Raw genomic sequence first — 57,671 nt, 5'->3', positions numbered from 1 at the left:
AGCGGCGGGACGCGGCGAAGGAGGCCGGCGACCCGGTGACCCGGCCGAGCGAGCGCCGCCCGGGTGCGCGTCGGCGCCGGACGACGACGTAGCAGGGTTACGGGGGTGGTGGGCCCGGTCGCTTCGGCGACCGGGCCCACCGGTCTTTTCCGGGCCGGGCGCAAGGGCCTGTTCATAGCCTGCGCCGGGGCCTTTCCCGGCGCAGGTGTCGGTAAGCGGGTGATGTGGGCGGGTCTATCGTCGAAGGATGACTGCGTACGGAAACTTCCCCGGCTCCCGCCCCCGGCGGCTGCGGACGACCCCGGCGATGCGGCGGATGGTCGCCGAGACCCGGCTCGACCCGGCGAACCTGATCCTCCCCGCGTTCGTACGGGAGGGCATCGACGCCCCGGTCGCCATCTCGGCCATGCCCGGCGTGCACCAGCACACCCTGGACACCCTGCGGAAGGCGGCCGTCGAGGCGGTCTCGGCCGGGGTCTCGGGGATCATGCTCTTCGGTGTCCCGGAGGACGCGAAGAAGGACGGCCGGGGCACGGCGGGCACCGACCCGGACGGCATCCTCCAGCTCGGGCTGCGGGCGGTGCGCGAGGAGGTCGGGGACGACCTGGTGGTCATGTCGGACCTGTGCCTGGACGAGTACACCGACCACGGGCACTGCGGGGTCCTGGACGCCGACGGGCGCGTGGACAACGACGCGACCCTGGAGCGGTACGCGGAGATGGCCCAGGTCCAGGCGGACGCCGGGGCCCATGTGGTGGGCCCCAGCGGGATGATGGACGGCCAGGTAGGGGTGATCCGGGACGCCCTGGACCAGACCGGGTACGAGGACGTGTCGATCCTCGCCTACACCGCGAAGTACAGCTCGGCCTTCTACGGCCCCTTCCGCGAGGCCGTCGGCTCCTCGCTCACCGGCGACCGCAAGACCTACCAGCAGGACCCGGCCAACGCCCGGGAGTCGCTGCGGGAGCTGGCGCTGGACCTGGAGGAGGGCGCCGACATGGTCATGGTGAAGCCCGCCGGGCCGTATCTGGACATCCTCGCCAAGGTCGCGGAGTCGGTGGACGTGCCGGTCGCGGCGTACCAGATCAGCGGCGAGTACGCGATGATCGAGGCCGCCGCCGAGAAGGGCTGGATCGACCGGGACAAGGCGATCCTGGAGAGCCTGACCGGGATCCGGCGGGCCGGGGCGCAGATGATCCTCACCTACTGGGCGACCGAGGTCGCCCAGTGGCTCGGGCGCGGCCGGGACTGAGCCGTCGTCCTCAGGGGCTGCCCTGGAGGCCGGAAAAGAACTCAGGGCCCACCCGCTCCGGTCTCCTGGAGCCGGTGGGCCTCCTTGATGGAGAAGCGGGCGCTGTCCCGTACGAGCGGGTCCTGGTCCGCGCGGGCCGTGGAGTCCAGGGCCATCGCGACGAGCGGGTCCGAGGTGTAGGGCGCCAGCGACATCGCCGCGTACTGCCGGACCAGGTCCTCCTCCGGCTCCCGCAGCGCGGTGAGCAGGGCGCGGCCCGCGCGGCGGCGGAGGTCGGGGTCGTCCGGGGGCCAGACCCGCAGGACGGTGGCGCTCTCGACGCGGGCGAGGTCGTACTCCTCCGCGTCGGCGACCACCGAGACGAGGAACGGCAGCGCCTGCGCGTTGGCGTCCAGCTCGGTGATGATCTCGCGCTTGCGGTCACTGCCCGGGGGCAGTGCGCGGTACTCGGCTATCAGGCGTTCGGCGGCTTCGGCCGCTGCGGCGGCTGCCGTGGTCGGGGGGTGCGTGTCGTTCATGGGGGTGGACACTTTCTGTCAGGGCCAGTCGACCTGTGCCATGAATGCTACGAAAGTGACCATCGCGGTGGCAGGTGCGGCCAGTGACAGGCCCACGCGGCGGGGCCGGTCGCTCGCGTGAGTACCGGGGTTCAGCCGGCCGCCGGAAGGTCCGCCGGTTCGCCTGTCCTCGCGGCGAGCCAGGCGCGGGCCGCGCCGCGTTCGCCGTCCGTGAGCGGTGGGCGGACCTGGTCCGGGTGGCGGATGACGTAGTGCTCGCTCGCCGCCTTGAGACCGATCGCGCGGGCCTCGGCGGAGAGGCGGGGGTCGTCCGCCACCTCCTGGGCGCGCCGCCACCAGCTGTGACTGCGCGGGTCGATGGCGTAGTGCCAGAGCGGCTGGGCGGGGTCGGCCACGCCGATCAGGACCCGGTGCAGGACGTGCGGCCTGATGCCCGGTTCGCCGATCAGCCGCTCGGCGACGTGCAGCGGGTGGGTGTCGTCGAGGCGGGCGCGGAGCAGGACCCAGGTCATGAGGTGGCCGGTGTCGTGGGCGCCGGAGGCCACGAAGTCCCACAGCTCGGCGGCTCGGGTCTCGTCCGGCGCGCCCAGGTGGGTGAGGAGGCGGAGCGGTGCCTTCCAGAGCGGCTTGGGCTTCGCCCACCAGGACAGCAGCTCGTCGGCGGCCGGGTGCGCGAGGTCCTGGGCGAGGCAGGTGAGGGTGACCAGCGGGTGGCGCCACTCGGTGTAGGTGGTGCGGTACTGCTTGGTCAGCTCCTTCTTCCAGCGCGGCAGGAGGGCTCGCAGGTCCGTTTCGGTGGCCTGGCCGTGGGCCTGGAGCAGCTCCAGGCAGAAGGCGATGCCCTGGACGCCGGTGGCGGGGTCGGCGAGGCGGTCGCGCAGCCAGTGGACGTCGGCGGGGGAGAGCGTGCGGTAGCGGTGCCAGAGGTCGCCGAGCGCGCCTTCGTGGGTGGTGAGGTCCGGGCCGGTGCCGGCGAGCAGGTCGTCGCGGGCGGCCTCGTACCGGTCGGCGGCGGCGAGCGCGTCGGCCGCCTCGGGACCGGTGAGCCGGGCGGCTTCCTCGCGTACGCGGGTGAGGTGGTCGTACGCCGCGTGCGCGGCCGCCACGCGGAGCGGGCGCGGCAGGCGGTCGTCGGTGGTGAGGCGGACGGTGGTGAGGGCGGCGAACGCCTGGGCGGCGGCGCGGTCCGCCTCCGGGTGGGCGGCGCGCCAGTCGTTGGTGACGGCGGTGCGGAGGGCGGTCAGCAGGGCGGCGGCTCGGGCGGGTTCCCGAGGAGCCCCGGTGAGCTGGTCGGAGAGCGTACGGGCCGCCTGGTGCGGGTCCGGTTCGTGGAGCGTGCGGTACGTGCGGAACCAGGCGGGGACGGCGCTGTCGTGACCGGCCAGGGCCATCGCGCGCAAGGTGGTCAGGGCCTGCGGGGACGGGTGCTCGGCGAGGGTCTCCGCCGCGGCCGGGCCCAGAGCGGCGGCCATGTCCCAGGCCTCGTCCCGCTCCTGACGCAGCAGCGCGTTCAGGACGGGCCACCGGCCGGGCCAGGCGGAGAGCCGGCCGGCGTACTCCTCCTGCCAGGCGGCCAGCAGCCGTGACGTCTCGTCCGGTGTCAGCGCCCGGCGCAGCTCCAGCGCGGCGGCGAACCCCGCGACCCGGTCCGGCTCCACCGGCCCGGCCAGCCGGTCGTGCAGCCACCGCTCCTCGGGTCCGGTGAGCGGGGCGGGCGAGTCGTGGTGGCGGGACGTGCCGAGCCGGTCGAGGAGTTGGCGTACTCCGGTCTCGTCCTGCGGGTCGGGCAGCCCGTCGGCGTCCGCCGCCGTCACCCGGTCCAGCTGGAAGGCGCCTCGCGGGCCGCCGTTGACGATCCGGTAGCCGTCCGGGCCGTCCCCGAGACCGGCGGCGACCGTGGCGTGGTCGCCGCCCCAGTGCAGGTACAGCGCGCCGGTGAGCGTGCCGGAGCGGTCGAAGGCGGCGTGGGACTGCCAGTGCCAGTACGCGAAGGAGGCGTCCGGGCCGACACCCCGGGCCGCGAACAGCTCGGCGGCGTCCTCGTGGCCGTCGGACTGGGTGTAGCGGCTCCGGGTCGGCGGCGGCAGGGCGACAAAGCTGTCGCCGCCGAGCGTGCGCCACCAGGCCTTGATGCTGCTGAGGTCCGTGCTCAGTCCCACCAGAACGACCACGCTTCCTGGTTGAGGACCGCCTTCTCCGCGTAGACGTCGAGGTCGTACGGCGGGGACTGGTCGATGTTGTCCGGGCAGAAGGCATAGTGCTCGGCGGCCAGCGCGCGGGCCTCGGCCAGGGTGGTCGGCGGGCGGCCCACGGAGACGGTCATGGTGTCGAAACCGAGCACCACGACCCGCGCGTCGTACCGGTCCTCCCAGGAGCGGAGCACCGCGCAGAGCCGGGCCACGTCGTTCTCGTGGTTCACCGGGCCGGACCAGCCGATCGCCGCCGGTATGTCGGCGCTGCGGCGGGCCGGGACGAGGGCGATGCGGGCTCCGCCGAGCGAGTCGTCCGCGGCGGCGGCGATCACGCCCGCGAGGCCCGCGGCCGCCGTGTCCGCGTCCTCGGCGGCCTCCCGGGCGGGAACGGGCGCGAGACCGGGCCAGGACGAGCCGGGGCCCGGGGCGTCCTCGTCGGCTGCCGCGCCGTCGCCGGTCTCGTCGTCAGCGTGGTCGACGTGGTCCGCCCAGTACCCCGCGAGGACCTCCTCGGCGTCGTGGTCGCCGGGATACGACGTGCCGTCCGGGCAGAGGTCCCACTGCTCCGGCCACTGGTCCCGGTGGCCGCCCGTGACCAGCACCGGCAGCAGCCCTACCCGCCGCCCGGCCGCCCGCAGGTCCGGCCAGTCGCCCGGGGCCGCCGGGCCGTCCGCGTACCAGAGCAACGGCTCGGGCCAGGGGCCGTCCAGCGTGGCGTCCACCAGGGAGCCGGGCGGGAGATCCAGGCCGGAGGAGGCCGGGTCGGGGAGAGGATTCGGGAGCGTCGCCATGGTGGGGAGCCTAGGCGGCGGCACTGACAACGAGCGGGGCGGTGACGTCGGCCGGACGACGGGGGCGGCTTCGGGGCCAGGACGACGGGGGTGGCTGCGGGGCTAGGGCGTGGGGGCGGACTCCGCGAGGCCGCCGGCCAGGTCGTCCGGGAGCAGCGGGCGCATGAAGGTGCGCTCGTACCGCAGTACGCAGCCGCTCTCGTCCCGGATGCGGTCCGCCTCTATGAACGCCGGATCCCGGCCGAACAGGTGCCGGTACTCCTCGTACGCGGCCAGGCTCGGGAAGCTGAACAAGGCCAGCGCCTCGTCGCTCGCGCCCTCCGCCGGGAGGAAGTAGCCGTGGTGCGTGCCGCCGTGGGCCTGCACCAGTTCCATCCAGCGGGTGCCGAACCGCTCAAAGGCCGCGATCTTCTTCGGGTCGATGGTGTACCGCACGACACAGGTGATCATGTGCTCAGGCTAGGGCGTGTCCGGCGGATCAGGACCGGATGGGCCGCCCCGCCCTTGGTGCAACCCTTCAGGGACGGAAGGTACGGCGGTAGGTGTCGGGTGGGACGCCGACGCTGCGGTGGAAGTGGCGGCGCAAGGTCGTGGCGGTGCCCATGCCGGTGGCCGCCGCGATGGTCTCCACGGTGGCGTCGGTGGTCTCCAGCAACTCTTGTGCGTGGCGAATGCGCTGGGAGTGGAGCCATTGCAGTGGCGTGGTGCCAGTGAGGTGCTTGAAGTGGCGGCTGAGGTGGCGTGAGCTCATGCGGGCCTGGCGGGCCAGGTTCTCCACGGTCAGTGGCTGGTCCAGCCGCTCCAGCGCCCAGGGGAAGAGCTCGCGCAAGGGGTGGTTGCCCGGGGCGGGGAGGGGGGCGGCGATGAACTGGGCCTGCCCGCCGTCGCGGTGGGGCGGGATGACCAGGCGTCGGGCGATCTTGTTGGCGTTGGCCGAGCCATGGTCGAGGCGGACCAGGTGCAGGCACAGGTCCATGGCGGCGGCCTTGCCCGCGGAGGTGAGGACATCGCCGTTGTCGACGTAGAGGACGTCCGGATCGACGGTGGCCGCCGGGTGGCGCCGGGCCAGTTCCCGCGTGTGGGCCCAGTGTGTGGTGGCGCGCCTGCCGTCGAGCAGTCCTGCCGCGCCCAGGACGAAGGCGCCCGTGCACAGTGAGGCCACGCGGGCACCGGCCGCGTGGGCCGCACGGACCGCCTCGACCAGCTCAGCGGGCGGGTCACAGTCGGTGTCGGCCCAGCCGGGGATGATCACGGTGTCCGCGCGCGCGAGGTGGTCGAGTCCGTGGTCGGGTTCCAGGCGGAAGCGGTCGACGTGCACCGGACCGCTCCCGCAGAGGGAGAAGTCGTACCAGGGGTCCACGATGTGGGTCAGGTCGGTTCCGAAGACCTCGACCGCCACGGACAGTTCGTAGTGGAGCATGCCGTCGGTGACGGCCAGCGCAACAGCGGGCATGTCCGAAACTGTACGTGGCCTGTCGTTTCCGACGCTCGTGCGGGGTGCTGCCGGAGGGACAGGATGAGGCTGTCAGACCGCAGCGGATCAGTCCCGCAGCGGGTGTTCGCGTACACGGGAGCGGTCTCATGGGGTCAGGTTCAGGTCAGCTGGTGACGGTGTTCGGCGCTTACGGTCACACCGGGCGGTTCGTGGTCGCGGAGCTGGCCGCGCGTGGGTTCGTCCCGGTGCTGTCCGGGCGCAACGTGCGGACCTTGGAGGAGCTGGCGCACGAGCACGGCCTTGAGGCCCGGGTGGCGTCGGTCGACGACCCGGCCTCGCTGGACCGGGCCCTGGCGGGAACGGCGGCGGTCATCAACTGCGCCGGCCCCTTCGCGTCGACCGCCGGCCCGGTGATCGAGGCCGCGCTCCGCGCGAAGATCCCCTACCTGGACGTAGCCGCTGAGCTTGAGGCCAACCTCGACACCTTCGCCCACTACCGTGAGCGGGCCCGGGATGCGGCAGCGGTGATCGTTCCGGCCATGGCCTTCTTCGGAGGCCTCGGTGACCTGCTGGCCACCGCTGCGATGGGCGACTGGACCGAAGCCGACGAGGCACACATCGCCTACGCGCTCAGCAACTGGCACCCCACCGCCGGTACCCGGCTCTCGGGTGCGGTCTCCCGCGAGCGACGCGGCGATCACCGCCTGCGCTACAGCGGCGGGCAGTGGGAGCACCGCACCGACGCCGCGCCCATCCGGGAGTGGGCCTTCCCGGAACCGATGGGACTCCGGCCGGTGATCGGGGAGTTCACCATGGCGGACGTCGTCACCGTCCCCCAGCACCTCTCCATCCCCGATGTGACCACCTACATGACCACCGAAGCGGTCCGAGACGTCGCGGCCCTCCACACGCCGGCCCCGACCGCCGCCGACGAGAGCGGGCGCTCGGACCAGACCTTCCTCGTCGACGTCGTCGTCCGCTCCGGCGGAGCCGAACGCCGGGCCACGGCCGGCGGGCAGGACATCTACGCCGTCACCGCGCCCCTCGTCACCGAGGCCCTCGAGCGCGTCCTGACCGGCCGGACCAAGACCGTCGGCGTCGTCTCCGCCGGCGAGATCTTCGACGCCCCCGACTTCCTGCACGCGCTCCACCCGCACATCACACTCGATCTGCACCCGCAGAAGCAGAACGCCTGACCCGAGCCCTTCGTCCGGCCGTCGGACGTGCGCCCTCAGCGAGCAGCGTCGACAACAGGTCTCGGCGTCCTCGTTCGATTCCCTCACCAGCACAGGTGCTGCCCGAACTCGTGAACAGGGCCGGCAGGGTCCATTTGCCGGTGGACGGGGTGCAGGAGGCGTATCTTCGAGCCCCGTTGTGCGCCGCCCGGTCACCGCCGCCGGGCCGATCCGGCAGGAGCCGCCGTGAACAGGATCATCACCTCCATCTCGCTCTCCCTCGACGGGTTCTTCGAAGGGCCCGACCACGACATCGAATGGCACACCGTCGACGAGGAACTGCACCAGCACTTCAACGACTACTTCCGGACCATGGGCGGCTTCGTCGAAGGGCGCGTCACCTACGAGCTGATGGAGGAGTTCTGGCCGACCGCCGATCAGGACCCGGCCAACGAAGGCCCGATGGCCGAGTTCGCGGGGATCTGGCGGGACATGCCGAAGTTCGTCGTCTCGCGGACGCTGGAGCGCGTGGGGCCGAACGCGACGCTGCTGCACGAGGTCGACCCCGAGCAGATGCGCGGTCTGCGGGACGCTGCCTCGGGGGATCTGGCGGTCGGTGGGGCGGAGCTGCTGGAGTCGTTCCGGCAGGCCGATCTGATCGACGAGTACCGGGTCTACGTCCACCCCGTCATCCTCGGCCGGGGCCGCCCCTTCTTCCGGGACACCGAGGAGCGGCAGATGCTCCGGCTGATGGAGACCCGGACCTTCGGGAACGGGGTCGCGATGCTCCGTTACGAGACGGTCCGGGCGTGAGGCTTACGGCGATGCGGGGTCAGGCAGTGGCCGCGTAGGCGGCGAACGCCGACCAGGCGGTGGGCGCGACGGCGAAGGTCGGGCCCTCGGTGTCCTTCGAGTCACGGACGTGGACGGCGGCGGGGTGCGCGGCGATCTCGACGCAGGCCCCGCCTTCGTCGGAGCTGTAACTCGACTTCCGCCAGTCGTAGGCGACTTCGAGGCACTGGCCGCCTTCGTCCCCGCTGTAGCTCGACTTGAACCAGTTCAGTGCTGCGGTGCTCATGTCTCTCCCAGTAAACGGGCCAGCAGGCGCAGGGTCTCAAGAGGGGTGAGCGCCTGGGCTCGCAGCATCGCATATTTCTGGGCGAGGATGCTGATCTCGTTCCGGTCCGAGATCAGGTGGCTGCCGCGCTGGGTCTCGGTGTAGGCGATGTGCTGGTGATCCGGGGATTCCAGGAGGGTGAAGGGGCCGTTGAGGCCCGCGTGGGCCTTGCTGTCGAGTGGGAGCACCTGGAGGCAGACACCCGGGAGTTGGGCCATCTCGTAGAGGTGGCGTAGCTGTTCCCGGTGGTCCTCGTCCGACGTCAGCTTCATCATCAGGACCGGCTCCCAGATCACCATGCTGATCGTCGGCGGCTTCTTCCGGTCCAGGATCTGCTGGCGTTGCAGTCGCGTCGCCGTCTGCGTCTCGATCTCCTCCGGGCTGTAGGCCGGGATCCTGTTGCTGAACACCGCGTCCGCGTACGCCTTTGTCTGGAGCAGGCCCGGGATGACCTGGTTGTCGTACCAGGAGAGCGCCAGCGCCTCATGCTCCATGTTGAGGTAGTGCTCGGCCCACAGCGGAATCAGGTCGTATTCCGGCATGTTGTCGACCGCCGTCGCCAACGCGCCCTTGGTGCCCAGCAGATCGTCGATCGTCTCCGCCAGATCCGGCACGAGCGAGCGTCTGCCCTGCTCGATGGAGGCGACCGTGTCCTCCTGTACGCCCGCGGCCTGGGCCAGTTCTACCTGGGTCATGCCCGCCTCGGTGCGGAACCGGGCCAGCAGCTTGCCCACGAGCTTCATCGTCGACGCGTTCTTACGCTGTCGCTTTCTGGAGTGCATACGGTTCCCACTCCCACCCCGGGAACCACTTCACGCATGCGCGACCCGTACAACAAATGTGTACGGGTCGCGCACAGTTACCGCACGTCAGGCACTGGCCTGCGGTGTCCCCGTCGGGCTCAGTACATCAGGGCGTCCTCGACGTCCGACTGCCAGTAGGTGACGAAGCCCCGGCTGTCGGTGTAGGTCTTCGCCGGGAGCTTCAGCGTGGACTCGCCCTTGGACTTGTTGTTCTTGTCGACCATGATCACGCCGAGGTTGTCGCTCCTGACCGGCTTGTCCTCGCCGGGCTCGCCGAGCAGTGCGATGCCCGCGTACGCCTCCTCGCCGGGGGCGAGCGTGACGACCGCCTGCGGCTTGCTGTCGTCGAGGACCGGGTACACCGCCTGCGCGTCGTCGAAGCGGAGGAACGGCGCGTGGTAGGCGGAGCAGTCCGTGGAGCCGGTGTTGGTCACCGTGAGCAGCAGGTGGTTGATCGGGCGGCTCACCTTGGAGACCTTGACCGTGGAGTTCTTGGGCGTGCAGGCCGGGATCGCTGCCGCCTGCGGCGTCTTGCCGCCCGCGCGCTTCCCCTCGGTGGGGACGGTCTGCGTCTCGGGCGTGCCGGCCTCCGGCGCGTCCGCCGTCCGGGCCTTGTCGTCGGTGCTCGTCGCCGCGGGGGTCGTCACCGCGGGAGTCGCCGTCTCGGCGGAGCCGGCCGACTTGGTCCCCATGGCCTGGTCGTCGCCGCCGCAGGCGGTCAGCGAGAGGGCGGCCACCAGGGCGGTGGCGGTGAGTGCGGTGATGCGGATGCGGTTGGTGCGCATGGCTGTGGTACTCCCCGTGTTCGGTACAGCGGTTCTTGCTGCGGTCTGGTCCGAGCTTGTGGGGTGGCTGATTCCGGCCGCAACGCCCGGCGAACCATTGGGGATGCTGGAACGTCTACGCATACGGTGACCTGCGGGAATTCCGCGCCCCTGGAACGCCGTTCCGGGACGGACACAGGGACGGACACGGGAGGGGAACGCCGTCGTGGCGACGCCGGAGGCCGAGCATTTCGCGGCCCTGCTGAAGGAACTGAAGGACCGTTCGGGGCGAAGCTACGGGGTGCTGGCCGGGAGACTGCACGTCAGTACGTCGACGCTCCACCGGTACTGCAACGGTGACGCGGTGCCCAACGAGTACGCCCCGGTCGAGCGGTTCGCCCGGCTGTGCGGGGCGGCGGGGGACGAACTGGTGGAGGTGCACCGGGGGTGGATCGTGGCGGACGCGGCCCGGCGGCGGCCGGTGGCGGGTTCGGAACCGGCGGCTCCGGTTCCGGCCAAGGTCACGCCCGCATCCTCGCCCGCGTCCTCGTCCTCGCCCTCGCCTGAGCCCGCACCCGCGTCCTCGCCCTCGCCTGAGCCCGCACCGGAGCCCTCCACGGCCTCTACGGAGAAGCCCGAACCGCCGGCGTCCTCCTGGGCCCGGCTCTCCCGGCGTACGCGGGTGCTCATCGCCGCCGCCGGGGCCGCCGCCCTCCTCGTGCCGACCACCGTCGTCGCCGCCGACCTCGTCGGGTCGCGGGCGGAGGACGGCGCGAGCGCCCCGGGCTCGGGGCCCCGTGCGGACGACGACACCTTCACGCCGCCCGCCTCCACCGACCCCCGGCCCTCGGAGCCAGCGGGCTCCTCCACACCGAGCGCCTCCCCTACGCCCTCCGGTACGCCCTCCACCGCCCCCTCGGCCGAGCCCGGCGCGCCCGCCCCACCCACCGGCCCCGCCGGTCCCGCCGAGAAGCAGCCCCAAGGCAGCCCGCGTACCGGCCTGGGCGCGCCGCCCGCCGTCACCATCTCCTCGTACAACTGGGATGAACCCTGCGGGCAGTTCTACCTGCTGGACCGGGGGCCGGAAGGCGTGGCTCCGCCGCCTCCGCCGCAGGACCGGCGGGGCTGGGCCCGGTCGTACGGCGGGGTCGACGCCGGGAACATGCTGCTCCAGCTGACCGTCCAGGGCACCTCGCGCGAGGCGGTCGTCCTGAAGGGCCTGTACGTGCGGGTGCTGTCCCGTAAGGCGCCGCTGCCCTGGTCGGCGTACCTGATGGGCAACGGCTGCGGCAGCAGCATCGTCCCGCAGACCTTCGCCTCCGACCTGGACACGGGCCACCCGATCATCACGCCCGTACCGGGGACGCAGGGCGACCGGACGATCCCGGCCAAGCCGTTCCCGTACAAGGTGTCGTCCGAGGACGTGGAGGTCCTCAACCTCGACATGAAGGCGCAGGGGTACGACGTGACCTGGTACCTGGAGTTGAAGTGGAGCAGCGGCGGGCGTGAGGGGATGCTGCGGATCGACGACCACGGGAAGCCGTTCCGGACGAGCGGGATGCGCGGGCGGCCGATGTACACGTACGGCAACGACGAGGTGAAGTGGGAGCCGTACCAGGCGGGTTGAGCCGGCTGAGGGAGGGGCGGGCCGCTGTCCGTGGCAGCGGCCCGCCCCCGTTCGGATGGCCCCTCAGGAGGGCGTCGCGCCCCAGCGGCGGAGGTCGAACGCCGGGTGCTGGGCGGCGGCGTTGGCGTCGCGCCAGATGCGCTGGACCGGCGCGTCGTCGTAGATCACGGCCGAACCGGACGCCTCGTACACCGCGTTGACGACCTCCCGGCACCGCGTCCCGGCGTACGCGATGTCCCGGCGCATCCGGGCCCGCTCCTCGGCCGTGCCGCCCGGAGTGGAGGAGGCGGCGAGCCTGTCCAGGCCGGACAGGAGCAGCGCCCGCGCGGTGTCGACGGTGGCGGTGTGCGCGGACACGTCGAGCCTGGAGCCGCGCGTTCCGGAGCCCGTGTACGTGTCCAGCGCCGCGCGGGCCGCGCCCAGCAGGACGCCCGCGAGCGCCACCGTGCCGACGGCTTCGAACGCCATGCGGTACGGCGTCGTCCTCGGGCGGCCGTGCGGCGCCGGGCGGGCGGGGTCGAGGGCGGTGAGCGGGAGCACGCGGTGGTCGGGGACGAGGAGTTCGGGGACCGTGAACGAGCGGCTGCCCGTACCGCGCAGGCCGCTGGTGTGCCAGTCGTCGATGGGGACCGTCCGCTCCTGCGGGATGAGGACGAGGTGCGGTTCCGGTTCGGCGCCGGGTGCGGGCGGGGCGCTGACCCCGGCGACGATCCAGTCGGCGTGGTCGATGCCCGAGCAGAAGCGGCCCCACATCCCGCGCAGCAGATAGCCGCCCGGGACGCGCTGGGCGGGCGGGCCGGAGAGGCGGAGCTGCAGGGCGATCCGGCTGGAGGGGGCGGCGAAGACCTCCTGGCGGGCCTCCAGGGGGAACTGCGCGACCGTCCAGGTGTTGCCGCCCATGACCGCGCGCAGCCAGCCGGCCGACGCGCAGCCCCGGGACAGCTCCTCGGTGGTGAGGAGCGCGGTGGCGAAGCCGAGCCCGCCGCCGCCCCAGACCCGCGGGGTCAGGACGTCGAAGGGGCGGGCGCCGTCGAGGAGCCGGACCGCCTCGGCCGGCAGGGTGCGCAGCCGGTCGGCCTCGGCCGCGTACGCCGCGAGACGAGGAGCGATCGCACGGGCGGCGGCCACGGCGTCGTCGTGCGAGAGGGCTGGGAGGGCCGGGAGCGCCGGGAGGGCCGGGAGGGCCGGGAGGGCCGGGAGGGCCGGGAGGGCCGGGAGGGCAGGGAGCGCCGCAGCGGGCAGGTGGAGGCCGTCGTCGGGGCGCTGCTGGTCGGTGCGTACGGGATCGGTGTGGGGTGCGTCGGGCCGTACGGGATCGGTGTGCGGTGCGTCGGGCCGTACGGGAACGGTGGCGGCGGTCACGAGAAGCTCCAGAGGGGTGTGGGGCGGGCGCAGCCGTCGTGCGTGAAGTACGGGGAGAGCGCGGGGTCCTGGGGGAGGGCGGCGAGGTCGGTGACCACCTCGCGGGCCGGGATCCCGGCCGCGTGGAAACGGGCCCGCCAGGTGGCGGAGGGCGCGGTGGCGAGTTCGGCCGGGGTCGTCCCGGTCCCCGCGCCGACCGCGATCAGGCCGTCGGCGGTCGCCGCGACGAGACCGGCCGCCGCCGGCGCGGCCCCCGGGGCCTCGTCCAGGCCCCGCAGCAGCGGCCGCAGCAGGACCCGGGAGGCGCCGAGCAGCGAGGAGTCGACGCGCAGCCGGCCGGTCGCCGCGCCCGACTCGCGGGCCAGCAGCGCCGCCAGGACCGATTCGGCCGCCAGGTGGCCGCCGAGGATGTCCAGCAGGGTCACCAGCGAAGGCGCCGGGGTGCCGTCGGGCGTCCGTACCGTGTCGGCGACGCCCGACCACGCCTGGACCATGGCGTCCGTCCCCGGCGGACGCGGTCCGTCCGGTGCGCGGTCCCAGGCGGAGGCCCAGGCGTAGACCAGCCCGGGACGGACGCGGGCCAGGTCCGCCTCGTCGAGCCGGAGCCGGGCCGCCTCGCCCGGCGCCCAGCTGTGCAGGAAGACGTCCGCCTCCGCCACGGCCTCGGCGACCGCGCGGCGCCCCGCCGCCGTACGGATGTCGATCTCGCGGACCTCCTTGCCCGCGTTGAGCGCCGCGAACCGCGCCGAGACCCCGCCCGCCGACGGCGCCGCCCCGCGCGCCGGGTCGCCGCCGGGCTGCTCGATCCGGATCACGTGCGCGCCGAGCGCCTGGAGTACGGAGGTGGCCAGCGGGCCCTGGACGTTCCGGGTGGACTCGACGACGCGCAGGCCGCCGAGCGGGAGCTGCGGGAAGCCGGTGTGGGGGCGGGCCGAGGCGTACGGGGGTGCCGGGAGGCCGTCGTGCTCGTCCCGGGGGAGTTCACGCAGCTCCCAGGGGTCGTCGTCGTACCGTACGTCGCTGTCGGCGCGCCGGTCCGCGAGCGTGCGCAGGGCGCAGAGGCCCATGCCGGTCCGCTCGGCGATCAGGAGGAGGTCGGCGTAGCGGTGGCGGGCCGCGCACTGGGCGAGCGTCGTGATCAGCGGTGCGGCGGCGCGGGCGTGGCGGGCGGCGAAGGCCCGCCAGCTGTTCGCGATGTCCTTGGCGGGGGCGCCGACGGCCTTCCAGAAGTCGCGCCAGGGCTGGACGTCGAGCGCCTCCACCTCGAACCGCACGCCGTCGGCCGAGAGGAACGGCGGCCGGGCCGCGCGGCGGTAGGGCGGGCTCGGGACCTCCTCCGGCTCGTCCTCGGCCGTCGCGGCGGCCACGTACGGCCCGAGCGAGAAGAGGGCCGCCTCCACCACGCTGACCCGGGCCGAGCGGACCGGTACCCCGCGCAGGCCGGAGAGGGCGGCGGCCAGCAGGGCCTGGGTGGCGACGGTTCCGGCGACGGCGCCCAGGAAGTCGGTGCCGAGCGGGCGCGGGCCGCCGTTGGCCCGGCCGTGCAGCGCCATGAGCCCGGTCGCGGCCTGCGCGGTGGTCTCGTCGAAGGGGGTGGGGTCCCCGGCGGGCCAGCCCCGCAGCGTCAGGTCCGTGCCGCGCGCCCGGTGCGGGCCGCCGAGGCCGATGACGGTCTCCGGGCCGGCCGTGGCGTACCGGTCCCGCGCCGCTCCCGCGCTCCCGCCCGGGTGCCAGGGGCCCGTGCCGGGACCGAACCGGGCGCCGAGCCGGGTGAGGTGGTCGCGGACGACCTCGGTGGCCGTGGCGAGGCCGGCGGGCGGTGCGGGGTCCAGGTGGAGCTGGTGGCCGTCGAGCGGGAGGGCCTCGCTGGTGGTGAGCGGGGGGAGGGGCGGAAGCGGCGGGAGCGGTGGCGCGGATGTCAACGGGTCCTCCGGGGTGGTCCGGTGGCGGGCGGCGCGGCGTGCGTGCGGTGCGGGGTGAGCGGTGTGCGGTCGGCCGGAGCGGGTGGAGCGGGCGGAGCGGGCGGAGCGGGCGGAGCGGGCGGTGCGGTTCGGACGACCGGAGACGAGTCGTTAGTTAGGTTAGGCTAACCATACTCATCTTGGCGGTGAGGTGGAGGATTTCAGCCGGATCAGGCCGCGCGGCGGGGGAGTTGAGGCCAGGTCCGGCGCGGAGGGTGGGGCGGGGGAGGAGTCATGCCCGTACTGGGGGGTACAGTCTCCGACGCCCTGGCTGCCCGTCCTGGTGCGGCGACGCTCCGGACGGCGGGCGGCCCCACCCCCGTACCCCCAGGTGACCGATGTCCGGCATAGCCGAAGCCTCCGAACGAGCCGAACAGGATCCGCGCGACCGCACGCGGACCGATCAGCGGGCGGATCTGGACCCGGATGTGTGCGAGAGGCGCTCCCTGCGGCTCAGACGCCGACTGGAGCGGCTTATCGGGATCGCGGCGACCGAAGGGAACTCGCTGCTCCCGCTCCGCAACGGCGACCAGATCTTCGGCGCGATGCTGAAGGCGATCCGGTCCGCCGAGCACACCGTCGACATGATGACCTTCGTCTACTGGCGCGGCGACATCGCGAACGACTTCGCCGAGGCGCTCGCCGAGCGGGCCCGGGCCGGTGTCCGGGTCCGGCTGCTGCTCGACGGGTTCGGCTCCCGGCTGATCGAGAAGGACCAGCTGGACATGATGGACGAGGCCGGAGTGACGGTGGCCTGGTTCCGCAAGCCGCTCTATCTCTCGCCGCTCAAGCAGAACCACCGCTGCCACCGCAAGGTCCTCATCACAGACGAGTCCACCGCGTTCACCGGCGGCGTCGGGATAGCCGAGGAGTGGTGCGGCGACGCGCGCAACGAGCACGAGTGGCGAGACACCCATGTGCAGGTCCGCGGGCCCGCCGTCGACGGTCTGGCCGCCGCCTTCGCGCAGAACTGGGCCGAGTGCCAGGACGAACTGTTCGACGAGCGCGACCGGTTCGTGGCGAGCGACCACCACGGTGACGCGGTCGTCCAGGTCGTGCGCGGCTCGTCGTCGTTCGGCTGGCAGGACATGCAGACCCTGATGCGGGTCGTCCTCCAATCCGCCGAGGAGCGCATCCGCCTCACCACCGCCTACTTCGCGCCCGACGACTACTTCACCGGGCTGCTCTGCGCCGCCGCCCGGCGCGGGGTGGAGGTCGAGATCCTGCTGCCGGGGCCGCACACCGACAAGCGGGTCTGCCAGCTCGCCGGGCAGCGGCACTACGAGGAGCTGACGGCGTGCGGGGTGAAGATCTACCAGTACCAGCCGACGATGATGCACACCAAGACCGTCACCATCGACCGGGTCGCCTCGCTCATCGGCTCCACCAACTTCAACCGGCGCTCGCTCGACCACGACGAGGAGGTCATGCTCGCGGTCATGGACCGGGAGTTCACGGACGCGCTCGACGCCCACTTCGACGAGGACCGCGAGAAGAGCGTGCTGATCGAGCGCGGCCGGTGGAAGCGGCGCGATGTCCTCCAGCGGGCGCGGGAAGCGGCCGTGGTGCCGATCCGCCGGTACCTCTGAGGCCGGGCACCTTTCTCAGGTTCTCCGGCCGGATTCGCGCGTGTGGCCAGGGGCTGACCGGGCAGGCGGGGAGAGCAGCGTCCGTCATGTGAAGGGAAAGGGCCCATGAGCGTCTCAGCCGACACCTCGCCCGCACCGGCAGCCGCGGTGATCACCGAGCCCCTGCCCGACCTCCAGCTCCAGCTGCTCATCCAGCTGCTGGACGAGGACCCGCGCGCAGGCCTGCCCCTCACCCTCACCCACCCCGGCGGCCTGCTGCACGGCGACGCCATCGGCCATGAGCAGTGGAAGGCCGAATGGGCCAGAAGCCTGCGCCAGGTCGAGGGCGAGGGCGCCAACCTGCTCGCCGAGTTCCCGGAGACCGTCGACCAGGGCGTACGGGAGCTGCACGGCCAGGAGCGGGACGCCGAGGCGGCCCGGCTGCCGCGCTGGATCCACCTGCGGGACGTGACGCTCCTCGCCGGATCCATGAGCGCGGTCTCGCTGCCGCTGTGGCGCGGACGGCTCTCGGACGTCTCGGGGTGGGCGCTGGGGCGCCCGCAGTAGCCGGTCGGGCGACTCCTAGGGTTGCGGTATGACCACCGACAACGGCTTAGCCACCGGCACCCCGGAAACGCCCGTCACCTTCATCAACGTCTTCGAGATAGCCGCCGACGAACTCGACGCGTTCGTCGAGAAGTGGGAGGAGCGGGCCCGTCTCATGCGGGACAGGCCCGGCTTCATCGACTCCCGGATGCACCGGGCCCGCTCGGCGGACTCCCGCTTCCAGCTCGTCAACGTCTCCCACTGGGAGAGCCAGGAGGCGTGGGAGGCCGCCACCGCCGACCCCGAGTTCTCCGCCCGTACCCGGGCCGCGCGCGAGGAGACCCGGCAGCCGGTCACACCGAACCCGGCGGTCTACGACGTCGTCGTGGAGCTCACCGCGCCCTGAGGGGTGTCCTGTCGTACGCGATCGGCCCCGGCACCTGTTCTGGCAGGTGCCGGGGCCGGCGTACGTACAGCGGACGCGGTCAGAGCCGCTCGGGCGTCCGGATGCCGAGCAGCTCCATGCCCTGGTGCAGGGTCCGGGCGGTGAGGTCCACCAGGAAGAGCCGGTTCTCGACGACCTCGGGCGCGTTGTCCGGGCTGAGCACCTGGCACTGGTCGTAGAACGTGGTCAGGTGCGACGCCAGCTGGTACAGATACGCGGCCAGCTTGTGCGGCTCGTAGCCGGAGGCGACCTCGCCCAGCACCTCGCCGAACTGGTCCAGGTGCAGGCCGAGCGCGCGCTCCGCCGGGGCCAGCGCCAGCTCCGGGTGGGCGGCCGGGACCGCGTCGCCCGCCTTGCGCAGGATCGACTGGATGCGCGCGTACGCGTACTGGAGGTACACCGACGTGTCGCCGTTCAGCGACACCATCTGGTCCAGGTCGAACTTGTAGTCCCGCACGGCGGAGGTCGACAGGTCCGCGTACTTCACGGCGCCGACGCCGACGTACCGGCCGTTCTCCACGATCTCGTCCTCGCTCAGGCCCACCTTCTCGGCCTTCTCCCGGACGACCGAGGTGGCCCGCTGGACTGCCTCGTCGAGCAGGTCCTCCAGCCGGACCGTCTCACCCTCACGGGTCTTGAACGGCTTGCCGTCCTTGCCCAGGACCGTGCCGAAGGCGAGCTGCACGGCCTTGACGCCGTCGCCCAGCCAGCCGGCCCGGCGGGCCGTCTCGAAGACCATCTTGAAGTGCAGCGACTGCCGGGCGTCGACCACGTACAGCAGGGTGTCGGCCTTGAGGTCCTGAACCCGGTTGCGGATCGCGGAGAGGTCGGTCGCCGCGTAGCCGTAACCGCCGTTCGTCTTCTTCACGATGAGCGGGACCTGGTTGCCGTCCGGGCCCTTGACGTCGTCGAAGAAGACGCAGAGCGCACCCTCGGAGCGGACGGCGACACCCGTCTCCTCCAGGATCCGGCAGGTCTCCTCCAGCATGTCGTTGTACCCGGACTCACCGACGATGTCGGGGTCGCGGACCTCCATGTCGAGCTTCTCGAAGACGGAGTGGAAGTAGATCTTCGACTCGTCGACGAAGCCCTGCCACAGCTCCAGCGTCTCGGGGTCCCCGGCCTGGAGGGCCACCACCCGGTCCCGCGAGCGCGCCTTGAAGCCCTCGTCGGAGTCGAACAGCGCACGCGACGCCTTATAGACGCGGTTCAGCGTCGACATCGCCGCCTCGCCGTCCGCCGCGTCACCCTCGTGCTTCAGGGCGCCCGGGTGCTCGATCAGATACTGGATGAGCATGCCGAACTGGGTGCCCCAGTCGCCGATGTGGTGGCGCCGGACGACGTTCTCGCCGGTGAACTCCATGATCTTGACCATGGCGTCGCCGATGACCGCCGACCGCAGGTGGCCGACGTGCATCTCCTTGGCCACGTTCGGCTGGGCGTAGTCGATGACCGTGGTCCCGGCCTCGGCCTTCAGCGGCACGCCGAGCCGGCCCTCGGCGTCGGCGTACCGGGCGGCCAGCGTCTCGACGATCGCCTTGTCGGTGAGCGTGATGTTGAGGAAGCCGGGGCCGGAGACCTCGATCTCCTCGATCAGCTCACCGGCGGGCAGCGCGGCCGTGACCTGGCCCGCCAGCTCGCGCGGGTTGCCCTTGAGCTTCTTGGCGAGCGCGAGGATGCCGTTGGCCTGGAAGTCGGCCCGGTCGCTTCGGCGCAGCAGCGGGTCCGCGGTGCCGGCCTCCGGCAGAGCTGCCGTCAGGGCGTCCGCCAGCTGCTGCTGGAGCGTGGAAGCGAGGGAAGGGACCGAGGCCATGTCTGGCTGCCGTTTCCGTAGGGGTACAGGGGATTCTCTTGGGTGTCCAAGGGATCTCCCCAGTATCCCACGGGGCGTAAAGCCGTTTTCGCGCTACGGGCGGTAGCTGGGAGAATGGTCGGTAACCCACTGGGAATCGACAGACGAGAGAAGGACGTGCCGACCGTGGCCGAGAGTCAGACCAGCACCGAGACCGACTGGGTCTCCCGCTTCGCGGACGATGTCATCGCCGAATCGGAGCGTCGTGCGCCTGGCAAACCGGTCGTCGTCGCCTCCGGCCTGTCACCGTCCGGCCCGATCCACCTCGGCAACCTCCGCGAGGTCATGACCCCGCACCTGGTCGCCGACGAGATCCGCCGCCGGGGCCTCACCGTGCGCCACCTGATCTCCTGGGACGACTACGACCGCTACCGCAAGGTCCCCAACGGCGTCCCGGGCGTGGACGCGTCCTGGGCCGAGCACATCGGCAAGCCGCTCACCTCGGTGCCCGCCCCGGCCGGCTCCGCGTACGCGAACTGGGCCGAGCACTTCAAGGCCGCCATGACCGCGGCCCTGGACGAGCTGGGCGTCGAGTACGACGGGATCAGCCAGACGGAGCAGTACACCGCGGGGACCTACCGCGAGCAGGTCCTGCACGCGATGAAGCACCGCGCCGACATCGACGCCGTACTGGACCGCTACCGGACGAAGAAGGACCCGGCGGAGGCCCAGGGCAAGGGCGGTAAGAAGCCGCAGCAACAGAAGAAGGTCGACGAGGCCGAGCTGGAGGCCGCCGAGGGCTCCGGCGCCGCCGGTGAGGACGACGGCAGCGGCAACAGCGCCGGCTACTTCCCGTACAAGCCCTACTGCGGCAACTGTGAGAAGGACCTCACCGTCGTCACCTCCTACGACGACGACACCACCGAGCTGAACTACACCTGCTCGGCGTGCGGCTTCGCCGAGACGGTCCGGCTCAACGAGTTCAACCGCGGCAAGCTGGTCTGGAAGGTCGACTGGCCGATGCGCTGGGCGTACGAGGGTGTGATCTTCGAGCCCAGCGGCGTCGACCACTCCTCGCCCGGCTCCTCGTTCGTCGTCGGCGGCCAGATCGTCCGCGAGGTCTTCGACGGCGTGCAGCCCATCGGGCCCATGTACGCCTTCGTCGGCATCTCCGGCATGGCCAAGATGTCCAGCAGCAAGGGCGGGGTCCCCACCCCGGCCGACGCACTGGAGATCATGGAGGCGCCGCTGCTGCGCTGGCTCTACGCCCGCCGCAAGCCCAACCAGTCGTTCAAGATCGCCTTCGACCAGGAGATCCAGCGGCTGTACGACGAGTGGGACTCGCTGGGCCGCAAGGTCGCCGACGGCACGGTGCTGCCCGCCGACGCCGCCGCGTACGCGCGTGCCGTCCGCACGGCGGCCGGGGAGCTTCCGAGCACCCCGCGCCCACTCCCGTACCGGACGCTCGCCTCGGTCGCCGACATCACCGCCGGCGCCGAGGACCAGACGCTGCGCATCCTCGGCGAGCTCGACCCGGAGAACCCGCTGACCTCGCTGGACGAGGCGCGCCCGCGCCTGGACCGCGCCGAGAACTGGATCACCACCCAGGTCCCGGCCGAGGCCCGCACCATCGTCCGCGACGAGCCCGACAAGGAGCTGCTGGGCTCGCTCGACGACCAGGGCCGCGAGTCGCTGCGCCTCCTGCTGGAGGGCCTGGACACGCACTGGTCGCTGGACGGGCTCACCACGCTCGTCTACGGCGTGCCGAAGGTGCTGGCGGGCCTGGAGCCGGACGCGAAGCCGACGCCCGAGCTGAAGGCCGCGCAGCGGTCGTTCTTCGCCCTGCTGTACCGGCTGCTGGTCAGCCGTGACACGGGGCCGCGTCTGCCCACGCTGCTGCTCGCGGTGGGGGCGGACCGGGTGCGCAGGCTGCTGGGCGCGTAGCACCGCCGTACGTACGGAAAAGGGCCGCCGTCCGGGAACTCCTCCCGGGCGGCGGCCCTTTCGTCTTCCGTACGTACGCTGCGTGTCAGGCGCTCTGGTCGGCCGTCGCGCGCTGCCGGTGGAGGTTCTTGAACTGCGGCATCAGGTCCTGGAGCAGCTGGGTCGAGCGCGGGTGGTGCACATTGCGCCGGTCGGCCAGGTGGATGTCGAGGGTCTCGACGTTCGGGTACTCGCCCACCTCGTCCGTGTACGCGCTGAACTCCTCGTACGCGCGGTCGGCGAAGTCGTTGTCCTCCTGGGACCACTCCTCCAGCTGCGACGCGTCCTCGGGGCCGGGGGCGGGCACGGCGGGCGGCTCCTCATCGGCGGCCTGCGGCATGGGCTGAGCGGGCTGTGCCGCTTGCTGTACGGGCTCCGCCTGCTGTACGGGCTGTGCCGCCTGCTGTACGGGCTCCGGCGTCTGCTGGGGCTCTTCGCGGCGGGGGTGCGGGACCGCGCCGATCGTGCCGACGTTGCCGAGCGGCCGGGTGCGGCCGGGGCCCAGCGGGACGGCGGCGGGCGTCGGCTCCAGGCCGTCGGTGTGCTGCGGGTCGTACGCGCTCGCGTTCGGGCCCTCCGGAAGCTTCTGCGCGGCGAACCAGGGGCTGTCGTGGGTGGGCGGGGCCTGGGGGGTTTCCAGGGGCTGCTGCTGGGGTGCCGGCTGCTTCTGGAGCGACATCGGCTGTGGCTGGTGTTGCTGTTGCTGTGGCTGGTGTTGCTGCTGTTGCGGGTGCTGTTGGGCCTGCTCCTGCTGCGGTCCCTGCGGTCCCTGCGGTCCGCGCCCCTGCTCGTACCCGTGCTCCTGGCTCGGCTCACGGTCCTGCTCGCGCCGCGGCTCGTAGGGCAGTTCGGGCTTCGGGGCGGGCGGCAGGAGGGCCGGTTCGATACCGGCGGCGGCGAGGCCGGCCGGCGCGGTCTCGGCGAGCGGGACGCCGTACTTCGCCAGCCGCAACGGCATCATCGACTCGACCGGCGCCTTGCGACGCCAGTTGCGGCCGAACCGGGCCTGGAGCCGGGCCTGGTAGATCAGCCGCTCCTGTTCGAGCTTGATGACCTGCTCGTAACTGCGCAGCTCCCAGAGCTTCATGCGCCGCCACAGCTTGAACGTCGGTACGGGGGAGAGGATCCAGCGGGTGAGGCGTACGCCCTCCATGTGCTTGTCGGCCGTGATGTCCGCGATCCGGCCCACCGCGTGGCGGGCGGCCTCCACGGAGACGACGAACAGGACCGGGATCACCGCGTGCATCGCGGTGCCGAGCGGGTCGGGCCAGGAGGCGGCGCCGTTGAACGCGATGGTCGCGGCGGTCAGCAGCCACGCCGTCTGACGCAGCAACGGGAACGGGATCCGCATCCACGTCAGCAGCAGGTCCAGGGCCAGCAGCACGCAGATGCCCGCGTCGATACCGATCGGGAAGACCAGGGAGAACTGGCCGAACCCCTTGGCCTCGGCCAGCTCGCGCACGGCCGCGTAGGAGCCCGCGAACCCGATCGCGGCGATGATCACCGCACCGGCGACGACGATCCCGATGAGTATCCGGTGCGTGCGTGTCAGCGGTATGGCGGCCACCGGCGCTCCCCTCCCCGACTTCTTCTCTCCGTCCGGCATCCGACGTCCGGCGCTGGCACAGCCTGGCACATGTGTGCGAGTCGTGTTGCGCGGGGAGGGGCGGAGCCCGGCCCTCGGCGGAGGGTCGGACTCCGGAAAACGGTGTGCGGCCTGGGAGTTCGGGGTTCAGGGCCGGCTCAGGTCACGACTTGGGCGAGGCCTCGGACTCGGGCTTGGCGCTGCTCTTCTTGTCGTCCTTCTCGGTTGCACCGGCCGACGGAGAGGCCGCCGCACTGCCGGAACCGGCGGTGGCGTCGACCTTGCCGACCGCCTCCTTCGCCGCCTTCTGGGCGCCCTTGAGGATGTCCGCCGCGGCCGGGGTCTTCGCGCCCGCGTAGCCGGCGCCGTTGTACGTCAGGGAGATGACGACATTGCCGGTACGGGTCACGACCGTGGCGTACTCGAAGTCCTCGTCCGTCTTGTTGACCTTGTACGTGATCGCCGTGGCCTCGTCGCCGATGCCGGGAGCGGCGGCCGCGGCGACCTTCTGCGCGCCCTCGCTGCCCTTCTCCTTGGTGATCTGCTTCGTGTAGTCCTCGGCGGCGCGCGCGGCGCCGCTGCCGAGCGACTGGTCGGAGTCGAAGCGGGTGAGGGAGACGGAGAGCCAGCGGTAGTCCGAGCCCTTGACGCCCTTGTCGTCCAGGCCGTTCCACGAGCAGCTGCCGCGCACCGAGAGATCGCTGGAGCGGCCCGCCGTGCCGCCCTTCTTCTTGGCGTCGGGCACCAGGTCCTCGATGGTCTTCTTCGCGACCGAGGAGCAGGCGTCGGGCAGGTCGGTGAACTTCGCCGGCGCGACCGCGGGCTTCGTCGGCTCGGCAGCGGCGTCGGAGGACGCGGAGCCCGCGTTCTTCTTGGCGTCGGAGTCGGAGCCGGAGTCCGACGAGCAGCCGGCGGCTACGAGCATCACCGGTACGGCGGCGCAGGCGAGTATGCGGGACAGTCGCGGAGCTGATCGGTGCATGGTTCCTTCACTCGGACGGCACGGAGGTCTCGTTCGTGGTGCCACGGTACGACGGGCGGCGCCCTCACGGCGCCCCGGTCACGCCCCCGGACGACCGGCGGACCGGCCGCCCGGAGGGCCCGTACGCGGTCCTACTCGCTGATCACCTCGGCCAGCTTCCGGGCCAGTGCCTGGGCCTTGTCCTGCAGTTCCTTGCTGTCGGGCACCTTGGTGACGAGGACCGGCTGCTCGCCGTACCGGACGGTCACGATGACGTTCGATGTGCGGAATACCACGCTCACCGTGCGGTGCTGTGCGGTGGAACCTGCCCGGGTGAGGAGATCGTCCAGAAATGCGGCGTCTCCGAGCTTGTCGAGCACGCGCGGCCGGAGGTCCTCGTCGCTGCTGCCGGACGCGCCGGGAGTGCCGGACGCGCCGGGAGTACCGGAGGTGCTGGAGGGGGAGGCCGAAGGGCTCGTCGGGCTCCGGCTGCTGTCGGGCTCCTCTGCCTCCGGGCTTGCCGAGCTCTTGGGAGTGCCCTTCTCCGGCGCCGTCCCGGGAGTGGCCCTCCCCGACAGATCGGCCGCGTTCTCCTTCTTCACGTACAGCGCGCGGGCGCGGTCGTCGTCGCTCACGGCGGGGTCGTACGAGACCACGCGCTCGAAGTCGATCGAGAGGTTCCGGGAGGAGTCCGGGGCGTCGGACTTCCAGCTGCAGCCGACCTTACGGTCGGTGTCGTAGGTGACGGTCGGCGACCCGCGCAGCGCCTTCTCCTGCTGCCGCCGGGACAGCTCGGCGACGCCCGGGAGCAGGTCCTTGAGCGTGGAGCCCGGCACGGCACGGCAGGGCGCGGGCAGGGTCCGGTACTTGCCCGGGGGCGCGGTGGTGACGGTGGGGCCGCCCGGCTTGCTGTCGGCGTCGCTCGCGCTGCCGTCGGAGCCGGCACTGCAGCCGACGGCGAGCGCTGCGAGGAGCGCGACGCCGGGTACGTACGCCATGTGTCGCACCGTCCCAGGCTCCCTTCGGTACGGAAAACATGTTGCCGCTCGGAGGCGGCCGATGGACACAATGTGTATCGCACGCGCCGCTGTGAATGCCGGTCGGCCGACTTGTTTGCCGATCTTGGGCCCGGTTTTGCGCTTTCCGTCTTTTCGGGGGAATCTCGGGGGAATCGAGGAGTTATGTCGTACGTAGAGGTGCCAGGGGCGAAGGTCCCGATCCGGATGTGGACGGATCCCGCGTCGGTCGAGGACGTGGCGATGCAGCAGCTGCGGAACGTGTCCACGCTGCCGTGGATCAAGGGCCTGGCCGTCATGCCGGACGTCCACTTCGGCAAGGGCGCGACGGTCGGTTCGGTGATCGCGATGCAGGGCGCGGTCTGTCCGGCCGCGGTGGGGGTCGACATCGGCTGCGGGATGTCCGCGGTCCGGACGTCCCTGACGGCGAACGACCTTCCCGGCGACCTGTCCCGGCTGCGCTCCAAGATCGAACAGGCCATTCCGGTGGGCCGCGGGATGCACGACGAGACGGTGGACCCGGGGAGGCTGCACGGGTTCCCTACGTCCGGGTGGGACGACTTCTGGGGGCGGTTCGACGGGATCGCGGAAGCGGTCAAGTTCCGTCAGGAGCGTGCCACGAAGCAGATGGGAACGCTCGGATCAGGCAACCACATGATCGAGTTCTGTCTCGACAGTGACGGGAGTGTGTGGCTGATGCTGCACTCCGGCTCCCGGAACATCGGCAAGGAGCTGGCCGAGCACCACATCGGGATCGCGCAGAAGCTGCCGCACAACCAGGGGATCATCGATCGGGACCTGGCGGTCTTCGTCTCGGACACCCCGCAGATGGCTGCCTACCGGAACGATCTGTACTGGGCGCAGGAGTACGCCAGGTACAACCGCGCGATCATGATGGGGCTCTTCAAGGACGTGGTCCGCAAGGAGTTCAAGAAGGCGAAGCCGGTCTTCGAGCAGGAGATCTCCTGTCACCACAACTACGTGGCGGAGGAGCGGTACGACGGGGCGGACCTGCTGGTCACTCGCAAGGGAGCGATCCGCGCCGGCTCCGGTGAGTACGGGATCATCCCCGGCTCGATGGGCACCAGCTCGTACATCGTGAAGGGCCTCGGCAACGAGAAGGCGTTCAACTCGGCCTCCCACGGCGCCGGTCGCCGGATGAGCCGGAACGCCGCCAAGCGCCGCTTCACGGTGCGCGACCTGGAGGAGCAGACACGGGGCGTGGAGTGCCGCAAGGACTCCGGGGTCCTGGACGAGATCCCGGCCGCGTACAAGCCGATCGAGCAGGTCATGGAGCAGCAGCGGGACCTGGTCGAGGTCGTCGCGAAGCTCAAGCAGGTCATCTGCATCAAGGGCTGAGCGGCTGAGGTGAGGGACCCGTCGTCGTGGGTGGCGACGGGCCCCTCACCGCTTCTCCGGGCCTCTACGGGAGGGGCGGAACGTCCTCGGGGCGCCGCACCTGTCCGGTCTTCAGCCGCCAGAGAGCCGTACCGAGCAGGAGGCTTCGCTGCGGCTCAGCTCGGCGGCCGACGCGGTGGCGTCGTCCAGGCTCAGCAGGACGCGGTCCTCCCACGGTTTCCAGCGGCGACCTGGCGGACGGATGCTCATGGTCACGGGACGCTCCCAGGAGGCGAGGGCCGCGGCTGCCGTCCTCTTGCGGGCGAGGGAGAGGCAGCCCGGGTAGTAGAGGTGCTCGGCCAGCTGGACCGCTGTCTCCTTGGTATAGACGACGTTGTAGACCCCGTCCCGGGCGTTACGCCCGATCTGGCGTGCCGTCCCCGTGACCACCTTGGCGTACCGGCAGAGGTAGGCGCCGACGGCGGCACTCATGGTCGTGAGCGAGACGAACGGCAGCCCTTGACCCGTGTATCCGACGGAGCCGTCCGCGTCGATGACTCCCCGCAGATAGTCGCGGCGGGAGAACTCTACCCGGGGCGGGGCGATCCGCTTCGACTTCCGGCCGTAAGGGAGTCCCAGGCCGTTGACCCTCGTCCTGGCTTCCAGGTCGCAGAGGGTCCAGGTGGCCGAGTGGTAACGGTCCGCGAAGTTCGTGGAGCGCACGCGCTCGGTGATGCTGCTGTTGTACGGGGTCAGTTGCTGGAACTCGCGGAGGATGGCGATGTCCCGCACGTTGATCTCCACGGACAGGCGGCCCTTCCGTCCTGTACCGGGCGCCAGATGGCCGTCGGCCTGGAGGAAGCCGAACATGTATGAGTAGCGGGGGTCTTCGAGATCCATGAAGGCCGCAGTGCCGGGTGTGGTGGGTGGAGCGGGGGCGAGATCGTCGATCTCGAAGAGTGCGGGCGCGCTAGGGTCGTGATCAGCCACGGGAAGCCCTACTTCCTAGGTGGTGAGGCCCTCGGCCGGGACGGGAATCCTGGCCGGGGGCTGCTCTGCGTTCAGTTGTGAACGACCCTAGGCAGCGCTTTCGGTGACCGGGCGGGTGATCGGCGCTGATCACCCGTACGAGTGGCCGACAGGGGCGGGGCGTTGCGCTCAGAGCACTCGGTGCACCTTCGTGTTGGAGGCCTGGGCGCGGGGGCGGACCACCAGGAGGTCGATGTTGACGTGGCTCGGGCGGGTGACGGCCCAGCCGATCGTGTCGGCCACGTCCTCGGCGGTGAGCGGGGCGTCCACGCCGGCGTAGACCTTGGCGGCCTTCTCGGTGTCGCCGCGGAAGCGGGTGGTGGCGAACTCGTCGGTCTTGACCATGCCGGGGGCCACCTCGATCACGCGGACCGGGGTGCCGACGATCTCCAGGCGCAGGGTCTCGGCGAGGACGTGTTCGCCGTGCTTGGCGGCCACGTAGCCGCCGCCGCCCTCGTAGGAGGAGAGCGCGGCGGTGGAGGAGAGGATGACGATGGTGCCGTCGCCGCTGGCGGTGAGGGCGGGGAGCAGGGCCTGGGTGACGTTCAGGGTGCCGATGACGTTCGTCTCGTACATCTGGCGCCAGTCGGCCGGGTCGCCGGTCGCCACCGGGTCGGCGCCCAGTGCGCCGCCGGCGTTGTTGACGAGGAGGGCCAGGGAGCGGAACGCGGTGGCGAACTCGTCGACGGCCGTGCGGTCGGTCACGTCCAGGGCGTACGCCGTCGCCTCGTGGCCCGCCTCGGTGATCTCGGCGGCGAGCGCCTCGATCCGGTCCTTGCGGCGCGCGGTGAGCACGACCCGGTAGCCGGCGGCGGCCAGCGTGCGGGCGGTCGCGGCGCCGATGCCGCTGCTCGCACCGGTGACGACGGCGATGGGGGTGGCGGTCATGGCGGATCTCCTCGGGCAGCTGATCGGTAACGGGGAAAGGATAGGCAGCCGTTGCCGGCCCGGGCCGGGGTGTCCAGGTTGGTGATACGTGAACTACATGGAGCCGCGTGGGCTGTGCGGGTGGGGCAGAGCGCGTCGAATTATTCTGTTAGTCGTTTTAGATAATGATGTCGCTATGTTCCGGGGTATGGGACTGACGCTGAGAGGGCTGCTGGCGCCGCTGGCAGCCGCCACGACGACCGTACTGGTGGCGGCCGGACCGGCCGCCTCGGGCACCACCGCCACCCCGGTGCCCGCCCCCGCACCCCGGGCCGACCTCTCCCACCACGGCTACGTCTCCCTCTGGGGCGACCGCGTCGAGATCCGGATCCGGAGCGAGAACCGCGGACCCGCCGATGTGACCGCCTCGACCCTACGGCTGCGCTTCTCCGCGCCGCTCGCCGCGCGGCAGGAGCTGCCGTACGGCTGCCTCCGGGGCGGGGCGGCGACCGTGCTCTGCGAGACGGGCGGGCTGCGCTCCGGTGGCGGGGCCCGGCAGACCGCGCTCGACCTGACGCTGGCGGACGGCCCGGACGAGGTCGTCGTACGGCTGGACACCGTCTGGAGCGGCGGCGCGCGGGACACCGACCGCAAGAACGACGCGCACGAGGTGCTCGCGCCCGCCACCGGGGACGCGTACGCCTTCTGAGCCGGTGGGCCTCCGGCTTACGCCGCCGCGTCGCCGAACTCCCGTACCGCGTCCGCGACGATCGTCTCCAGGTGGCCGTGGTGCGCGCCCCGCCAGTACACCCGGGCGCACGCCGTGCACTGCGCGAACACGTCGTACGCCTGCTGTGTGCCGTGCTCCAGCCGGTCGCTCACCGCGTGCTTGTCCGCGTCCGCCAGCGTGCCGTTGCAGGCGGTGCAGCGGGTCCACGGGGCGAGGGCCGGGGCGAAGCGGCCGAGGATGTCGCGGAGCTGCTCCTGGGGGCGGTCGCTGTAGACGTACGCCCCGGCCCAGATCTCCCGGCGGCGCAGCAGCCCGCGGTCCCGGGAGAGCAGGACGCGCCGCTCCCGCGCGGAGAGGGCGGCGAGTGCGGGGTCGCCGATGTCCTCGCTCTCGTACGCCGCGTCCACGCCGAGCAGCCGCAACCGACGGGCCAGCGTGCCGAGATGGACGTCGAGGAGGAAGCGGAGGGGTGCGCCGGGGACCTGTTGGGGGCGGTCGACCGCTTGTACGGCGATGTGTTCGTCCGGGCCCGGGATGTGCGAGCGGTCCGCCGGAGCCCCGTTGACCAGGAGCGTGCCGGCCTCGGTGAGCGGGATGCCGAGGGACTCGATGACATGGCCGAGCGTGGAGACGCCGTCGGTGGTGAGCGGCGTGCGGCCCGCGCGGCGCTCGTGCGGGACGAAGAGCCGCAGCTCAGGGGCTACTTCGAGGGTGATCTCGGGTCCGTTCACCCGGCCAGGATGCCACCGGGGCGGTGCGGGCTGCCAGGCATTTGGAGGCCTACGGAGGTGGCGCGGCGAACGCCGTCGGCGGCACGCCGACCGTGGCGGTGAAGTCCCGTACGAGGTGGGCCTGGTCGCTGTAGCCGAGGTCGGCCGCCAGCCGCGCCCAGTCCACCGCCGGATCGGACTCGGCGCGCGCCAGGGCCTCGTGGACGCGGTAGCGGAGGATGACCCACTTCGGGCCCACGCCGACGTACGCGGAGAAGAGCCGCTGCAGCGAGCGCGGCGAGAGGCCCGCGTCCCGGGCGAGCGCTCCGGCCCGGCGCACCGAGCGGTCCGTACGCACCCGGTCGGCCAGCTCCATCGCCAGCGTGGCCTGCGGGTCGGGCCGGGGCTCCAGGGCGAGCAGGCAGGCGTCCAGCGCGGCGACCCGGTCGTCCTCGTCGGCCGGGTCCAGGACCGCGCCGGCGGGCGGAGGCGTACGCAGCACCTCGGCGGCGTCGATCCGGCGTCCGGTCAGGTCGCTCAGGGTGTGCTCCGCCGCGAACGGGCGGAATCCGCCGGGCCGGAACTGCACCCCGCAGACCCGGCCGCGCCCCGTCAGCTTCTGGGTGAAGAGCCCGAGGCCGATGCCCGCGACCTCGGCGTACCCGGCCCGCTCCCGGGCGCTCTCCCCGGCCTCGTACCGCTGGAGGACGAGGTTGACCGACGGGTGCGGGACGACGTGGGCGGCGTACGGCTGGTCGAGGTCCCAGTCGATGAGCCAGTAGTGCTTCCAGGTACGGGCGGAGCGCGGCGGCGGGCTCGCGGCGGCGGAAGTGGACGCGCGCGAACAGGTCCGGGGCGTCGACGATGCCCCGGGTGTCGCGGCGAGGTCCGGCGGCCATGCATCGATCCTAGGCCGCACAGGCTGTGGCGGCCTGTCGCGTTTGTTCAAGACGCGGGCGGGTCCGGAGGAGGAGCGTGGGATCCATGACCCAGAAGATCAGTGAACTGCTGGAAGCCGCCGCGGGCCGGGCCCTGCCCGTCGTGCGGGACATCGACGACACGCAGCTGGACCTCCGTACGCCGTGCGCGGAGTACGACGTACGGGCGCTGCTGAACCACCTGTTCCTGGTGGTCGTGAATTTCCAGGCCCTGGCGGCCCGTAAGGAGGTGGATTTCGGCCATCAGCCGGAGTTCGTGACGGGTGACTGGCGGGGCAGGTTCGGCGAGGAGACCGCCCGGCTGGTCGCGGCGTGGGACGCGCCGGGGGCCGAGGAGGGCACGGCCGGGCAGATGGGGCTGCCGGCCCGGACGGTGGGGCTGATGGTGCTGGGCGATCTGACCGTGCACGCGTGGGACCTGGCGCGGTCGACGGGCGGTGCGTTCGTGCCGGCCCCGGCCGTGGTCGATGAGGTGGGACCAGGGCTGGCGGCCCTGGCGCCGCAGGCCCGGGAAATGAAGGTGTTCGGCGAGCCGTTCCCGGTGGGGGCCGGGGCTACGGCCTTTGAGCGGGTGCTGGCGGTGACGGGGCGGGATCCGGGGTGGCGTCCTCCGGCCGGGGGCTGAGGGCGCGGGGTGAGGGCGGCGGGGCCTCGGCGGCGGCGGGCGGTCGGGGGCGACGCGTAGACGGGTGCGGTGGGCGGTCGATCAGGCTTCGGTTCCATCTCGGCCACATCTTTGGCGCGAATCAACCGACCGACCATCCGCCGAGCAGCGGAAGCGCAGTCGCTCTGTCACGGCCACACCAGGCAGTACGCCTGGTGCCCCGCGTCGTGCAGCCGGTGCGAGAAGTCCTGCCACTCGTGGAGCGATTGAAGGCGGCGGGGCGTTGACCTGGGTATTTTCGATAGAATCCGCGTTGACCTGCGGAAAGTCGTCCCGGTAGTTCTCGCGGGTTAACGCCGTTTCCTGGGCTCATGTGCCCTGGATGTGCCCTCGAAGGTGATCGGCTGGCCACGGGGCAGGTGCCGCGGTGTGGCAGTCCGCGGTCGTCAGCAGCCCGCGCGAGGGCTGGACGAAGCTATGCACCACCGCCCCGGGCCAAGCTGCCTAATCGCCGAGGGCGCGAGCTCCAGCGGAGAGGGCTGCCGCTTCGTCGGTTGGTGGAGGCCCAGTTGAGGGACCGGTCCGTGGATCATCTGTACCAAGTGGCCATGGACGCGTCATAATGGCGCGATGGGGCTTTCGTTACCTGACCCGAAGGGTCACCAGCGGGACGTCGTCTTCCTGAACGAACGCGGTCACTGCGTCGTTCTGGGCACGGCGGGCAGCGGCAAGACGACGATGGCGGTCCATCGGGCTCACTATCTGGCCACGGCCCCGGGTATCGGAGGCCGCACGCTGTTGGTCACCTTCAACAAGGCTCTCGTAACCTACCTCAGGGGTATGAGCGCCGCGTCTACGAACCTGCAGATCGAGACCTACCACACCTTCGCGCGTGGCTATCTCGCGCATCGCACCAAATCGCCGGTGCGCATATGCAAGTCCAAGAAGCAAATGGTTGAGCGGGCGCTGGGGGAGGCTCGTGAGCGCCATCCCTCCCGGGCCGTGATTCACCGTCCGCTCGATTTCTTCCTCGATGAGCTGCATTGGATGGTCGGGCACGGCATAGTCGACCAGCAGACGTATGTGGAAGGCCGTGCTCGTCGGGTTGGCCGGGGCAGGCCACTTCAGCAACCCGATCGTGAAGTCGTCTTCGAGGTCTACCAACGGTACGTACAGTTGCGTGCCGAAGCCGGGTACGAGTACGACTTCGACAACATGGCGTCGACGGTCCTGGGTGCCCTGAAGGTTGATCCCACCAAGCGGCTTTACCGGCATGTCGTCGTCGATGAGGGCCAGGATTTTACACCCGAGATGATTCGAAGCCTGGCAGCGGCCATTCCCAGCGACGGATCACTGACTTTCTTCGGCGATTACGCGCAGCAGATCTACGGGAGCCGGATGTCCTGGCGTGCCCTGGGCCTTCATGTGTCAAATGTCGTGGAGTTCGCCCACAACTATCGCAACAGCCGTCAGGTCGCCCAACTCGCCCAGTCCCTTTCGGATATGCCGCACTTCAAGGACGACGTCGATCTGGTCCAGCCGACCGGTGCGGCGGCCGACGGCCCGAAACCCACCATCCTGGAGACCGCGGGCAAGGAAGAACAGCTCGTTCAGGCGGCGAGCAACGCCCTGGCGCTGGGCGCGGACCGCCAGGTCGCCATTCTTATGCGCACCCGGGTCCACGAGGACAAACTCAGATCTCTCCTCGACCGAGGTCGTGTCCCCATTCACCGCCTGCACCGTGAGCTTGCGCGGTGGACGGACGAGCCGGGGGTGTTTTACGGGACCTACTCTGCGGCGAAGGGCTTCGAGTTCGACTCGGTGATCCTCCCATTCTGTGATGCGGACGAGCTGCCGAAACCGAGTGAGGTGGAGGCTCACGGCCTCGACGAGGCCAAGGCGCGCGAGGCCCGGCAGTTGTACGTAGCCATCACCCGGGCTCGTACAGACCTCATCATGCTGCACTCAAGCAAGCTGACCGGTCTGGTGCCGCAGGAGATGTCTGACCTGTACGTGCGGGTGAGCTTGTGAGTGACGTCCTTGAGCAGGCCCGGGCCCGCGGTATCACCCGTCTGTGCCATCTCACCAAGTCGGCCAACCTGTCCCATATCCTCGAAACCCGGCAGATACGTCCCGTGGCCACCCTGCAGACAGCTGCGGACGCCTTTCGGCCTGCCGATACCCAGCGCCTGGACGGCGCACTGGAGTTCACCTTCCTGAGCGTGGAGTATCCGAACACCTGGTACCTGGCCCAGGCAGCGAGCCGGGACCGCCATTTTCAGGACTGGGTGGTTCTCACGCTGGACGTCGACCTGCTCGCCACTTCCGGCGCACGCTTCTGTCCCTACAACTCCGCACGAGACAGGAGCGCCGGCGCCCGGCTGGGTGCCGACGGCTTCAATGCCATGTTCGCGCCCACGGTGACCGGCAAGGTGACTCTGCGGCGAGAAAGTGGGCACCCGTCTTGGTGGCCTACGGACGACCAGGCAGAGATACAGATACCCGGGATCATCCCACTGTCCGCCGTACGTTCTGTCATCGTCCGGGACGAGAAGCAGGCAGAGCTGGAGCACTTCAGACATGCCCAGTTCGGGATGGCGGTTCTGCTGCCACCTCTGGTTGTCGCTCCCATGCTCTTCGACAAGTACGTCCTGAGCCGCTCGGTGCGCTCCGGCAATCGGCCACCGGAGAGCCCGTACATCCCCCGAACAACTCTGGCAGAGTGAACACGTGAACGCTGAGCTTCACCCATGGACCGACAGAGCCTGCGGCATGCTGCTAGGAGCAGCCGTCGGGGACGCCATGGGCTGGCCCTACGAGCGGCGGGACCGGACTCGCTCACTTCCGCCACTCAGCCAGGTCGCGGGTCGGTTTTTCGCCTGGCAGCGAACGGCAAGCAGCCGTTTCCGCCCGATCCTTGAGGACATCGGACCAGGCGAGTACAGCGACGACACACAGATGCTCATCGCCGTGGCTCGTGCTCGCCTCACCGCAGGAGACGACTGGCTTTCCTGGTTGCAACGAGTCGAGTGGCCCTTCCTCCTCGATTACGAACGTGGTGCCGGGGCCAGCGTCAAGCGTGCCTGCCGCGCCTGGGAGAAGCATGAATCGGCCTGGGGCAAGAGGGCCGACGACCAGGAAAAGTACTTCAGTAGCGGGGCCAACGGCGCGGCCATGCGCATCGCGCCGCACGTCGTAGTCCACCACGAGGGTTCCTTCGGCGACCTGGCGCACGACGTGGTCCGCGACGCCGCGACGACACACGGGCACCCGCGAGCCCTGCTGGGTGCCTTGGTGCATGCCTATGCCCTGTGGACCAGTTTGCGGCAACCTGCGCCATTGGCTTACGGCTGGCTCGTCGAAGCAACACTGGACGGTCTGAAGGACTGGCGGGAACCGGTGTGGCAGGGGCTGGACAGAAACTGGTTGGATGCCGCTGCGAAGGCGTTCCCCGGCGGCTACGAACAAGGCTGGGATGACGCCGTGCGGGAGGTGGAGGATCTCCTCACCAGCGCACGGTCCTCACTGAACAGCGGCGCGCTGAGTGCGCCCTCCGCCTTTCTCGAGCAACACGGCCTCACTCGGCCGAAGACGCGTGGGTCGGGGACGTTGTGCGCGGTGGCAGCCATTTACCTCGCGGCCCGTTCGGCCGCCAGCCCGGAGCGTGGTATCGGTGTCCCCGCGCGCCAGGAGGGCGCGGACACGGACACACTGGCATCTATGGCCGCCAGCCTGCTCGGCGCAGGTCTGGGCCAGGAATGGCTGGGCTTGTTCGGGCGAACTGTTCAGGATGCGGCCCTGCTAGTCACGCTGGCCGAGAATTTGCTCACTCCTGTCTCTCCGATCCTGTCCCTGCCTTCTCGCGCCGCGGCTGGCGAAGCTCGGTCGCGGTTCATCGAGAAGCTCGACAAGGCCGACAGCCGAGCTGATCTGCTGCTCCCGGACCGGCGCCAAGCACGCGTGGTCGCAGCTGGCACGCTGACGTCCGGCAAGTGGACGGCGCGACGTATACATATCGTCACCACGGACGGTCAGAACCTTTTCTTTATCCGCGGAATCCAGCGGGCGGAAGCGGAATCGGAAGGTGTCGAGGAAGCCCCTCGTACCGATGCGGAGCCGGCTGACGAGCATCGATCGGTCTGGCCACCGAACCAGGTCCGGCTCCAAGGTGCCTATCTGCCCGTCGCCGACATCGGACGCGTGACGGCGGCCATGTCCGCCCTCGGTTTTAGCGCGCACCGCCGCGGAAGCGACTGGGTCTCTTATGAGAATCTCGTGATCAGGCAGGCACACACCAGCAAAGTCGCTACGGGCGTTCCAGGCGTCCAACTTCGGGTTGCCATCGACGATGTCCAAGCGGCTTGGGAGCGTCTGCGCAGGCTGGGGTTCGACGGAGCAGTGCAACGTGAGGGCGGCGCCCTCTGGGCACAGATCGACCCGTACCTGATCGTCGCCGTCAACAACGCCGAGCCGCCCGCTCGCCCAACCCTGCAGTAGACCCGGCCGGCCCCGGACCTCAGCTTCCAGGCCGCCGAATGATGTTGAACAGCGGTCTGTGGATGAGCATGAGACGGACGACGATGGCGTCGACAGAGTTGAAGCCGAAGGGAGTGTCAGTGGGGAGCGGTACCGTCGGAACATGACTGTGTGGCCGCCAATTGATCGCGACGATCTCCGCAAGGCGCGTGGTGACGCGGGCTTCGATACCGTCCTCCCGCTGCTGATTAGGCGCTTGATAGCCGAGACCGCAAGCGGCTTGGAATCGCTGGACATGCCCGGCGGGTCCGGAACCGCCGTCGGCGGATATGACGGCATCGTCACAGCGTCGCGACCGTCGGCGTTCGTGCCCGAGGGAACCTCGGTGTGGGAGCTTTCTGTTGGAGGCGGCAATAACAAGGCCGAGGATGACTACGAGAAAAGGATCAAAGGCCCGAAGGGGCTCGCGACCCAAGACGTCACCTACGTAGAAGTCGTCCTCGACACGTGGAGAGATGCGCGAACCTGGGCCGAGCGTCACACCGGAGATGGTCGGTGGCGGGAGGTACGTGGGTACAACCTCGACGGGATCGACGTATGGCTGGAGCAAGCGCCAGCCACCACGGCATGGCTTGCTGCCCGGCTGGGGAAGGCACTGCCGGGCGTGCGGTCTCTGGACTCGTGGTGGACGGACAGTTGGCTCCGGTCGACGCGCATCCCGCTGGACCGAACGGTGGTGCTGGCAGGAAGAGAGAAGGCAGCCGCCGACTTTGGGGCCCTACTTGCCACCGGCCAGTCGGTAACCACGCTAGGTGGTGATCTGCGTCCCGATGAAGTCTGCGCTTTCGTCGCCGCTGCCCTAGAGCAAGAAGGCACCCTGGGGGCCACTCAGGTGAGGGCGCGGGTCCTGTTTGTTTCCGACAGGAGCGGTATTGAGCAACTGGTCACGCAACGCCAGCCGTTGATCCTGGTCCTCGCCGACCCGGCCCTCGCGCGGGACATTCCGCAGCAGCAGCCTCACCAGTTGGTATGGGCGGCGATGCCGGGCGCCCGGTGCGACGTGAAGGTACCCAGGCTTCACAGCCAAGTCATCGAGTCCCTGCTGCTCTCCAGCGACATGCCGCGTGAGCGTGCTGCTCGCCTCGGCGCGCTTGGTCGCCGCAGCCTGCTTGCGCTACGGCGAGCCCTGGCCCACCACCCAGAGCCACTCACACCGGAGCGGGTCTCCACTCTCGATGTGGTCCGCCGACGGCTGCTCCTTGTGAACTCCTGGGCCGGAGACAATCAGGAAGACCGCCGTGTGGTTGGGCAGTGCTCGGGACTTGAGTACGACGAGTTGCAGGAGCGAGCCCGGGAGCTCGCGGCCGGGGCCGACATCCCCCTCCTTGGCTATCAGGAAGGAATTTGGCATGTGCTCGCCGCCGAGGATGCCTGGGCGTTGCTCGGTACGTCTCTCACCAGTGACGATCTTCAATTCTTTCGAAGGGTAGTTCTAGAGGTACTGACTGAAACAGATCCGACCCTCGATCTAGACCCTGGTGAGAAGTGGAAGGCTGGGGTGATGGGCATACGACGGTGCTTCTCACACACCCTTCGCGCCGGGCTCGCCCAGTCGCTCGCCCTCCTGGGCACCCTGGGCGCAGACCTACGGGGCCCGGGCGGTGTCACGGGCGATCGGTGGGCACGGTTGCTAGTTCGTGATCTGCTGAAACAGGCCAATGCTGATGAAACGTATAGCCTGTGGCGTTCCCTGGGCGATGTGCTCATTTTGCTGGCTGAGGCCGCTCCGGAGGAGTTTATGGAAGCGGTGCACGAGGGCCTCAGCGGCACCACGCCGCTTCACACCGCCATGTTCACAGACAACCAGCCTGACAACATGGGGCTTGGTTCCAGCTCTCCTCATACAAGCTTCTTGTGGTCCTTGGAGAGCCTGGCGTGGTCTCCGGAGCACCTCGATGACGCAGTCGACGTACTGACTGCGCTGGCTGTCGTGGACCCGGGCGGCCGGCTCTCGAATCGTCCCCTCGCGAGTCTGGTGGGGATTCTCAGCGCATGGGCTCCAAACACGACCGCTCATACCGAGGACCGAATAGCAGTAATCCGACGCCTGGTGCGGAGGCAGCCAGCACTCGGCCGCAAGTTGCTCCTCCAGCTCATTCCTGACAGTCACGCTATCCAGGTGAGCCATCCTGGTCCGCGTTTCCGTGATTGGAAAAGGGGAATTGTCATCACCCCGCATGATCGATGGAGTGTGATCACCGCGGTGGTCGACCTACTCCTGGACGAGGTCGACGCTGCTCCCGAGCTTTATGCCGAATTGATCGGCAAAATCGATGTTCTTCCTCCCCAACACCGCGCTGAGGTCGCGCGAGGACTGACTGAACTGGGCGGCGACCTGGAAGATGACGATCAGCGGACGGTTCTCCACCGCGCGTTGCGCGACCAAGTCGCCCGACACCGAGAGTATGCGGACGCCGCGTGGGCGCTTCCTGCGGACGAGCTGGCCCCTCTCCAAGCCGCATGCCAAGCGCTGGAGCCTCGGAATCCGGTGAGGCGATACGCATGGTTGTTCCAATCCGGTTGGATCACGCTCGGCGACATCAGGCGGCGTGAGGACTTCGCTGCCTACGACGCGGAACTCCTTGCCCGGCGGGCCGCCGCAGTCGGGGAGATAGTTGTGAATGGAGGGTTGACGGCTCTTGTCGAGTTGGCTTCCGTAGCCGAGTTCGCCGACCTGGTGGGCATCGCTCTTGCCGAGCACTCCGATGACCATGACCAAGAGCTGCTGTCATGGCTTGAGGGGGATGCCTCGCCAGCCAAGGAGGTTGCCGTTGGGTACCTGCGTCGGCGTATGTGGGCTGGGGGGAATGATCTCCGCGACAGGCTTCTTTCTCTTACAGAGCTTCCGCTTGTTCAGGCAGTGATCCTGCGACTCGCCCCAGAGCCAGCCGCCGCGTGGTCTAAGCTCTCGGAACTCAGTCCGGAAGTAGAGGGACATTATTGGCGCGAGTTCTCCTACTTCGGGCTCGGCTCTAATTTCCCACAAGCGCTTGATGCCGCCCGGTCGCTGCTGGGTGCAGGACGTCCGGCAGCCGCGCTGGACCTCATCCTCCTCTACGACAAGGAAGGGGGTGCTCCAGAGGTTGCTGAGATTGTCGTCACCGGGCTGGAAGACCTCATCGCAGCTAGGTTGAGCGATCCTGAGATCGGGCGACTCAGCACACGTTTCCAGGATCTATTTACGCTGCTGGCACGGAATTGCGATCAGGTGGGGCGCCAACGCATCCTCAGGCTGGAGTGGCAACTCTTGCCTGCGCTCGGATTCGACGCTAAGGCTCCGGTCCTCCACAAGATGCTGGTCGAGGACCCTGAGGCGTTCGCGGATTTGGTGACATGGTCCTTTCGCCCCGGTACCGTTTCTGACGAAGATACGGTAGATGTCGTAGAGAAAGAAAATAGGCGCAATATTGCGAACCATTCATATCAAGCCCTTCGCACGTTGCGCACGTGTCCAGGGCTTAAGGCCGACGGGACCCTCGACCCGGTTGCGCTGCGCGCGTGGGTCATGACGGCACGGGCAGAATTGGCTTCCAGGGATCGCGCCAGGGTGGGTGACGTGCAGATTGGTCAGGTCCTTGCTTTCGCCCCGCGTAACCAGGACGGCCTGCAAGTTCCGGAAGCTGTCCGAGATCTACTTGAAGAGGTCAATAGCAACGATCTTGAACAGGGCCTCAGCATTGGCATCTACAACAAAAGAGGTGTGACCAGTCGAGGGCTTCTAGACGGTGGAGTGCAAGAGATGGAGTTGGCCCGGTCCTTCCGGGAACAGGCCGAACGCGTACGCGCGTGGCCGCGAACCCGGAAATTGCTGAAAGGGCTTGCAGAGTCGTACGAAGCAGACGCCCGGCGGGAAGACCAAAAGGCAGAGCGACGTCATCAGGGCCTGGAGTAGGCCATGCCGCCAAGAGCCGTTACGAAAGCGCGGGCCGACGCTCCTCAGCGAGCTCAGCCACTGGGTTGAACTTGTGATGTCGTGCGGTTGGTCAGGCGGTCAGATGGCCAGTCCGGTCTCGGCGAGGCAGTCGTCTATGAGGTGGCTGCGGTACTGGATTTGCCGTAGGTCGCGTCGGATGCGCTAGATGAGGTGTTCGGGGGTGCTGAAGCCGACGTTGGAGAGCCAGCCGCGTCGCAGGAGAGACCAGATCCCTTCGTGGAGCGATTGGGCTCGGGAGGGCACTGACGTGGGATTTTCCGTGAGAATGTGCGTTGACCTGGGAAAACTCCTCTTGGCAGTTCTCACGGATCAACGCCGTTCCCAGCCTCATGCGCCCTGGGTGCTCACTTTCTACCGACCTATTGACCTGGAACGGGTCGGTGCGAGCTCGGCACCTGGTGTGGCTGATGTTCTGCTTGTCGCGCCTCATGGCTGCTCCGGGCAGCGACTCTGACCGTCGCTCACTGCGTATGTTGAGACTTCCGCCGAGCGCACCGACATTACGGGATCGGGTCCGCCATGTTCCCGGAAGCGCGCCGGGTCCCACAGGTATAGGACATCGCCATCCGTGCTGAAAGCGAGCAGTGGACGATCGGTCGGGAGTGGTCCGTTGTGCATGGAAAGCTTGCTTTTGAGCGGCTGTACACAGATTCGCTCGCCCTGGATGCCGAAGTAGGAATCCGGTGCAGTCGCGTTCACTACGTCACGGGCGGCGCGGTGGGCTGCATCGGAGGTCCGGCTCATGAACGCAACTCCTCCAGTGACGACGAGCGCGACTGCGGCACCAGTGGACACGACGCTCACAATGCTCTTCTCCCAGGCCCAGTGGAAGTGGCGAGCCCACCCGTAGAGGGCCAGAGGCGGCAGGAGTAGCCCTATGCAGCCGAGAGTAGGGAACAGTGCAGCTGCACCGGTCCAATAGACGGGGGTGGAGGCCGAGTCAGCGGGAATTCCGAAAGCGTCCTCCACGTACAGGAACTGCAAGAACGAGCCGACGAACGGCAGAACCCACGGCAGGGGCAGGACGAGCACGGTAAGCAGGCCGACGGCGTGCCTACTGATCCAGGTTTGGCGAACGGCGAACCAGCAGCCTCGGGGTACGTACCACAGCAGAGCCAGACAGGCGAACGTGAGCAGAACGCTTCTGATCTGCGCGGCGACGCCGTAAGGGTTCTGCTGGTGCCACATGTACCCGGGCATTGCGCTGCCGACGAGGACCAAGGTCCCGGCCGCCCAGCGCAGGGGCCAGGGGCGGCGCTGGTTGCTCGTGTACCAGTTGCCGACGAACCACGCGGCGACGGCGAGCGGCGCGAACATGGCCAGCTGGCCGACCAAGGAACGGTCGTACGCGAGCCAGCCGTAGAACATGAGCAGGGATGCCAGTGCAAGGCGGAGTGCTACCCCTCGACGGCCGTGCCACCAGGGATTTCCGTCCTCATCCGTCTCATTGGCCTTGGGCCCCACGCTCTTGCGCACGCCGTGGCGGGACTCATCAAACTCGAAGCCTCCGAGCCGCTGTCGCCCGAGTAGCTCGCGGACCTCCGCTTCTTCGACGGATGGAGCAACACCGATGGTGCGCTGCTCGTCGGCGAGCCCCGACTGGGTACGCAGCGAGGCCAACCAGCCGAGACCCCGCCTGCTCCGCCAGCTGGACTCTCGAAAGACGCGCCATGTCACCAACGGCTCAGACGCCTGGGCACGGACGAGAGACCCTCCCACGATGGTTACGGACACGTGCTTGCCCACAACCTCCAGCAGACGCTGGCGGGCAGCGGTTTCAGCACCCCAGCGCGAGCCGGGGAGTCGCACTTCTACGACGTATGCAACTTGGTCCTCCGGCCGTCCGGGATCTTCCTGCTCATTGGCCGGCCGGATCGCCCAACCTTGTTGCTCGCACAACCCCTTGGCGAGCAACTGATCACGCCCACGCTTCGGAGCCCGAAAGACCAGATCTACCCGCTCGTCGAACCCTGCGGTCGGTAGAGGGACCTCCAACTCGTCGACAGCTGCGCTGATCGGAGGCCCGCCGGACGGTGAATCGTCGATCGTCCTGCGTGGACCGGGAACCCCCAACCGTGTCTCCGTCCTCGTCCTCCGTTCACTATTCGACGACGTGAGACGGCGAATGAGTAGCGTGCCGAGGCGCATTGCTTTGACATCCCCTTTGTGGTCGGCGCTTTGCCAGCGGATGGGACGGCCGTGCATGGAGCCATGGACGTCCCATAACCCAAGTGCGATTACGGTCGGACGGAGCACTGACAATGCCGCCCGCCACTGCCGCCGCTTACTCCGCCATTCCCAACCTCCGTGGTGGTCAACGGTTGGTGTGGATCATGACGGTAAGCACAGGTGAGGCTGGCGATGGCTGGCTCTGCCCGATGTCCTCGTACCCCCACGACTTGTAGAGCGCGTGGACCTTTCCGTCGCCGGCGGCCCGGTTGACCATGAGCGTGACGTGCGGCTCGTCGCGTGTGGCGAGGAGGGCGTCGTGGATACGGCGAGCCGTGCCGGTCTTCCGCCAGGCCGGTCGGACGCCGATCTCCTTCAGAGCCACGGCCGGTCGCTCGGTGTACTTCTCCGCCGGCGTTGGGCTGGTCCGCTGCCAGTAGCGGTCGCCGTGCTCGATGGTGTTGCTGTACGCGTAGCCGACCGGTTGGCCGGCCGCGTACGCGAGGACGGCCGTAAAACCTGGTTCGGCGGAGTGGCGGTCGATGCGTTCGCCGAACGCGGTCACCGCGTAGTTCGGCAGGTGGAGCAGCGGGGCGCGTACCTCGGCGTACACGTCGAGGAGGTCGCCGCGAGCGGTGTCCAGGTTCGTGAAAGTGCGCAGCTCGGTGGCGGGTGCCATGGTCATGCGGCCGTCCTCCATGTGGTGGTGTGTTCGGTCCAAACCTGGACGGTGGTGCTGCGCGGGGCAGTGGCGCGGAGGGCTGCCCCGAACTCCTGAAGCATCCGCGACACGCGGGCGTGGCGGGTGGCGGCGTCTGCGGGGACCTTCATCGCGGTGGCTGTTGCGGCCTCGGCGGCGCCCTGGGCGAGCAGGGCGTGTGCGAGACGGGTCGTGGTGATGGCCCGGGACCTCAGCATGTGGGGGCGGAGCGAGGACAGGCAGCGGTGAGCGTGGTACTCGGCCGTTGGGTAGTCGCCGAGCGCCAGGTACGCGGAGAGGGCCAAGGAGTCCAGTTCGGCCTGGTCGTAGAAGGCGAGCAACCAGACCGGCCGGTGGTCGGCTGGATCGGCGCGCAGCATGGCGTCCTGCGCCTGCTCGAACGCGCGACGTGTATCGGTCCGGTTCTGGGCCGTACCGTGGATGGCGCCTTGGCGGGCCAGACCGAGGGACGCGAACAGCGGGTCGCGACGGGTGAGGTGCAGGTTGCGGGCGACATCGTTGGCGGCGCATGCGTCGGCGGGGCGACCCATGTGGCGGTACATGGTGCCCGCGTGACTCCAGATACGAAACTTGATTAATTGGTCCCCCGACATCTCGGCGAGGGCCTGGGCTTCGCGCATATGCGCCTTCGCGACGTCGTAGCGCCGGCCGTCGATGGCGGCCCACATCGCAGACGAGCGGAATGCGGCTCCGGAGGCGTAGAGGCTGCTGCGAACCCGCTGCGTGGCACTGCCTGCGTTCTGGAGGTTGAGCGCCTCGTCGGCGAGCGCGGCGGCCCGCTCCTCGATGCCAGGTTGCCCGCCGTGGCGGTGGTCGCTGGCGATGATCTCGGCGAAGCGCTTGTTCAGTCGGTTGACGTCGCTCATGCCGATGCGGCGCGGTGACGCGGTCCCTGGGGTTGCTGCTGCGGCAGCCGCAGCAGCGATGCCGCCGACGAGGGTACGGCGCTTCATGTCGGGCTCCTCCTGCTGCGATGGCGCTGGGGTGGGCGAAGGCCGGCCCCGTGGCACGAACCCTAAGGCGACGGCGGGTAATCCGGAGACGACCTCAAGTGCGGTACGTGTTGCTGACTTTGGCCAGGTGACTCGGCCCGCTTTCCACGCCCGGACCGATGACCCGTCGAGCCCGCCTACGTGTCCCGTCAGCTGTTCAACAGCCCTGTTCACGGCGTCGGCCAGGCTGTTCGAGCTGTATCCGTGCTCGGTCATCCACGCCTCAAGGACGGTGTTGCGGATCGCGTCCATGCGGGCACGGTAGCCCGCGCGCTCCCTACCCACCAGGTAAAGAGCAGGTCAAAACGTCCTAGGTAAGCCCGTCGGATGAGTACCTGAAAGCCCTAACCGGCCCTCCAGGCAACGGAGTTATCTGGGTGTCGGCCACTCCCCGCGAGCGGCTGTTGACGGCTCGGTCCGCCCCTGGGAAGCCACAAGGGGTGGAGCGAGCGCCGAGACGACACGAAGGCTCCATCCCATGCCGATTCTGAAGAAAGCAGTTGAGACGGTCCTCGCCAGCCACCCCACGTACAGCGAGGTCTTCCCGTGCGTGCCGTCCACGGCCGAGACCGGACGCAGGCTTGTCCGGGGGGTTCTCGGGATGTGGCACCTGGATGTCCTTGCTGACCGCGCCGAGCTGATCGTCACTGAGTTGATCGCGAATGCCGCCAGGCATACCCCCTGCCCCGAAGTCCGTCTCGTTGTCGGGCGGCCAACTGCGACACGGGTACGCGTCGGGATCGTGGACGAGGAACCGTCGCGTCTGCCGGAGCTGAGCCACGCGGGCGACGAGGACGAATCGGGTCGCGGGCTGTTCCTCGTCGAAGCTGTAGCCGACCGCTGGGGCTGTGACCTTCAGAGTGCAGGCGGACGTCTGTGTGGCAAAGAGGTCTGGGCCGAACTCCATTCCGAGGGCGACGAGTGAGGGCCCGGATGCGATGCCCTCGCTTCTTCTGGTCCCTGCCCGCCCGCCGTTTCAGCTCTGCGCCGACACCACCAGATACCAGGCTGCCGGATCGGCCGTCACGGCCAGCCAGGGGAAGGCCCGTTCCTCGATGAATTCATCGTGGATCACCGGTGACTGCTGGCTCGGCTGCGAACGGACCGGAGTGCGGGTGGTCTGGCTCGGCCCGGTTCAGTGGGACGGGCAGCACGCCCCCTTCTACGCATGTGAGGTGTGCCTTGATCGTCTCAAGGCGCAGGCCCTCACCTACCTCATGGGGCATTGATCGGCCTCGGCTCGATCAGCCCCTCGTACACGACTTCCCGGCGTGAGCGGGCGGTCCGGCCAGCGCTTTCTGTGCGGGCCGCGCCCCCTCGTGCCGGGCGGCCAGGAGCTGGTCCGAGGGCCAGCCGTCCGGTATCGCTCTTCTGGCGGCTCCTGGTGGGCATTCCAGCCCAGCTCAGCAACAACCAACGATGAAGAGGAGCGCAGCATGACGCGCAGCACCGTGGTGCCCAGCCGTACCGAAGTACGACCGCAGATTCCGGGTGCATCAGACGGCTTCGACCTGGATGTCTCGCTCGTGGAGATCGCCGACCCGGCAGGTCTGGTCAACCTGACTGACGACAACTGCGGTTCCACCTGCGGCGCCTGCACTACCAACGTCGCCTGACGCCTGGATTGAAACCCCAGGTCACCTTCGGTCTGGTGCCGTCGCGCTCCCGCGCGGCGGCGCCAGCCGCCCATCCCTTCGCCCATGGAGGTCATCGGTGGTTGCTCAACCCACAGTGTTCCGGGCCGGTTCCACCGCTCTCGTGCGCGCCGCGGCCCGACCGTTTCTGCCGGTTCCTCCGTGCCCTGACCCGGATGACCACTCTTCCGACGGCTCCTCTTCCTGCATGACGTGGCTTCGCGCGGTCTGGGCGGACCAGCACATCGCCGGCGCCGTGGCGCACTCCAGCCCAGCTTTGGCCATGCAGGTGCGGGCTGTGTGTACCACCGAGAATCCTCCCCTTCGAGACATACGGCGCGTGGCGCTGTCGGTGTCCCGATACCTCCTGCGGGCCCAGCACCGGGCCACGCCCTTCGGCCTGTTCGCCGGAGTGACTACTGTGGCGTTCGGCTCGCAGGCACGTGCGGAGTGGGGCAAGGCTCATGTGGCCGTGGGCCGCGCGGGTGCGGAGTGGCTCGCCGCTGTGGTCGAACGGCTCGAGTCCTGCCCGGAACTCCTCGACCAGCTGCCCGTCGTCGTCAACAACACCGTGATGAGCCGGGGGGACCGGCTCATCGTGCCGTTCCAACCCGATCCGCATGACGACCGGATGCGCGCGGTCGAGGCATCCCTGGCTCTGACAGAGCCGGTGCGTGCGGTCCTCGCCGCGGCCCGGACGCCGATTCGCTGCGGAGCTCTCGCGGAAAGGCTCCGGGCGGAGTTCCCCGAGGCCGACACGGAGAAGGTGCACCGTCTGCTTGCGGAGCTGGTCCGGAGACGAGTGCTCATCACGAGCCTGCACGCTCCAAGTACCGAGACCGACGCCCTCGGGTATCTGCTCGACCAACTCGACACGATCGGCGTCGACAACCTTGCGTCGGTAGCGGAGACGGCACGCGAGCTGCACGCGGTCCGAATGGGCTTGAAGGAGTGCGCCACGCGCGGCGGCCGGGAAAGCACCGCAGCGCGGATGCATGCCCTCGTGCCCGGCCTGCGTCGGCACCCTGTTGCGCTTGACCTGCGGTTGGATGCGCGTCTCCTCCTACCGGAGGAAGTGGCTCGGGAGATCGAGCGCGCCGCCTTCATCCTCACCCGGGTGAGCACCCGCCCGTACGGGACAGCCGCGTGGAACGCCTACCACCAGCGCTTCTACGAGCGGTACGGCATCGGCACGATGGTCCCGCTCGCGGAGGTCGTCGCGGACAGCGGGACTGGCTACCCCGACGGCTACCCGGGCAGTCCTGACGGTTCGCGTCGGCCCCGCGTCTCCGCTCGGGATGACGCCCTCGTACGCCTGGCGCAGGGTGCTGCGCTCGACCGCCGCGACGAGGTCGTACTCACTGACGAACAGATCGACGTCCTGGACGTGGGGCCCGACGAGCCACGACTGCCGCCGCATCTGGAGGTAGGGGTGCGAGTGCACGCCGCCAGTCTGAAGGACTTGCAGCGCGGGCGATTCCAGCTGGAGGTCGTGAGCGTGTCGCGCGGGGCCGGCGTTTCGACAGGCCGGTTCCTCGACGTACTGGCACCCCCCGAGCGTCAGGCCCTGGCCACGGAGCTGGCCGATCTTCCGGCTGCGGACAGCGATACCGTGCCCGCCCAGCTCTCCTTCCCGCCGTTGCTCCCGGAGAGCGCTCATGTCACCCGCGCCCCGCAGGTCCTGCCTACCCTGATCAGCCTCCAAGAGCACTGCGCACCGAAAGACACCGTTCTCACCCCGAAGGACCTGGCCGTGGGGTGCGATGGCCGCCGCATGTACCTGGCCGCTCCGGAACGGGGGCACCGCGTCGAGGCCGTCGGCATGAACGCGCTGAACCTGCACACGCACACTCCGCCGTTGGCACGCTTCCTCACTGAACTGTCCCGTGCCCAGTGCGCGCAGGTCACCACCTTTGACTGGGGCGTCGCAGCAGCGATGCCGTTCCTGCCGCGCCTGCGGTACGGGCGTACGGTGCTGACCCCGGCGCGCTGGCGTCTGGAGGCGTCCGAATTGCCCGGCCGTGCTCGTCCTCGCGCTGAGTGGGACACCGCGCTCTCCGAATGGCGGGCACAGCGGGGATTGCCTCGCCGCGTGCTCCTTGTGGAAGACGACCGGCGTCTCTTCCTCGACCTCGACGAAGGCGGCCATCGGACGCTCCTGCTCCGACACCTCGACCGCGCTCACCAGGCCGTGCTCACTGAGGCCCCGGAACCAGAAGCGAACGGCTGGTGCGGCGGGCGAGCTCACGAGATCGTGGTGCCGCTCAAAGCGACCCGGCCGCCGTCCTGGCCGCCCCTGCCTGTTCCCACTGAGGCTCGCGCCCTCTCGTCGGCCCAGCTGCAGACTCCCGCTGCTTCATCGGTGTTGCTCGCCGCCTTGTACGGAGATCCCCGCCGCCAGGACCTCCTGCTTTCCCAACACCTCCCCGGACTCATCGAACGGCTGGGCAACCCGCGGTGGTGGTTCATCCGCTTCCGTGACCCGGACCAGCACCTCCGCGTCCGCATCGCTCTCCCTGACCGCAGAACTTTCGCTCAGACGGCGCGGACCGTGAGCGCGTGGGCCGACGACCTGCGCAACGGCGGCCTGCTGGCAGACCTGCGCTATCCCACCTCCTATCGAGAAATGGGTCGTTGGGGCTCCGGTGCCGCCTGGGAGGCGGCCGAGGATGTGTTTCGGGCAGACTCGCACGCCGTTCTGGCCCAGCTCACAGAGCCGCAGAGGCCAGCGCAACGCACGCTGGTGGCTGCCCACACCGTCGCCATCGTCTCCGCGTTCCTCGGCAGCACCGAGGTCGCGATGCGCTGGCTGGCCGACCACGTCTCGCCGACGGCGCCTGCGTCCGTTCCCCGCCCGCAGTTCAGCGAGGCCGTACGGCTCGCGAACCCAGCCGACGACTGGGCCGCCCTGCGCGAGGTCCAGGGCGGAGACGCCATCGTGTCGGGTTGGGCAGAGCGCGATGCGGCACTCGCCGCGTACCGGTTGCACCTTCCCGGCCCGGACACCCAGGGCATCGCCGTCGATGACGTCCTGACCTCCCTTCTGCACGTCCACTTCGTGCGGCACGTCGCGGTGAACTTCCCCGAGGAAGAGGTGTGCCTCTACCTGGCTCGCGCTGCTGCTCTGGCGTGGACTGCCCGCACCACCAGGAGGCCGGCGTGACCGTGCTCCCGACGCTCGGCCTGGTCGATGCCGTTGCTGCGAGGCTCGCCGACCCCGGCACGGTGCCTTCCGTCCTCCAGACACATCGGCAACATCTCGCCTACGGCCCGCCCGGGATCGCGCTTCTTCACATCGAGCGGGCCGCGAACGGCCTCGGACCGTGGCAGCATGCGCACAACTGGCTCGCTGCTGCGTCCCACGGATCCCTCACGAGTGGACCCGACAGCCACCCCTTCTACGGCGTGCCTGCCTTCGCCCACGCCCTTGCCTGCGCCGCCGACCATCTTCCTGGCTCCTACCAGCGCGCCTTGGACTCGATGGGCCGACAGATCGGGATCGACGTCAAACGCCGTCTCGACGCAGCGCATCGCCGCATCGATGCCGGATGCCTTCCGCAACTGGCCGAGTTCGACGCCATCCGTGGCCTGACCGGATACGGGGCTTGCCTTCTACGCCGGAACCCAGACAGTCCTATGGTGCGCGCTGTCCTCGACTACTGCGTGCGCCTTATCGAACCGATCAGGGAATCTGGCGAGGACCTTCCGGGTTGGTGGACTGCGATGGGGCCCTCGGGCAGACCGGACGAACAATTCCCCGGTGGACATGCCAACACCGGCATGGCCCACGGCATCGCCGGAGTGCTCGTGCTTCTGGCCCTCGCCGCCCGGAAGAGCACCGTTACGAACGGGCACCTCAGAGCGCTGCACACCATCCTGGCCTGGCTCGACCGCTGGCAGGAGGAGACAAGCCGAGGAGCAACCTGGCCATACTGGATCACCCGGAGCGAGCTACGTACCGGTCGCTGCGCCGCGTCCAAACTCCGGCGTTCGTCATGGTGTTACGGAACCGCTGGCCTCGCCCGCGCTCAGCAACTCGCCGCGCTCGCTACCGGTGACACCGAACGCCAGATCACGGCGGAGAACGCGCTCGCCGCCGCCCTCACCGACCCGGACCAGCTCGGCGCCACGACGGACCACGGCCTGTGCCACGGCTTTGCCGGCCTCACCCACATCGCCGTCCGCACGGCCGCAGACGCCCATCCCTCAACGGTCGGTCGACTCCGAGCCGCGATCCCGGGACTTTTGGCCGCGATCTGCCCGGTGGACAACGACCTCGAACGCGCGGCCACGGCACTTGTCAGCGGCACAGGAGCGGGGCCCGGCCTGCTCGATGGAGCCGCCGGAACAGCCCTGGCTCTTCTCGCTGCCGATACCGCCGCACCACCCCAGTCCGCCTGGGATTCCTGCCTGCTCATTGCCTGATTCACCGACGGAAGGACTTCTATGCCACCTGACTGGCAGCAGCACAACATCACCTTCATCGACCGCGAGAGCGCCCGGCATGCCATCGACGAACGCCTCGGGCCCGCCCTGATCACAGCCGAGACCGAGGGGCAGCTCACCGACTGGTGGTTCATGAACAAGCAGCCCTGGCCGTTGCGGTACCTCGCCGACGAGCCCTCCCCGATCATTGAGTCGCTGCTGAGCGATCTCGTGGGTGACGGGGCGGTCGTGTCATGGCTGCCCTCTGTCTACGAGCCCGAGTCCGAGGCATTTGGCGGTCCGGGCGCTACGGACACGGCCCACGGACTGTTCCACAGCGACTCCCGCCACCTGCTCACCTACCAGCCGAGCCCGGACCACCTGGGGCGCAAGGAGACTGCGGTCCTGCTGGCGAGCGCCATGATGCGCGGCGCCGGACTCGACTGGTTCGAGCAGGGTGACGTATGGGCGAAGGTCTCGGCTCTTCGGCCGCCCACCGACCCAGCGCGCTCCGAGAGAGCCGCTGAGTTGGTTCCGGCGATGCGGAAGCTCATGACCGCTGACGCCTACAGCCTCTGCAACCAGGGTGGTCCACTCCACGCGCACGAGGAGTGGGTGACCGCCTTCGAACGGGCCGGTGCCGTGCTCGCCGCGCTGGCCTGCCGCGGCGCCCTCACACGCGGCCTGCGAGCCGTCATAGCCCACCACATCATCTTCCACGCCAACCGCGCCGGTCTCATCAGGGACGACCAGAGCGCTCTGTCCAACATTGCACGAGAGGCAGTCATGGGAACGAGTGACCACACCGCGTCGCTGACCGAGTCGACGACCGACGCCGATAGCGTGAAAGGGGTGAACACCGACACGATCGTTACTCCGACGTCCGATGCCGCGCGCCTCCGTGACGCCCTGGTGGACAAGCTCCGCGCTGACGGAAGCGCCCGAACTTCCGGCGTGGAGACCGCGTTGCGGACCGTGCCCCGTCACGTGTTCGTGCCCGATGTGCCGCTCGAAGACGCATACGCCAACGCGCCGGTGCACATCAAGTACGACACCGACGGCAGCTCGATCTCCTGTGCCTCCCAGCCGGGCATGGTCGCTCTCATGCTGGACCAGCTCGACGCCCAGCAAGGCGAGCGCGTCCTCGAACTTGGCGCAGGCACCGGTTACAACGCCGGTCTGCTTGCCCATCTGGTCGGTGAGAGCGGGCACGTCACCACGCTCGATGTCGACGACGACCTCGTAGAGGGCGCCCGCGCGCATCTCTCCGCCGCCGGAATCACCAACGTTGAGGCGGTCACCCGAGACGGGGCCCTCGGCTACGCGGAAGGTGCGCCGTACGACCGAATCATCGCCACCGTAGGCGCGCACGGCGTGCCGCACGCCTGGTTGCAGCAGCTTGCTCCCGGGGGCCGGCTTCTCGTCCCGCAGCGGCTCAAGGGCACGGTGTCCCGCTCCATCGCCTATGAGCAGCGCGATGGCCGGTGGAGGTCCCTCGGTAGCGAGATGAATACCTTCATGCCGCTCAGGCGGGGCATCGCCGACGACGACCGCCGGGTCATCCCGCTCAGCACGGACGGAACCGTACGGCTCCAGGCCCCCGCCGGGCAGACAATCGACACCGAGGCCCTCGACGGCGTCCTGCACGAGCCGCGCACCGAGGAGTGGACGGGCATGACGGTCCGTGCCATGGAGTCGCCGGAGTGGATGGAACTGTTCCTCACCTGCTCCCTTCCCTCCGGCCTGATCCGGATGCTCTTCCCGCAAGCTGCCAAGGGCACTTTGCTCACCGAGGACCCCTACCCCTCCTCGACCGCAGCCGTCGACAAAGGCGCCGTCACCTACCTCGCACGGCGTCTGTCTGAGAAGAAGACCTCCGAGGGCGGCAAGCTGTGGGAGTTCGGGGTCATCGGCCACGGTCCCGGCAGCGATGAACTGGCCGCAAGGGTCGCTGCGGCCATCCGCGTGTGGGACCTGGAGTACCGGGGCCGTGAAGCCACGTTCGAGATCCAGCCTCCCGACGCCCCCGCGATCGAGCAGCGAGCCGGCCTCTTCGCGCTTGAAACCCCGCTGAACCGCATCGTCGTCGACTGGAGTTGACACCCCACGCGTAGTGGGCGGTGGCCGTCGGCGCGCAACCGGCGGCCACCGTGGCTTTACCCGTCTTCACACACACCTGGGGGAGTCCATGGACCCGCACGGATCCACAGCTCAGCGTTTTCCGCTCGTCGCCCGATTCCGGCCCGCCTGCCTTCCCCTGCCGAAGCGCGTGCGCGCCCTCGTCGACCTGGCCGACACTGCGATGGCGGATACCGATCAAGGGCTGGCGTCCTCCGTCTACAACCAGGCCGCCCTCATTGCCTCCGATCTCAGCTTGTCCGACCTAGCGCGCGCGATGTGCCACGAGCACGCCGCCGCCTATCTCCATGCTTGCCCCCTTCCCGCAGTCAGCGCGATCCGCGGCTTGGAGCCCGTCGTCAATCTCGCCCGCCTCCAGATCCGCGGCGGCCGCGCCGATGCGGGTCGCCAGCAGCTACTCGACCTGTACGCAGCCGTAGAGGCGAGCACACCAGCCAGGTTTGAAGGCGTTGCAATTCCGGCGGACCTCACCGCCACAGACAAGGACCGCCATGAGGTCGCCGCGTGGCTATGGCGTGTGCTGCTCGCCGACGGGACGCGCGCTCTTACTGCAGAGGGACGCTGGCCCGAGGCTCTGGACCACATTGAGGCCCACCGAGGCGTGGGCAGGCGAATGCTCGATGGACGCCAAGTAGCGGTACTCGCCTCGCTCGCAGCGGGAGATACGGCACACGCCGCGACACTCCTCGCTGGTACGGTACCCGGCGAACCGTGGGAGCAGACTGTCACGGCATGCCTGACTGCCCTGTGGCGCCGCGACGCGGGACAACCAGTCGGCGGTCACCTGGCGGAGTTGGCAGACGCCTACCTTGAGCGGAAGGCCGAGCCGGGGATGACCGTCTTCGATATCCGGCTGGGCCTGACCGTCCTCGACGTGGTCGGGTCCCCCGATCTTCCGGCCGCATACCGCATCGTTGAGGACTTGCACCGGAGGGCGACGAAGGCCGAGGACGGCTACGCGGCACGTGAGAACTTGGCGAACTCTCTGTTCATCGAGCTTGCTACGAACCGGCAAGAGCAGGACTGCCGCGCTCTGGTGCGGGCTTGCGCCCTCGGGACAGAGATCTTCCCAGACCAGATGCAAGGAGCGCTGTCAGCAGCTCTGCGTGCCGCCGACAGCGTCATCCGGAAGAGCCTCGTGCCATCAACGCCTCCTTCCTCGCGGTGAGCGCGGTGACGCCCAAGACCCTCCGTCTCCTCTTCGTCGACCAGAAAAAGCGGGCCTACAACCGCAGCGTCTTCAACATGGGTGCCCGGAAGCTAGCCTTGGCCGCGGCCGCCGCCGGTGTAATCCCTCCCCGCGAGCGCGGTGAGGTACCTCCAGGCGGCTCCCGAGGACGGCATGCACGCCCTCCGGCACGCGTACGCCTCAGTGCTCCTGGACGCGGGGGAGAGCATCAAGGCGCTCTCCGAGTTCCTGGGCCACTCGGACCCCGGCTTCATGCTGCGCACGTGCACCCACCTGTTGCCGTCCAGCGACACGCGGACCCGTAAGGCGATCGACGACGCCTTCACCGAAGCCGAGGCGGGAGAGGGCGGCGGTACGCCGAAGGCTCATGGCACAGCAGTGGTCCCGCCGAAACCCATGTGCCCTCAATGTGCCCTGGCCGCCTGACGGCCCCTATCGGTACATGACGAGGGCGGAGACCGAAAGACCCGCCCGAAGCCCAAGAAATCCCAGATCACGGCCACACCAGGCAGTACGCCTGGTGCCCCGCGTCGTGCAGCCGGTGCGAGAAGTCCTGCCACTCGTGGAGCAGCTGGTAGACGTTGAACGCGTCGCGCGGGCCGCCGCGGTCGGGGACCGTGGACCAGATGAAGGCCGCCGCGCCGACGGACTCCTCGCCGATGCCGCGCAGCGGGTCGACGACGGTCATGGGGAGCTTGACCACCGCGTAGTCGGGGTGCAGGACGACCAGCTCCAGCGGCGGGACCTTGTGCAGGGGTATGCCCTGGATGCCGGTCAGGACCATGGCGGCCACCGTCTCCGGCTTGATCTTGGTGAACATGCCGCCCATGCCCAGCTCGTCGCCGCCCAGCTCCTCCGGGCGCATCGAAATGGGCACGCGTGCGGCGGTCGCCCCGTCCGGGGCGCCGAAGTACTTGTAGGTCACCCCCATCCCGCCACTGCTCCTGCTTCCGGGGGGCGGTGTGCTCTCCGCGCCCCTGCTGCCCTGTGCGTGCTCGGCCTTTCGCCGGTGCCGCCCTCGCCGGGCAGGCTCGGGCCCCAGGTCGTCGGTCCCTTCGCCCACTCCGCCACCGCGATGCATATCTCATCCACCCGACTACTTCTTAGGAGACACAGCCCCCGCCGCGCAACCCGATCATCGTGTCAGTGACCTCCCCCACGGGCGTGCGGTGAAACGCCTGTCCGCAAGACCGTCCGTGCCTCTGACACCATGGCATGTGTGAGCTTTCCCTGTGTCGCCCCAGTTTCGCAGACGTGAGGGTGCCGACGCTCTTCCGTGATACGAGGGGAGCGCGCTGACTGCTCACCGGTGGCCGGGATTACCTTGGATTCTCCGGCCCGGCCTCCCGACACCCGAATCGCAGATCAGGACCAAAGTGGCGTACTCATACGAAGCCCCAGTTTCGCAGTCGCTGTTCGACCGGGCGTCCGTCGTGACGCCCGGCGGCGTGAACTCACCCGTGCGTGCCTTCCGGGCCGTGGGCGGTACGCCCCGGTTCATGGTGTCCGGCACCGGTCCGTACCTCACCGACGCCGATGGGCGGGAGTACGTCGACCTTGTCTGCTCGTGGGGGCCGATGATTCTCGGCCACTCCCACCCCGAGGTCATCGCCGCCGTCCAGGAGGCGGTCTCCCGGGGCACCTCCTTCGGTACGCCGGGGGAGGGCGAGGTCGCGCTGGCCGAGGAGATCGTGGCGCGGATCGAGCCCGTCGAGCAGGTGCGCCTGGTCTCCTCCGGCACTGAGGCGACGATGTCGGCGATCCGGCTGGCCCGCGGCTTCACCGGCCGAGCCAAGGTCGTGAAGTTCGCCGGCTGCTACCACGGGCACGTGGACGCGCTGCTCGCCGCCGCCGGCTCGGGCCTGGCCACCTTCGGGCTGCCCGACACCCCGGGCGTCACCGGTGCCACGGCCGGGGACACCGTCGTGCTGCCGTACAACGACCTGGACGCGGTGCGGGCCGCCTTCGCCGCGCACCCCGGCGAGATCGCCTGCGTGATCACCGAGGCCTCGCCCGGCAACATGGGCGTCGTCCCGCCCGCCGACGGCTTCAACGCCGGGCTCAAGGAGCTGTGCGCGGCGAACGGCGCCCTGTACATCTCCGACGAGGTCATGACGGGCTTCCGTACATCGAAGGCCGGCTGGTACGGCGTCGACGGCGTCCGCCCGGACCTGATGACCTTCGGCAAGGTCATGGGCGGCGGCTTCCCGGCCGCGGCCTTCGGCGGCCGCGCCGACGTGATGGCGCACCTCGCCCCGGCCGGCCCGGTCTACCAGGCGGGCACGCTTTCCGGGAACCCGGTCGCCACCGCCGCGGGCCTCGCGCAGCTGCGGCTGCTCGACGACGCGGCGTACGCGAAGATCGACGCGGTCTCCGCCGAACTGCGCTCCCTTGTAGGTGACGCGTTCACCAAGGAGGGCGTCGCGCACACCGTGTCGTCGGCGAGCAACATGTTCTCGGTCTTCTTCACGGACCGGCCGGTGCGCAACTACGAGGACGCGAAGAAGCAGGAGTCCTTCCGCTTCACCGCCTTCTTCCACGCGATGCTGGAGCAGGGCGTCTATCTGCCGCCGTCCGCCTTCGAGTCCTGGTTCGTCTCCACCGCCCACGACGAGCAGGCGGTCGAGCGGATCGCCGCCGCCCTGCCCGCTGCCGCCCGTGCCGCATCGGAGGCCACCGCATGAGCGAGAGCGCGAGCCGCAAGGACATCACCGTGGTGCACCTGATGCGCCACGGCGAGGTCCACAACCCCGACGGTGTGCTGTACGGCCGGCGCCCCGGCTACCACCTCTCCGAGCTGGGCCGGCAGATGGCCGACCGGGTCGCGGACCACCTGGAGAAGCGCGACATCACCCATGTCGTCGCCTCCCCGCTGGAGCGCGCCCAGGAGACGGCCGCGCCCGTCGCCAAGGCGCACAGCCTGGACCTGGCCACCGACGCCCGGCTCATCGAGGCCGGCAACGTCTTCGAGGGCAAGACCTTCGGCGTCGGCGACGGTGCGCTGCGCAAGCCGGACAACTGGAAGCACCTCACCAACCCGTTCCGGCCGTCCTGGGGTGAGCCGTACATCGAGCAGGTCGTCCGCATGATGGGCGCGCTGGACGCGGCCAAGGACGCGGCGCGCGGCCATGAGGCGGTCTGCGTCAGCCACCAGCTGCCGATCTGGATCGTCCGCTCGTTCGTGGAGCGCCGCCGGCTCTGGCACGACCCGCGCAGGCGCCAGTGCACGCTGGCCTCGCTGACCAGCTTCACCTATCAGGGCGACCGGATCGTCTCCGTCGGCTACTCGGAGCCGGCCCGGGACCTGGTGCCCGCGCATCTGCTGGCCGGGGCGAAGCCGGTGAAGGGGAAGTCGAAGGCCTTCGGCGCGTAATCGCCGTACGCACGAGCCGTGAACATACGGGACCGACCGCCACCGCGGTCGGTCCCGTTCTTCGTGGGCCTCGTGGGCCTCCCGTTCCTCGTGGCCCTCGTGGCCCTCGTGGCCCTCGTGGCCCTCGTGGTCCTCGTGTTCTTCGTGCTTCTTCGTGGAAGGTGGCGATGCGTTAGATTAGGTTAGGCTAAGCTAAGTTTGCTCGCGAAAGTGGTGGAGCGATGACGCGTACGGCCCCGACCCATGCCCCCGACCCGAGACCGGCGCCGCGGTCCGGCCCGGTGAGGCGGCCCGCCGATGAGTGACTGTCCGCCCACGGGCGGCCGTACCGACGCAGGCGGCCTCACGGACCTGGACGCCGCCCCCCGCCCGGTCACCGGCCCCCGGCTGGCCCGGCTCGCCCGGCAGCTTGAAGAGGCCCGGGACGCCGCCGCCCGGGACGCCCTCACCGAGGCCTTCTGGGCCGAGGCCGCCCGCACCGGCACCCCGCTCGTCGAGGAGCTCGACGACGACCCCGGCCACCGGGCCGTCACCTTCCTCTGGCGCGGCCACCGCGCCACCCGCCGGGTCCTCCTGATGGCCCGCGGCATCACCGACCGCGACCGGCTCGCCGACTCGCTGCTGCACCAGCTGCCGGGCACCGACATCTGGTACCTCGGCCACCGGCTGCGCGCCGACCACCGCGGCTCCTACCGGATGGTGGCCGACATCTCCGCCGGACCCGCCCCCACCGATCCGGTGCTGCTGCAACGGCGGCTGCTGGCGCTGCGGGCGCACGGCGGGGCCGATCCGCTGAACCCGGCCCGGATACCGGCCCGTTGGCGTGACGCGCGGGACTCGGTCTTCGCGCTGCCGAAGGCCCCGCCGCAGCCGTGGTCCGGCCGCCGCGCCGACATCCCGCGCGGAACCGTCGAGCGGCACGCCGTCGCGGCCGGGGCGCTCGGCGCCGAGCGGGACGTGTGGGTCTACCTGCCGCCGGACGCCGTCCCGTACCGGCCGGCGCGCGAGCCGGGCGAGCGGGACGGCCACCGGCTGCCGCTGCTGGTGCTCTGCGACGGCGACATGTGGTTCGACCGGCTCGGCCTCCAGGACACGCTGGACGCGCTGATCGCCGACGGGGCCCTCCCGCCGCTCGCCGTCCTCGCCCCGGACGCCGTCGGCACCGCCACGCGGAGGCTGGAGCTGGGCGGACGGGAGAGTTACGTCTCCTTCCTGGCCGACGAGGTGGTGCCCTGGGCGAGCACCCGGTGGCCGCTGACCGCGCGGGCGGACCGGACGGTGGTGGCCGGGCAGGGGCTCGGCGGGATGACCGCGCTGTACGCCGGTCTCACCCGGCCCGAGCGGTTCGGCGCGGTGATCGCGCAGTCGCCGTCGCTGTGGTGGCGGCCGGGCCTCGTGCCCGGGGCCGTGGCGCCGGACGCGGTCGGGACGCCGTGGCTGGCCACGCTCG

45 protein-coding genes and 4 pseudogenes (2 of these 49 only partly in view) are annotated in these 57,671 nt (G+C 69.9%); 26 read left to right on the top strand and 23 right to left on the bottom strand.

Annotated elements, in window-relative coordinates; all coding sequences use genetic code 11:
• Both ACQP09_RS14300 and hemB read left to right on the top strand, forming a co-directional pair.
• Positions 1–92 carry the 3' portion of a uroporphyrinogen-III synthase gene (locus ACQP09_RS14300; protein ID WP_404069384.1) on the top strand. Its footprint begins 1,579 nt before the window's first position, so 92 of the gene's 1,671 nt are visible here — the last part of the coding sequence; its start codon lies off the left edge, out of view; the stop codon is at positions 90–92.
• A 155-nt stretch (positions 93–247) separates the two neighbouring features.
• The gene (hemB, locus tag ACQP09_RS14295; RefSeq protein ID WP_433399234.1) at positions 248–1,252 is read left to right on the top strand and encodes a porphobilinogen synthase; all 1,005 of its coding nucleotides are present in this window, start codon (positions 248–250) and stop codon (positions 1,250–1,252) included.
• Between the two features lie 41 nt (positions 1,253–1,293).
• Here the strand turns inward: hemB and ACQP09_RS14290 are convergent, their stop codons facing one another.
• The 5 genes from ACQP09_RS14290 to ACQP09_RS14270 all read right to left on the bottom strand — a co-directional run bounded on the left by ACQP09_RS14290 (position 1,294) and on the right by ACQP09_RS14270 (position 6,206).
• Complete coding sequence (locus ACQP09_RS14290) at positions 1,294–1,770, bottom strand: hypothetical protein (RefSeq protein WP_030573753.1); 477 nt, start codon at positions 1,768–1,770, stop codon at positions 1,294–1,296.
• 131 nt (positions 1,771–1,901) lie between these two features.
• On the bottom strand, positions 1,902–3,941 hold the full coding sequence (locus tag ACQP09_RS14285) for a hypothetical protein (RefSeq protein WP_433399231.1): 2,040 nt from the start codon (positions 3,939–3,941) through the stop codon (positions 1,902–1,904).
• Positions 3,920–4,753 carry a DUF4253 domain-containing protein gene (locus ACQP09_RS14280; RefSeq protein WP_433399229.1) on the bottom strand — a complete coding sequence of 278 codons (834 nt, stop codon included), beginning with the start codon at positions 4,751–4,753 and terminating at the stop codon, positions 3,920–3,922. The genes ACQP09_RS14285 and ACQP09_RS14280 overlap by 22 nt, the downstream gene beginning before the upstream one ends.
• A gap of 102 nt (positions 4,754–4,855) precedes the next feature.
• Entirely contained in the window at positions 4,856–5,203 is a 348-nt protein-coding gene (locus ACQP09_RS14275; RefSeq protein WP_433399226.1) for an NIPSNAP family protein, read from the bottom strand.
• A gap of 67 nt (positions 5,204–5,270) precedes the next feature.
• Positions 5,271–6,206, bottom strand: coding sequence for a helix-turn-helix domain-containing protein (locus ACQP09_RS14270; protein WP_433399223.1), 936 nt, complete (start codon positions 6,204–6,206; stop codon positions 5,271–5,273).
• 128 nt (positions 6,207–6,334) lie between these two features.
• On the opposite strand from ACQP09_RS14270, the gene ACQP09_RS14265 reads away from it, so the two are divergent.
• Positions 6,335–7,384, top strand: a complete 1,050-nt coding sequence (locus tag ACQP09_RS14265; RefSeq protein WP_433399220.1) for a saccharopine dehydrogenase family protein — start codon at positions 6,335–6,337, stop codon at positions 7,382–7,384.
• A gap of 225 nt (positions 7,385–7,609) precedes the next feature.
• Complete coding sequence (locus ACQP09_RS14260; protein WP_433399217.1) at positions 7,610–8,176, top strand: dihydrofolate reductase family protein; 567 nt, start codon at positions 7,610–7,612, stop codon at positions 8,174–8,176.
• A 19-nt stretch (positions 8,177–8,195) separates the two neighbouring features.
• Here ACQP09_RS14260 and ACQP09_RS14255 read toward each other — a convergent pair whose 3' ends face one another.
• The 3 genes from ACQP09_RS14255 to ACQP09_RS14245 form a co-directional block, all read right to left on the bottom strand.
• Positions 8,196–8,441, bottom strand: a complete 246-nt coding sequence (locus ACQP09_RS14255; RefSeq protein WP_433399214.1) for a DUF397 domain-containing protein — start codon at positions 8,439–8,441, stop codon at positions 8,196–8,198.
• Complete coding sequence (locus ACQP09_RS14250) at positions 8,438–9,223, bottom strand: helix-turn-helix domain-containing protein (RefSeq protein ID WP_433406592.1); 786 nt, start codon at positions 9,221–9,223, stop codon at positions 8,438–8,440. The genes ACQP09_RS14255 and ACQP09_RS14250 overlap by 4 nt, the downstream gene beginning before the upstream one ends.
• 158 nt (positions 9,224–9,381) lie before the next feature.
• Positions 9,382–10,068 carry a DUF4232 domain-containing protein gene (locus ACQP09_RS14245; protein WP_433399211.1) on the bottom strand — a complete coding sequence of 229 codons (687 nt, stop codon included), beginning with the start codon at positions 10,066–10,068 and terminating at the stop codon, positions 9,382–9,384.
• 205 nt (positions 10,069–10,273) lie between these two features.
• On the opposite strand from ACQP09_RS14245, the gene ACQP09_RS14240 reads away from it, so the two are divergent.
• Positions 10,274–11,674: a helix-turn-helix domain-containing protein gene (locus ACQP09_RS14240; protein ID WP_433399208.1), complete on the top strand. Its 1,401-nt coding sequence runs from the start codon at positions 10,274–10,276 to the stop codon at positions 11,672–11,674.
• 63 nt (positions 11,675–11,737) lie between these two features.
• Here the strand turns inward: ACQP09_RS14240 and ACQP09_RS14235 are convergent, their stop codons facing one another.
• Together ACQP09_RS14235 and ACQP09_RS14230 are read right to left on the bottom strand one after the other, a co-directional pair.
• Positions 11,738–13,036, bottom strand: a complete 1,299-nt coding sequence (locus ACQP09_RS14235) for an acyl-CoA dehydrogenase family protein (protein ID WP_433399206.1) — start codon at positions 13,034–13,036, stop codon at positions 11,738–11,740.
• Entirely contained in the window at positions 13,033–14,958 is a 1,926-nt protein-coding gene (locus tag ACQP09_RS14230; protein WP_433399203.1) for a CoA transferase, read from the bottom strand. The genes ACQP09_RS14235 and ACQP09_RS14230 overlap by 4 nt, the downstream gene beginning before the upstream one ends.
• 377 nt (positions 14,959–15,335) lie before the next feature.
• Between ACQP09_RS14230 and ACQP09_RS14225 the strand changes: the two genes are divergently transcribed.
• The 3 genes from ACQP09_RS14225 to ACQP09_RS14215 all read left to right on the top strand — a co-directional run bounded on the left by ACQP09_RS14225 (position 15,336) and on the right by ACQP09_RS14215 (position 17,517).
• Complete coding sequence (locus ACQP09_RS14225; protein ID WP_433399200.1) at positions 15,336–16,586, top strand: phospholipase D-like domain-containing protein; 1,251 nt, start codon at positions 15,336–15,338, stop codon at positions 16,584–16,586.
• 105 nt (positions 16,587–16,691) lie between these two features.
• Positions 16,692–17,132 (top strand): hypothetical protein, encoded by a 441-nt coding sequence (locus ACQP09_RS14220; protein ID WP_433399197.1) that lies wholly within the window; start codon positions 16,692–16,694, stop codon positions 17,130–17,132.
• A 28-nt stretch (positions 17,133–17,160) separates the two neighbouring features.
• Positions 17,161–17,517, top strand: a complete 357-nt coding sequence (locus ACQP09_RS14215; RefSeq protein WP_433399194.1) for an antibiotic biosynthesis monooxygenase family protein — start codon at positions 17,161–17,163, stop codon at positions 17,515–17,517.
• A gap of 79 nt (positions 17,518–17,596) precedes the next feature.
• Here ACQP09_RS14215 and argS read toward each other — a convergent pair whose 3' ends face one another.
• Positions 17,597–19,369 carry an arginine--tRNA ligase gene (argS, locus tag ACQP09_RS14210; protein WP_433399191.1) on the bottom strand — a complete coding sequence of 591 codons (1,773 nt, stop codon included), beginning with the start codon at positions 19,367–19,369 and terminating at the stop codon, positions 17,597–17,599.
• 156 nt (positions 19,370–19,525) lie between these two features.
• Here argS and lysS point away from each other — a divergent pair, with 156 nt between their 5' ends.
• Positions 19,526–21,292 (top strand): lysine--tRNA ligase, encoded by a 1,767-nt coding sequence (gene lysS, locus ACQP09_RS14205; RefSeq protein WP_433399189.1) that lies wholly within the window; start codon positions 19,526–19,528, stop codon positions 21,290–21,292.
• A gap of 85 nt (positions 21,293–21,377) precedes the next feature.
• On the opposite strand, the gene ACQP09_RS14200 is transcribed toward lysS, so the two are convergent.
• From ACQP09_RS14200 to ACQP09_RS14190, 3 genes are all read right to left on the bottom strand, one after another.
• Complete coding sequence (locus tag ACQP09_RS14200) at positions 21,378–22,898, bottom strand: DUF2637 domain-containing protein (protein ID WP_433399186.1); 1,521 nt, start codon at positions 22,896–22,898, stop codon at positions 21,378–21,380.
• Between the two features lie 181 nt (positions 22,899–23,079).
• Complete coding sequence (locus ACQP09_RS14195; protein ID WP_433399184.1) at positions 23,080–23,898, bottom strand: DUF3558 domain-containing protein; 819 nt, start codon at positions 23,896–23,898, stop codon at positions 23,080–23,082.
• A gap of 131 nt (positions 23,899–24,029) precedes the next feature.
• A complete protein-coding gene (locus tag ACQP09_RS14190) occupies positions 24,030–24,875 on the bottom strand; it encodes a DUF3558 domain-containing protein (protein WP_433399181.1) in 846 nt (281 codons plus the stop codon).
• Positions 24,876–25,058: 183 nt separating this feature from the next.
• Here ACQP09_RS14190 and ACQP09_RS14185 point away from each other — a divergent pair, with 183 nt between their 5' ends.
• Entirely contained in the window at positions 25,059–26,252 is a 1,194-nt protein-coding gene (locus tag ACQP09_RS14185; RefSeq protein WP_433399178.1) for an RtcB family protein, read from the top strand.
• A 64-nt stretch (positions 26,253–26,316) separates the two neighbouring features.
• Here ACQP09_RS14185 and ACQP09_RS14180 read toward each other — a convergent pair.
• A pseudogene (locus tag ACQP09_RS14180) lies at positions 26,317–27,221 on the bottom strand (hypothetical protein).
• Between the two features lie 168 nt (positions 27,222–27,389).
• The gene (locus tag ACQP09_RS14175; RefSeq protein ID WP_018512680.1) at positions 27,390–28,148 is read right to left on the bottom strand and encodes an SDR family NAD(P)-dependent oxidoreductase; all 759 of its coding nucleotides are present in this window, start codon (positions 28,146–28,148) and stop codon (positions 27,390–27,392) included.
• A 187-nt stretch (positions 28,149–28,335) separates the two neighbouring features.
• On the opposite strand from ACQP09_RS14175, the gene ACQP09_RS14170 reads away from it, so the two are divergent.
• Entirely contained in the window at positions 28,336–28,836 is a 501-nt protein-coding gene (locus ACQP09_RS14170) for a hypothetical protein (RefSeq protein ID WP_433399175.1), read from the top strand.
• Between the two features lie 17 nt (positions 28,837–28,853).
• Here ACQP09_RS14170 and ACQP09_RS14165 read toward each other — a convergent pair whose 3' ends face one another.
• The gene (locus tag ACQP09_RS14165; protein WP_433399172.1) at positions 28,854–29,588 is read right to left on the bottom strand and encodes a Mut7-C RNAse domain-containing protein; all 735 of its coding nucleotides are present in this window, start codon (positions 29,586–29,588) and stop codon (positions 28,854–28,856) included.
• Between the two features lie 49 nt (positions 29,589–29,637).
• Positions 29,638–30,466: pseudogene (locus ACQP09_RS14160) on the bottom strand (AraC family transcriptional regulator).
• An 85-nt stretch (positions 30,467–30,551) separates the two neighbouring features.
• On the opposite strand from ACQP09_RS14160, the gene ACQP09_RS14155 reads away from it, so the two are divergent.
• The 5 genes from ACQP09_RS14155 to ACQP09_RS14135 all read left to right on the top strand — a co-directional run bounded on the left by ACQP09_RS14155 (position 30,552) and on the right by ACQP09_RS14135 (position 39,537).
• Positions 30,552–31,130 carry a TIGR03086 family metal-binding protein gene (locus ACQP09_RS14155; protein ID WP_433399169.1) on the top strand — a complete coding sequence of 193 codons (579 nt, stop codon included), beginning with the start codon at positions 30,552–30,554 and terminating at the stop codon, positions 31,128–31,130.
• 609 nt (positions 31,131–31,739) lie between these two features.
• Positions 31,740–33,140 carry a UvrD-helicase domain-containing protein gene (locus ACQP09_RS14150; protein WP_164621898.1) on the top strand — a complete coding sequence of 467 codons (1,401 nt, stop codon included), beginning with the start codon at positions 31,740–31,742 and terminating at the stop codon, positions 33,138–33,140.
• Positions 33,137–33,835, top strand: coding sequence for a DarT ssDNA thymidine ADP-ribosyltransferase family protein (locus ACQP09_RS14145; protein WP_073725498.1), 699 nt, complete (start codon positions 33,137–33,139; stop codon positions 33,833–33,835). The genes ACQP09_RS14150 and ACQP09_RS14145 overlap by 4 nt, the downstream gene beginning before the upstream one ends.
• 4 nt (positions 33,836–33,839) lie before the next feature.
• Entirely contained in the window at positions 33,840–35,606 is a 1,767-nt protein-coding gene (locus ACQP09_RS14140; protein ID WP_339152878.1) for an ADP-ribosylglycohydrolase family protein, read from the top strand.
• Positions 35,607–35,748: 142 nt separating this feature from the next.
• A complete protein-coding gene (locus ACQP09_RS14135; protein WP_433399165.1) occupies positions 35,749–39,537 on the top strand; it encodes a hypothetical protein in 3,789 nt (1,262 codons plus the stop codon).
• 99 nt (positions 39,538–39,636) lie between these two features.
• Here the strand turns inward: ACQP09_RS14135 and ACQP09_RS14130 are convergent.
• From ACQP09_RS14130 to ACQP09_RS14115, 4 genes and pseudogenes are all read right to left on the bottom strand, one after another.
• Positions 39,637–39,795 (bottom strand): annotated as a pseudogene (locus ACQP09_RS14130) (IS630 family transposase); the annotation flags it as partial.
• A gap of 210 nt (positions 39,796–40,005) precedes the next feature.
• Positions 40,006–41,199, bottom strand: coding sequence for a hypothetical protein (locus tag ACQP09_RS14125; protein WP_433399162.1), 1,194 nt, complete (start codon positions 41,197–41,199; stop codon positions 40,006–40,008).
• Between the two features lie 694 nt (positions 41,200–41,893).
• Positions 41,894–42,433 (bottom strand): GNAT family N-acetyltransferase, encoded by a 540-nt coding sequence (locus tag ACQP09_RS14120; RefSeq protein WP_433399159.1) that lies wholly within the window; start codon positions 42,431–42,433, stop codon positions 41,894–41,896.
• On the bottom strand, positions 42,430–43,713 hold the full coding sequence (locus tag ACQP09_RS14115; RefSeq protein WP_433399156.1) for an XRE family transcriptional regulator: 1,284 nt from the start codon (positions 43,711–43,713) through the stop codon (positions 42,430–42,432). The genes ACQP09_RS14120 and ACQP09_RS14115 overlap by 4 nt, the downstream gene beginning before the upstream one ends.
• A gap of 226 nt (positions 43,714–43,939) precedes the next feature.
• Here ACQP09_RS14115 and ACQP09_RS14110 point away from each other — a divergent pair, with 226 nt between their 5' ends.
• The 7 genes and pseudogenes from ACQP09_RS14110 to ACQP09_RS14080 form a co-directional block, all read left to right on the top strand.
• On the top strand, positions 43,940–44,386 hold the full coding sequence (locus tag ACQP09_RS14110; RefSeq protein ID WP_433399153.1) for an ATP-binding protein: 447 nt from the start codon (positions 43,940–43,942) through the stop codon (positions 44,384–44,386).
• Positions 44,387–44,897: 511 nt separating this feature from the next.
• A complete protein-coding gene (locus ACQP09_RS14105) occupies positions 44,898–45,077 on the top strand; it encodes an FxLD family lanthipeptide (RefSeq protein ID WP_016825826.1) in 180 nt (59 codons plus the stop codon).
• A gap of 226 nt (positions 45,078–45,303) precedes the next feature.
• Complete coding sequence (locus ACQP09_RS14100) at positions 45,304–48,258, top strand: lantibiotic dehydratase (RefSeq protein WP_433399150.1); 2,955 nt, start codon at positions 45,304–45,306, stop codon at positions 48,256–48,258.
• Entirely contained in the window at positions 48,225–49,520 is a 1,296-nt protein-coding gene (locus tag ACQP09_RS14095; RefSeq protein ID WP_433399147.1) for a lanthionine synthetase C family protein, read from the top strand. Before ACQP09_RS14100 ends, ACQP09_RS14095 begins: the two co-directional genes overlap by 34 nt.
• 21 nt (positions 49,521–49,541) lie before the next feature.
• A complete protein-coding gene (fxlM, locus tag ACQP09_RS14090; RefSeq protein WP_433399145.1) occupies positions 49,542–51,620 on the top strand; it encodes a methyltransferase, FxLD system in 2,079 nt (692 codons plus the stop codon).
• A gap of 88 nt (positions 51,621–51,708) precedes the next feature.
• On the top strand, positions 51,709–52,827 hold the full coding sequence (locus ACQP09_RS14085) for a hypothetical protein (RefSeq protein WP_433399142.1): 1,119 nt from the start codon (positions 51,709–51,711) through the stop codon (positions 52,825–52,827).
• 11 nt (positions 52,828–52,838) lie between these two features.
• Positions 52,839–53,274, top strand: a pseudogene (locus tag ACQP09_RS14080) (site-specific integrase); the annotation flags it as partial.
• 67 nt (positions 53,275–53,341) lie between these two features.
• Here ACQP09_RS14080 and ACQP09_RS14075 read toward each other — a convergent pair.
• Entirely contained in the window at positions 53,342–53,929 is a 588-nt protein-coding gene (locus tag ACQP09_RS14075) for a hypothetical protein (RefSeq protein WP_433399139.1), read from the bottom strand.
• Positions 53,930–54,224: 295 nt separating this feature from the next.
• Between ACQP09_RS14075 and hemL the strand changes: the two genes are divergently transcribed.
• The 3 genes from hemL to fes all read left to right on the top strand — a co-directional run.
• Positions 54,225–55,532 carry a glutamate-1-semialdehyde 2,1-aminomutase gene (gene hemL / locus ACQP09_RS14070; protein WP_433399136.1) on the top strand — a complete coding sequence of 436 codons (1,308 nt, stop codon included), beginning with the start codon at positions 54,225–54,227 and terminating at the stop codon, positions 55,530–55,532.
• On the top strand, positions 55,529–56,221 hold the full coding sequence (locus tag ACQP09_RS14065; RefSeq protein ID WP_433399133.1) for a histidine phosphatase family protein: 693 nt from the start codon (positions 55,529–55,531) through the stop codon (positions 56,219–56,221). Before hemL ends, ACQP09_RS14065 begins: the two co-directional genes overlap by 4 nt.
• Before the next feature lie 297 nt (positions 56,222–56,518).
• On the top strand, positions 56,519–57,671 hold the 5' portion of the coding sequence (fes, locus tag ACQP09_RS14060; protein ID WP_433399131.1) for an enterochelin esterase. Its footprint extends 323 nt past the window's final position; 1,153 of the gene's 1,476 nt are visible here — the first part of the coding sequence; it begins with the start codon at positions 56,519–56,521; its stop codon lies off the right edge, out of view.

Origin of the sequence: Streptomyces sp. CA-146814 (genome assembly GCF_050942385.1) — a bacterium.
Classification (GTDB): domain Bacteria; phylum Actinomycetota; class Actinomycetes; order Streptomycetales; family Streptomycetaceae; genus Streptomyces.
The sequence above is the reverse complement of the archived record's forward strand: the minus strand, read 5'-3'. Positions and strand labels throughout refer to the sequence as shown.

Coding starts and splice junctions, on each gene's coding strand:
- hemB (WP_433399234.1), top strand. CDS start 248: ATGACTGCGTACGGAAACTTCCCCGGCTCCCGCCCCCGGCGGCTGCGG.
- ACQP09_RS14290 (WP_030573753.1), bottom strand. CDS start 1,770: ATGAACGACACGCACCCCCCGACCACGGCAGCCGCCGCAGCGGCCGAA.
- ACQP09_RS14280 (WP_433399229.1), bottom strand. CDS start 4,753: ATGGCGACGCTCCCGAATCCTCTCCCCGACCCGGCCTCCTCCGGCCTG.
- ACQP09_RS14275 (WP_433399226.1), bottom strand. CDS start 5,203: ATGATCACCTGTGTCGTGCGGTACACCATCGACCCGAAGAAGATCGCG.
- ACQP09_RS14270 (WP_433399223.1), bottom strand. CDS start 6,206: ATGCCCGCTGTTGCGCTGGCCGTCACCGACGGCATGCTCCACTACGAA.
- ACQP09_RS14265 (WP_433399220.1), top strand. CDS start 6,335: ATGGGGTCAGGTTCAGGTCAGCTGGTGACGGTGTTCGGCGCTTACGGT.
- ACQP09_RS14255 (WP_433399214.1), bottom strand. CDS start 8,441: ATGAGCACCGCAGCACTGAACTGGTTCAAGTCGAGCTACAGCGGGGAC.
- ACQP09_RS14250 (WP_433406592.1), bottom strand. CDS start 9,223: ATGAAGCTCGTGGGCAAGCTGCTGGCCCGGTTCCGCACCGAGGCGGGC.
- ACQP09_RS14245 (WP_433399211.1), bottom strand. CDS start 10,068: ATGCGCACCAACCGCATCCGCATCACCGCACTCACCGCCACCGCCCTG.
- ACQP09_RS14225 (WP_433399200.1), top strand. CDS start 15,336: ATGTCCGGCATAGCCGAAGCCTCCGAACGAGCCGAACAGGATCCGCGC.
- ACQP09_RS14220 (WP_433399197.1), top strand. CDS start 16,692: ATGAGCGTCTCAGCCGACACCTCGCCCGCACCGGCAGCCGCGGTGATC.
- ACQP09_RS14215 (WP_433399194.1), top strand. CDS start 17,161: ATGACCACCGACAACGGCTTAGCCACCGGCACCCCGGAAACGCCCGTC.
- argS (WP_433399191.1), bottom strand. CDS start 19,369: ATGGCCTCGGTCCCTTCCCTCGCTTCCACGCTCCAGCAGCAGCTGGCG.
- ACQP09_RS14195 (WP_433399184.1), bottom strand. CDS start 23,898: ATGCACCGATCAGCTCCGCGACTGTCCCGCATACTCGCCTGCGCCGCC.
- ACQP09_RS14190 (WP_433399181.1), bottom strand. CDS start 24,875: ATGGCGTACGTACCCGGCGTCGCGCTCCTCGCAGCGCTCGCCGTCGGC.
- ACQP09_RS14185 (WP_433399178.1), top strand. CDS start 25,059: ATGTCGTACGTAGAGGTGCCAGGGGCGAAGGTCCCGATCCGGATGTGG.
- ACQP09_RS14175 (WP_018512680.1), bottom strand. CDS start 28,148: ATGACCGCCACCCCCATCGCCGTCGTCACCGGTGCGAGCAGCGGCATC.
- ACQP09_RS14170 (WP_433399175.1), top strand. CDS start 28,336: ATGGGACTGACGCTGAGAGGGCTGCTGGCGCCGCTGGCAGCCGCCACG.
- ACQP09_RS14155 (WP_433399169.1), top strand. CDS start 30,552: ATGACCCAGAAGATCAGTGAACTGCTGGAAGCCGCCGCGGGCCGGGCC.
- ACQP09_RS14150 (WP_164621898.1), top strand. CDS start 31,740: ATGGGGCTTTCGTTACCTGACCCGAAGGGTCACCAGCGGGACGTCGTC.
- ACQP09_RS14135 (WP_433399165.1), top strand. CDS start 35,749: ATGACTGTGTGGCCGCCAATTGATCGCGACGATCTCCGCAAGGCGCGT.
- ACQP09_RS14120 (WP_433399159.1), bottom strand. CDS start 42,433: ATGACCATGGCACCCGCCACCGAGCTGCGCACTTTCACGAACCTGGAC.
- ACQP09_RS14115 (WP_433399156.1), bottom strand. CDS start 43,713: ATGGACGCGATCCGCAACACCGTCCTTGAGGCGTGGATGACCGAGCAC.
- ACQP09_RS14110 (WP_433399153.1), top strand. CDS start 43,940: ATGCCGATTCTGAAGAAAGCAGTTGAGACGGTCCTCGCCAGCCACCCC.
- ACQP09_RS14105 (WP_016825826.1), top strand. CDS start 44,898: ATGACGCGCAGCACCGTGGTGCCCAGCCGTACCGAAGTACGACCGCAG.
- ACQP09_RS14100 (WP_433399150.1), top strand. CDS start 45,304: ATGACGTGGCTTCGCGCGGTCTGGGCGGACCAGCACATCGCCGGCGCC.
- fxlM (WP_433399145.1), top strand. CDS start 49,542: ATGCCACCTGACTGGCAGCAGCACAACATCACCTTCATCGACCGCGAG.
- ACQP09_RS14085 (WP_433399142.1), top strand. CDS start 51,709: ATGGACCCGCACGGATCCACAGCTCAGCGTTTTCCGCTCGTCGCCCGA.
- ACQP09_RS14075 (WP_433399139.1), bottom strand. CDS start 53,929: ATGCATCGCGGTGGCGGAGTGGGCGAAGGGACCGACGACCTGGGGCCC.
- ACQP09_RS14065 (WP_433399133.1), top strand. CDS start 55,529: ATGAGCGAGAGCGCGAGCCGCAAGGACATCACCGTGGTGCACCTGATG.